A 54,836-nucleotide genomic window follows, 5' to 3' on the forward strand; every position below is an offset into this window, starting at 1 on the left:
CCGCCAACGACTCCACTCCACCCTCGGCTACCGCACCCCACACGAAGCCCTCACCAACCACCAAACCCCCACCGCCGCCTAACCAACAACCCCAACCAACCGTCCACAATCCTTGACACAGCCCACCCCGGGCTTATCGCCCGGAGCATCCCTTCCGGCTATCGCCGGACCTTCCGGCTTATCGCCGGACCTTCCGGCTTATCGCCGGCGTTGCGGGCTATCGCCTGTGGCGACTGCCCCGTGATCACGCGCGTTCGTGGACACAGGTGCTGGTCGTGGCTGGGCGAGCAGCGGCGACCTCCTCAGCACCAACGCCAGCGTCGGCGTCGGCGCGAAGCCGAAGCGTGGGGGCGGGATCGTCCGAGCCAGCTGTTGACGGGTGGCCCGGGCGGTGGATGGTACCTACGTCTCCGGCTGCACCAGCTACCGTCGGGGCGTTCCAGGTGCCGCCAGGTGCTGCGGGCTGCCGCCCCGGCCGCCGCCGGTGACGCACCTGTATTCGGGCAAGCATCCCGCACCATGCAGCCGGGTGCGGCACCCCGCGACTACCAGCTCGGTTCCCCAGCAGTTCCGTCGCTACAACGCCCCGTCCACCGGCCGACCGCCAGCTGTCGGCCGGAGCCGACTTAGCACCCAGCCCTCTATATTTCTTCTTTCTGGCGTGTGACCTACTGAGCCACGCCGTACAAGCGGTCGCCGGCGTCGCCCAGGCCGGGGACGATGTAGCCCTTGTCGTTTAGGTGGGAGTCCATGCCGGCGATTACCAGGTTGCAAGGGACGTCTAGGTGGGTGAGCTCGCGTTCTACGCGTTCTACGCCTTCGGGGGCGGCGAGGAGGCAGATGGCGGTGATGTGGTCGGCGCCGCGGTCGACTAGGAACTGGATAGCGGCGGCTAGTGTGCCGCCGGTTGCGAGCATTGGGTCCAGGACGTAGCACTGGCGGCCGGAGAGGTCTTCGGGGAGGCGTTCGGCGTACGTCGACGCGGTGAGGGTCTGCTCGTTGCGGATCATGCCGAGGAAGCCGACCTCCGCGGTGGGGAGCAGCCGGGACATGCCTTCGAGCATGCCGAGGCCTGCCCGCAGGATCGGCACGACGAGCGGCTTCGGTGCGGTCAGTTTCACGCCCTGTGCCTCGGCGACGGGGGTCTGGACGGTGACCGGGCCGGTGCGGACGTCGCGGGTCGCCTCGTAGGCGAGCAGCGTGACGAGCTCCTCGGTCAGCCGACGGAACGTGGGTGAGTCCGTGTGCTCGTCGCGCAGCGCGGTGAGCTTGTGGGCGACGAGCGGGTGGTCCACGACGAGGATCTGCATAAGCCGGAACGGTACCGTCGGCGATTCGCCTCGGGAAACCTCGCTCGCTGTCAGACTGGAAAGTGCACCGGAATCTGCCCTGCCTCGCCCATCAGGGAGTACGCCGATGACCCTCGAGCCCAGACCGCGCCTGGTGGTTCCCCGCCGCGACCTCGACCGGCTGCGCCGGCGTGCCGAGTTCCTCCGCGAACTCGAGGAGGCGAAGGCTCTCCGCGACCGGATCGCGCCCCGGCGGGCCCGCGTCCGGCAGCTGCGTGAGGCGATGCGGAGAGCGACGTACCATCACTGACTATTGACCGGTGTTGGCGGATCTGATATCGCACCGAGATCGCCTGGAAAGCTGGAGTCTGGGACGATGAGCCGGTGTCTGACGCCACTGTTGGCCCCGTGACCACCGACCTCGATTTCGCGGTCGCCGCTTACACCGAGGACGGGAACTGGACCGTCACCCCGCTGGTACTTCGTGGTGAACCGGACCTCTCCGCGCTGGTGTCGGCCCTGCGCCGGTTCCCGGGCGAGGGCGGTGTGCTGGGCATGGTCTCGGTCGACGAGGACTTCTTCGTACTGGTCCGCGTGGCCGGTGGTCGGGCCCGGTTGCTGATCTCCGACGTGACTGCCGCGACCGAGTGGCCGATCGCCCGGCAGGTCGTGGACGAGCTCGACATCCCGCTGGCCGATGACGACGACGAGCAGGTCCCGGCCGGTGACCTGGCCATCCTCGCCGACCTGGGGATGAGCGCGATGGACCTCGGCGCGCTCTGCGACGACGTCGACCTCTACCCGGAGGAGATGCTCGAGGAGATCGCCGAGGCGCTTGGGTTCGGCAACCAGTTCCACGACGCGATCGAAGCCGTTGGCTAGCCCGCTTCTGCGCCGCGAGTGGTCGCGGTTGATGACGCTCGCGCTGGAGGAGGGCGAGAAGGCGCTGCCCGACGTACCGATCGGGGCGATCGTGGTGGACGCCGACGGCCAGGTGATCGGGCGCGGGCACAACGAGCGTGAGACGACGGGCGATCCGACCGCGCATGCCGAAGTACTCGCGATCCGGGAGGCGGCGCGGCACGTCGGCGAGTGGCGGCTGAGCGGGTGCACGCTGGTCGTCACGCTGGAGCCGTGCACGATGTGCGCCGGGGCGATCGTGCTGTCCCGGCTCGAGCGGCTGGTGTTCGCGGCGTACGACGAGAAGGCGGGCGCGGTCGGCTCGCTGTGGGACGTCGTCCGGGATCGCCGGCTGAACCACCGGCCCGAGGTGATCGGCGGCGTGATGGCCGACGAGGCGGGCGCGCGGCTGCGCGATTTCTTCATTCGTCACCGGCCTTGATATTGTCCTCGGCGGTGGCGTGTCCGAGCGGCCGAAGGAGCGCGCCTCGAAAGCGCGTGACGGGCAACCCCCGTCCGAGGGTTCAAATCCCTCCGCCACCGCCAACCGCCCTTCGGGGCGGAAGATAGGCCGGAGACCCTGATGCTGTGTGATGCGTCAGGGTTTTCGTCTCTCGGGACCTGACGTTCGACGGGAGGGCCCCATGGATGTTTCGGAGCTCGACCGGATTCTGCTGGCGGGGGCTGTGGTCCTGCTGGTCGCGGTCGTCGCCGTTCGGCTGACCGCTCGACTCGGGCTCCCGTCGCTGCTGATCTACCTCGGGATGGGCCTGCTGCTCGGTGAGTCGGGGCCGGGGCACATCCACTTCGAGGATGCGCAGCTGGCGCATGCGCTGGGGTTCGCCGCGCTGGTCGTGATCCTGATCGAGGGCGGCCTGACCACCCGGTGGAACGAAGTACGTCCGGTGATGCCGCTCGGGCTCGTCCTCGCGACGGTCGGGGTCGCGGTCAGCGTCGGTGTGGTCGCCTGCGTGGCGCATTTCGTACTGGGGCTCAGCTGGCAGCTCTCCGTACTGCTGGGAGCGGTGACATCGCCGACAGACGCGGCGGCCGTGTTCTCGGTGCTGAGACGGGTGCCGATCCGGCCGCGGCTGCGTGGGGCGCTGGAGGCCGAGTCCGGTCTGAACGACGCCCCGACCGTGCTGCTGGTCACCCTGGTGAGCACGGGCGAGGTCGGCGAGAAGGGCGTGCTGTCGTTCACCGGCCTGGTGCTGTACGAGCTGGTCGTCGGCGCTCTGTTCGGTCTGCTGATCGGCTGGGTGAGCGTCGGCCTGATCCGGCGGATGGCGCTCAGCTCGGCAGGGCTCTACCCGCTCGCGGTGATGTCGGTGGCCTTCATCTCGTACGCCGGTGGGTCCGTGCTGCTGCATGTGTCGGGGTTCGCAGCTGTTTACGTCACCGCGCTGACGCTCGGGCGGGCGGAGTTGCCGCACCGGATGGCGACCCGGTCGTTCGTGGACGGGATCGCCTGGCTGGCTCAGATCGGGCTGTTCGTGATGCTCGGGCTGCTGGCGTCACCGGGGCGGTTCCGGCTGAACGACGTACTCCTCGCGCTGGTGATCGGGATCGCGGTGACGGTCGTCGGGCGGTTCGCCTCGGTGGCGATCTCGGCGGCTCCGTTCCGGCTGCCGTGGCGGGAGCAGGCGTTCATCTCATGGGCGGGGTTGCGGGGCGCGGTACCGATCGTCCTGGCGACGATCCCGCTCGCTGAGGGGGTTCCGCAGGCGGACCGGATCTTCGACGTGGTCTTCGTACTGGTCCTGCTGTTCACGTTGCTGCAAGGGCCGTCGCTGCCGTGGCTGGCCGGTCGCTTGAAGGTCCTGGACGAGAACGCTGCGCACGAGGTCGACATCGATGTGGCGCCGCTGGAGTCGCTCGGCGCGGACATGCTCCAGGTCCACGTCCCGAGCGAGTCCAGGCTCGCCGGGGTCGAGATCGGCGAGCTGCGGTTGCCGCCGGGCGTCTCGGTCTCGCTCGTCATCCGCGGCGAACACGCCTTCGTGCCGGACCGCCGTACCGTCCTCCGCGCCGCCGACTCACTGCTGGTCGTTGCCCCCAGCCCCGTCCGGGAGCAGACCGTACGCCGCCTACGCGCCGTCTCGCGGGCCGGGCGCCTGGCCGGCTGGTTCGGCGAACGCGGCCGCGAACAGCACTGAGGTCAGTTCGGGTTCTGGCCGGAGGGGATGGGCTGGGGGGTGTGGATAACCGGCAGGCAGACGTTGGTGCCGGGGGCGACCTGGACCGACGGGATGCCCTTGAGGCGGACCGAGCCGAAGCCGGCGCCGATGACCAGGTCGACGGTGTGGTCGGTGCGGCCGTCGGCGACCGGAACGGCCTTCTGGTTCAGCTGGCCGGCGACCAGCGTCAGCTCCGGCGAGTTCGCGGCGACACCGCGGAGCTCGGCGACGTCGACCTTGTTGCCCTTGGGCTCGTTGGAGACCTTGCCGATGTTGAAGCCGCGCTTCTTCAGCGCGTCGGCGACCCGCTGCGCGGAGCCCGCCCTCGCGCCGCCGTTGTACACGTTCAGCACGACCTGCTTCGGGACCAGCCGGTTGTTCGCCAGCTTCTGCTCGACGCAGGTCGGCTCGGCGCTGCTGTTGATCAGGGACTTCCAGCCCCACCAGCCGCCGCCGGCGAGAATGCCGAGCAGGATCACCATCGTGATCGGCGTACGCCAGCGAATGCGTGAATGCGGCCGCGGTTGCGGATGGATCGCTGTCATCGGCTCAACCCCCCGTGAGCAGACATGGGTCAGTCCACTACCAAGACCCGAGCGTGGAGAACAGAACGCTGCTGCAACGCGGCCCGGAGGGCGCGGTGCAGGCCGTCCTCGAGGTACATGTCGCCCTTCCACTCCACCACGTGCGCGAACAGGTCGCCGTAGAAGGTCGAGTCCTCGTCGAGCAGCGCGTTCAGGTCAAGGGTGCCCTTCGTCGTGACGAGTTCGTCCAGCCGCACCTGCCGTGGCGGCAGCGAGGACCAGTCCTTCGGCCGCAGCCCATGGTCCGGGTACGGCCGGTCTTCCCCGACGCGCTTGAAGATCACCTCCCGAAGTCTAGCGGGGTAACAGGTCTCAGGTGCAGGTCATGAATGTCACCGGAATAGTCCGGAGCTGGAAGCAACCTTTTGGTGCCGTTCAAGCGTCCAGATGGATGGTGAGTACTAGCATGCCGACCGGGTAGTTCCGTCAACCGGGGAAGGCACGCTGAGATGGCCGAGTCAGATGTCGTGGAGACCGTCAAGCAGGGGTACGCGTTCGAGGGCGCGGCCCTCGAGCTGGGTGCGCTGCTGGTCGACGGTGAGCCGAAACCGGAGGCAGCGGTCCGGATCCCGCTCGGGATGATGAACCGGCACGGCCTGGTCGCGGGCGCCACCGGTACCGGAAAGACGAAGACTCTTCAGTTAATGGCGGAGCAACTGTCCGCGGCGGGCGTCGCGGTGTTCGCGGCCGACATCAAGGGCGACCTGTCGGGCGTCTCGCAACCCGGCGAGGGGAACGACAAGCTGCTGGCACGGACGAAGTCCATCGGCCAGGACTGGACCGCGACCGGCTTCCCGACCGAGTTCTACGCGCTCGGCGGCCAGGGCACCGGCATCCCGATCCGCGCCACGATCACGTCGTTCGGGCCGGTGCTGCTGTCCAAGGTGCTCGGGCTCAACGACGTACAGGAGTCGTCGCTCGGGCTGATCTTCCACTACGCCGACAAGGCCGGGCTGACGCTGCTGGACATCAAGGACCTGCGCGCGGTCATCCAGCACCTGACCTCGGACGAGGGCAAGGACGACCTGAAGGAGCTCGGCGGGCTGTCGGCGGCCACCGCGGGCGTCATCCTGCGGTCGCTGATCGGGTTCGCGGACCAGGGCGCGGAGGCGTTCTTCGGCGAGCCGGAGTTCGACACCGCGGACCTGCTGCAGCAGCGCGACGGCAAGGGGCTCATCTCGCTGCTCGAGCTGCCGAACCTGCAGGACCGGCCGGCGCTGTTCTCCACGTTCCTGATGTGGCTGCTCGCCGACCTGTTCCACGACCTGCCCGAGGTCGGCGATGTGGACAAGCCGAAGCTGGTGTTCTTCTTCGACGAGGCGCACCTGCTGTTCAACGACGCATCGAAGGCGTTCCTGGCCGCGATCGCGCAGACCGTCCGGCTGATCCGGTCGAAGGGTGTCGGCGTGTTCTTCGTGACGCAGACGCCGAAGGACGTGCCGGACGACGTACTGGCGCAGCTCGGTTCGCGGGTCCAGCACCAGCTGCGGGCGCACACGCCGAACGATGCGAAGGCACTGAAGGCGACCGTGTCGACGTTCCCGAGCTCGTCGTACGACCTGGGCGAGGTGCTGACCCAGCTCGGGATCGGCGAGGCGATCGTGACCGTGATGAACGAGAAGGGCGCGCCGACCCCGGTCGCGTGGACCCGGTTGCGTGCGCCGCAGTCGCTGATGGCGCCGGCCTCTGCGGAGCAGCAGACCGCAGCGGTGCAGGCCTCGCCGAACAACGCGAAGTACTCGCAGGCGGTCGACCGCGAGTCGGCGTACGAGATCCTGGCGGCGAAGGTGCAGGCCGGCGCGGCGCAGGCCGAGGCCGAGAAGCAGGCCCAGGAGCAGGCGAAACAACCGCAGCAGGAGTCTCGGCCGCGGTCGCAGAAGCAGGAGAAGTCGGTGGTCGAGCAGGTGATCGGTTCGTCGGTGTTCAAGCAGTTCGCCCGGTCGGCCGGGCGGGAGATCGTCCGCGGGCTTTTCGGCGCTGCCCGAAAGCGCTGATCTTCCTTCCGTGCAAGGGAAAACCCGCGGATGATAGTTGATCAAACGACTGAATACTGAAGGACTGTCGATCGTTTCCACATCGTCATCCACAGCCGCGCCGCCACGGATTGGGACCTGACGCTCACTCGTCGTACCGTGTGAGGTGATGGTTGCACAGAGTAGGCGAGCGATACGTTCCTGGGCGCTCTGGACCCTGACGGTCCCGGCGTTCTTCGTCGTGGTGCTCGTCGACCTGGCCGCGATCGGGTACGGCGTGCAGGCGTTCACGGACCGCCCCGACTGGCGCGGCCTGGATGTGGTGTTCGCGCTGACCGTCTCGGCGCTGATCTCGGTCGAGGGCGCCCGCCGGGTGGAGAACCGGCGGCGGCGCGGCGGCGCGCTGCACAAGGACCTCGCTCCGGCCTGGATGATCGCCGCGGCCGTGATCCTGCATCCCGCGCTGGCGATCCTGGTCGCCGTACTGCTCCGGATCTGGTGGCGGATCCGCGCCGGCAAGTGCATCCCGTACCGGTGGGCCTTCTCGACCGCGGTGCATGTGCTCGCGGTCGGCGCCGCGCACGCGGTCTTCGTCTCGCTCCGCGACGTCACCAGCGGCGGCCTCGGTCTGGTCGTCTCGATGGTCGGCGCCTCGGCGGCGTACGTCGCGACCGACACCCTGCTCTGTGGGCTGGCGATCTCGCTGATCATCCCGGGCAGCAGCCGCCGCGAAGCCGTCGGCGGGCTGGACGACCTGGGCACCGACGCGACCGCCGCCACACTCGGCTGTCTGCTCGCGGCCGCCTGCCTGATCAGCCCGTGGTTCGCGTTCGTGGCGATTCCGATCACGCTGACCGCGCAGCGGGCGTTGCTGCTCGGCCAGTTGGAGTCGGAGGCGCAGACGGATCCGAAGACCAGCCTGACGCGGGTCGACTGGTGGCGTCGGCGTACCGAGGAGATGCTGCGGACCTCGCGGACCCAGCGTGAGCCGATGGCGGTGCTGCTGATCGACATCGACCACTTCAAGCAGGTCAATGACCGGCACGGCCACCTGGTCGGTGACGAGGCGCTGCGTGCAGTCGCGACGATCCTGCGCAGCGCGATCCGCGTGAAGGACGTGATCGGGCGGTTCGGCGGCGAGGAGTTCGTGATCGCGCTGCCGGACACCGGGATCGATGAAGCAACGGTCACCGCGGATCGGCTTCGCAACGCGGTGTCGGCGAGTCCGCTGGCCGCGATGTGTGCCGGCGTACTCGACGATCCGGACCTCGATCCGGACACCTTCCATCTGACTGTGAGCATCGGGGTCGCGGTTTATCCGAACGACGGGGCGACCGTGGACGACCTGTTGCTGCGTGCGGATCGTGCGATGTACGCCGCCAAGGCCGCCGGACGCGACCGGGTCCGCCTGGCCGCCGACACCATCGCGCTGCCCCGGCTGACCGCGTCCACACAATTCTCCGAACAAGCAGAACCTTTGGCCCAGGCGCAGCGTCCTGTGAGGTGAGGGCGGCAGGACGGAGCGCAGATGGCGGCAACGGGGAGTCGTGACGACGACTTCACGGCTTTCGTGCTGGCCAGATCCGCGCGGTTGGTGCACTTCGCGCGGATGCTGTGCGGCGACGCCGGCCTCGCCGAGGACCTGGTGCAGAACGCGCTCGAGAAGGCGTACCTGCGCTGGGACCGGATCGAGATGGCCGACCCGTTCGCGTACGTCCGACAGGCCGTGGTCAACCAGCATCTGTCCTGGGTACGACGGCGGCCGTGGCGGGAGCGTCCGAGCGGCGGGGCGACCGAACTGGATCTGTTCCTCGGGCCTGTTGTCGATGATCCGTCCGGTGCGGTCAATCGGCGGGTGGGGCTGGGGGCCGCACTCGCGACGCTGAGCCGGCGGGAGCGTGCGGTTGTCGTCCTGCGGTATGTCGAGGATCTGACCGAGCGGCAGACCGCGGAGGTCCTCGGGGTCGCGGTCGGCACGGTGAAGAGCGCCAACGCGCGGGCCCTGGAGAAGCTGCGCGCTGCTCCGGAGCTGAGCGGCGTACCGGTGGGGGAGCGAACATGAACGACATCGAGGACGAACTGCGGGGTCTGCTGGCGCCGGGGGACGCCGGTACGCCGCTGGATCCAACGCGGGTGATCGCTGGGGCGCAGCGCCGGCGTGGTCGACGGAATCTGGCGACAGTTGCTGCTTCGGTTGCTGTCGTGTCGGTGGTGGCAGGAGGGGTGGTCGGGAGCCACTCGCGCGGTGGTCCACCGGAGCCCGCTCGGCCGGGGCCTGCGCCTACCGCGGTGGTCCCCACGCCAACTCCGATGCCCCCGACTACTACTCCGACCATGCCGCCGACGGCGACTCCGACGTACCCCACGCGAATGAGCCCGTCGCCGACGCACGCGACGCCTCCCACCGCGATACCACCGACTGCGCCGCCGTCCAGGATGCCGACGAACGTGCCGCTCCGCCCACCGACCTCCCCCACCGCGTCCTTGCCGACGCCGGCCCGTGGCCTTGTCCCAACCGCCACCCCCAGCCGCTCGGCCCACACGGAGACGCCAACCCTCGCCCCGACGCGCTGAGCAGAACCTTTCCGCGGCGGTTCGCGTCCTTCAGCCCGACCGAATACCAGAAGGTTGCGGAGGGCAACGATGAGAGAAGTAGGACCGAACCGGCGCGTCACCCGGCTGCTGCTGGGCGGGATCGCGGCCGCGGCCGTGGTGGTTGTCGCAGTCGCGGGGACGGCGATGGCGCGCAGCGGCTCGGCAGACGACGGTACGCCGGTCCACGCCACCCCGAGCCCGTCACCCAACCGACCAACCGTTTCCCCAAGCCGCACCCCCGACCAACCGACTGCCTCCCCAAGCCCCGTCCCACCCAGAACCCCAACCCTCCCGCCAACGGTCTCCCCAACCCGCGGCCCCCGCCCCGTACCAACCCTCCCGCCAACAGCGACGCCAGGCCGCGTTCCGACGGTTGCACCAACCAGAGCCCCGCGACCGGTCCCGCCAACCGCGACACCAACCCGCTGGTCGACGCCGTTGCCGAGCGCAACCCCAACCCAGCCCCCACGCGCCGCCCGCCCCACGCCAACTCAGGCCGGCAAGTAGCTCAGTCGGTTACAGAACAAGCGCCGGACCGCACGCACGTTGAGCGTGTGGCCGGCGCTTGTCGGGAGTTGGGGTCAGCAGGTGCTGAAGGTGCCTGCTGAGATCCAGGCTTTGGCTACGTACATGCCGGTGTTTACTCGGAGCCAGATGTTGGTGGTGCCTTGGGAGCCGGTGACGGATTCGCCGGTTGTTTGGCATTCGACGGTTACCTGGGCGGATTTGCCGGCCATGCCTACGACTGCGCCGGTCGAGTTCGGTGCGTTGCGGACGTTGAGGTAGCCGGACGAGATCGAGACCGTCCCGCGGCCGCCGTCGCCTGTCCACAGGTAGGTGACGTCTACGAATGAGTTATCCGCGAGCTTCAGCGCATCCCAGAACACCCCGTCCGCAAGGTCGATCCCCGCCGGGTTCGCAACGATCCGGCCGAACTGGTCCTTTCTGCCGTTGTACCCGTCCTGGTACGCCGCCTGTGCCTCGGGCTTGCCCTGCGGCAGGTCCTTCCACATCTCGCGGGTGGCGCTCGGGTTCCAGTAGTCGTCCTTCGTGTTCCACGGGCCGACATCCCAGACCGGTTCGAAGGCACACCGCGACGCAGTACAGACCTTCACCGAGTACGTGCCCGATCCGTTGCCGGACAGTCCGCGCCGTGAGGGCAGCGCGACGAAGTGGTCGCGGCTGACGATCACGTGACCGTTGGCCGTCGTACCGCCGACCAGACCTTCGCGGGTGGCGAACACGTGCGACTTGAGCGGCGCGGCCTGGACGCTCATCCGGGGGGCCGCGACCTTGTCAGTCGGCTGCACGGTCAGATCGGCGACGGACGGGCTGCCGCCGGTCGGTGGCGCGGTGAGGATCACCCGCAGCTGGACCTGGTCGCTGGCACCGGGCAGAGCGGTAGGTGTGCCCGCAGGTGCAGTTGTCCACTCCGACCATCGGTTGTTGATCCACGAGCGGACCGCGACGTCGGCGGATGAGCCATCCGGCGTACCGGACGTATAGCCGACGATCACGGCCGAGGTAGGAGCGGCGAAGCGGACCGGCGTGAGCTCGGCCAGGCCGGTGCGTTGGTTGAGCTTGGTCGAGCCGATGGCGGCAGGTGCGTCGCCGAGGATGATGCGCCTGCCCTCGACGCGAACGTTGCTCGATCCGGCAACAGGCTGGGACACAACGGTGGGATCGGGGGTGGCGGCGGTGCTGGGCAAGGTTGCGGTAAAGATCGCCGCGGTCACGGCCAGACAGGCGGCGAGTGCGGCTGGGCGGCTGGTACGCATGGGCGGAACCTCCGGGGCGGTGAAGGCTTGTGCACCCAATGTGACAAACAAACACCACCCCTGTATAGACCGTGAATAAATTTCTCCTGACCGAACAGAACCCGATCGGTGACTCAGCGGGTTTGGACCGGTGTGACAGAGGCTGAGGAGAATCGATGACCCGGACCGCGGACGCCGACTTCGAGCGATTCGTCGTGGCGCAGTCGACCCCCTTGCTCCGCTTCGCGGAGATGTTGTGCGGCGATCGGCACACCGCCGAGGACCTCGTGCAGCAGGCGTTGATGCGGTCGTATCCGAAATGGCACCGGCTGGAGGGCGACCCGTTGCGGTTCGTCCGGCGGGTGCTGGTCAACCGATTCCTCTCCCAGGCCCGCCGGCGCTGGAACAACGAAGTACCCAGTGATCCGGTAGCAAACGATTGGGACCAGCGAGCGGTGGCGGACTTCGCCGGGGCGGTCCAGACCAGGGAGGCCGTGCTCTCGGCCCTCAACGGTCTGACCGTCCGGGAGAGAGCCGTGGTCGCGCTGCGCTACTCGCAGGATCTCTCCGAGGCCGAGACCGCCGAGCTCCTCGGTATGGCGACCGGGACCGTGAAGAGCACGGCCTCCCGGGCGCTGGCCAAGTTGCGTCTGGCACCCGACCTGATCGACAGCGGAGTTGGAGGAAACTGATGAGTGACGAGCAGCAAGTGCGCAACGCGCTGACCTATGAGATGGAGCCGTGGCAGCCGGACGCCGGTGACCTGATGCGGCGCGGCAAGCGGCTGACCTGGCTGCGCCGGGGACTGGCCGCGGCCGGCGTCACCGCCCTGGCCGGGACCGTCGCGACGGTGTCCGCCGCGGTCGGCGGACCGACCCTTGCGGTCAAGAACATCCTGGCCGGCGGAAAGCCGCCGGTGCCGGCGGTGATTCCGGCCGGTACGCCGTCGGCGCCGTCGATCGACCCGACCTGCCTGCCGGCCAAGCCGAAGCTGCCGAAGGTGGTCGTGAACAAGACCATCGACCCGAACAACCCGCCGAAGCCCACGCTGCCGGCCAAGCCCACCCTGCCCGCCAAGCCAACCCTGCCCTCGCTGCCGACCGGCAAGGTGACGCTGCCCAGCAAGCCGAGCCTGCCGGCCACCCGGCCCTCGTTGCCTGGTAAGCCGACCCTGCCGGCGGGCAAGCCGACGCTGCCGGCGCGCCCGGGCATCCCCACCACCAAGCCCACCTGGCCGACGACGAAGCCGACGCTCCCGGGCAAGCCTTCGATCCCGACCACCAAGCCGACCCTGCCAACACTGCCGACGCTTCCGACCGGCAAGCCGAGCCTGCCGGCGAAGCCGACCCTCCCGTCGCTTCCGACCGCCAAGCCCACGCTGCCGGCCAAGCCCACGCTGCCGGCCAAGCCCACGCTGCCGGCCAAGCCCACGCTGCCGGCCAAGCCGAGCCTGCCGACGGCCAAGCCGTCCCTGCCCGGCAAGCCCGCGGTCCCGGCCGTGCCGGACTGCGTGCAGGGTGTGCCGACCGGAAAGCCGACCCTGCCGAGCAAGCCCAACCTGCCCGGCAAGCCGAACATCCCGACCGCGAAGCCGACCGCGCCGAAGCTGCCGACGGCGACAGTCTCCGCTGGTGTGACGGTGACGGTCCCGGTCAAGCCGCACAGCAAGCCGACGCTGCCGAAGCCGTCGATCCCGACGACGAAGCCGACGCTGCCGGTCCCGACCTCGAAGCCGAGCTTCCCGACGCCGAGCTTCCCGACGGCGTTCCCCACCGGCCACCCCTCCTCCGGCCGGTAGGGCTCCCGGCCACCGGCGAGTAGGCCCTCCCTGCAAGACCTACTCGCCGGTGGCCCCATCCACGAGCTCGCGGGCCACGTCCAAGTGGCCCGCGTGCCGTGCGTACTCCTGCAGGACGTGGAACAAGATCCAGTTCAGCGTGGGCCGATCGTCCGGTCCGAACCGTCCGCCTGCCTCGGCAATCTCAGCCGGGTCCGCACCGCCGACCAGCTGCCGCGTGAACTCACCGCCCGCGTGCAGCTGGGCCAGCAGGCTCTCCAGCGAGTCGTCCGCCGTCACCGCCCAGCGACCGTCGGGATCGTCGCCCGAGTCGCCCCACGGATGCTCGACCTGCTCACCGGTGAAACCCCAGCGCAGCCACCGTCGCTCCATGAAGACCAGATGCTTCAGCAACTCGAGTGGCGACCACCCCGACGGCAACCGGCTGCCGCGCAGCTCGGCGTCGCTCAGGCCGGTCAGCTTCTTCTCGATGATCTCGCGGTAGCGGTCGAGGTACTGCAGATGCAGCTCGATCGTGTCGGTGACATCCCTGGCAGGCTTCACGAAAGACCTCGCAGGTACTCGGCGGTCGCGTCGTCGGCAGGATAGAACGACTCGATCATCAGCTCCGACACCGTCACATCGAGCGGCGTCCCGAACGTCGCGATCATCGTCAGCAGCGACAGTTCCCGCCCGTCGTGCGTGAGCCTGAACGGTACGACGACCTCGGCAGGGCCGGGCGGCGCCGGCCTGTCGTCGGCGGCGTACGCGCGGAGTTCGTCGTACAGGTCCTGGAGCTCGGGGTCGGCCGTGCTCGCGGCCTGGCGTTGCAGGCTGGCGAGTGCGCTGGCGCGGACCTCGGCGATGTTGCCGATCCGCTTGGCCAGGCCGTCCGGGTGCAGAGTCAGCCGGAGCGCGTTGATCGGTGCCTGAAGCAACTTCTCGTCGACGCCGGCGGTGAAGAGCTGGATGCCGGCGTTCGCCTCGACGATGTTCCACCAGCGGTCGACGACGAGCGCCGGGAACGGCTCGTGGGCCTTGAGCAGGCGGCGCAGCGTCGTACGGACGGCAAGCATCGCCGGCGAGTGCAGCGACGCCTCGCTGTAGATCGGCGCGAACCCGCCGGCGAGCAGCAGCTGGTTCCGGTCCCGCAGCGGTACGTCGAGGTGCTCGGCGAGCCGCAGCACCATGTCCCGGCTCGGCTTGGACCGCCCGGTCTCGACGAAACTCACATGCCGGGTGGACACCTCGACCCGGTTCGCCAGCTCGAGCTGGCTGAGCCGGCGGCGCTCCCGCCACCCGCGCAGAAGCTCGCCCACCGGGCGCTGGAACGTCTCCTCGATCGTTGCTGCCATACCCAGACCGTAGCGGTCGGCGTAGACATCGCCATTACCTCTGACGTCATCGACCGCGTGCCGGGTACGGCGGCAAGGTTCTGGTCATCGAAACCTTCCGAGGAGGAAACACCATGAACGCAACGACTCTCGCCGACCAGTACTTCGCGATGTGGAACGCCGCCGACGCCGATCGCCGGGCCGAGCTCATCGCCGGTACCTGGACCGACGACGCGACCTTCCAGGACCCGAGCTTCGAGACCACCGGCCACGACGAGCTGAACAAACTGGTCGGTGCCGCGCAGCAGATGTTCCCGGGCCTGTCCTTCGTCCGTACCGGCGACATCGACGAGCACCACACGTACCTGCGCTGGACCTGGCACCTCAAGGCCGACGGGCAGGAGCCGGTGGCCGGCGGCACCGACATCGTCGTACTCGACGGCGACGGCAAGATCCAGAAGCTGATCGGCTTCCACGACTTCGCGCCCGAGCACTGAGGCGTTAATTGGGTGGAAGCCCGGCGGTGGGCGGAGCAGCATGGGCGGATGCTCACCGCCGAAGAGCTGGATGTGTTCGAGCGCGACGGGATCGTGAAGCTCCCGTCCGCGTTCTCCGCCGACGATGCCGCGCGGATGCGGGACGGGTTGTGGGACGAACTGTCCGCGCGGCACGGGATGGATCGCGACGACCGTTCGACCTGGACGCCGACGCGTCCGACGAGTTTGAAGAGCACGAAGTCGTCTCGCGCGGCCCACGCGATCCTCGGCCCGCGGGTGCGATCGGCGCTCGACGGCCTGCTCGGCGACTGGATCGAGCCGAGGCACCAGGGGCAGGTCCTCGTCACGATGCCGGAGGGCGTGCCGTGGGCCGTGCCGCATCGCCAGTGGCACACCGACGTGGGCTACGAGGAAGCCCCCGAGGCCGTGAAGATCTGGGCGTTGCTGGGCGATCTCGAGCCTGGTGGCGGCGGGACACCACAGGTCGCGGGTTCGCACAAGGTGATCGAACGGTTCTTGACCACGACCGACGAGCGCGAGTTCAAAGCGGTGCGAGACGCCGTACTGCGGTCAGACCCGTGGTTCCGCAACCTGACGTCGGAGGAGCGCACCGTGGACCCGATGGCGCCGGCCGACCTCGATGGCCTGCCGGTCCGCGTCATTGAGCTCATCGGTGAGGCCGGTGACGTGTACCTGACCCATCCGTGGATCCTGCACTCGATCGCGCCCAACGCGGCCGACACACCCCGGATGATGCGCAGCCGCTTCATCTACAGAGGGCGTTGACCAGCCGGGCGCAACGCACCGGGTCCTCGGTCAGACCCGAGTTCAGTCCCCACAGCCAGTAGTCGACCGTCCGCCAGATCACCCAGTCGCGGGCGCGGTCGCGGTCCAGACCGGCCTCACGGACCGCGAGATCGAAGTACGGGACGATCTCGGTCATCTTGTCGAGGTCCCACCACAGAACACGGCCGAGGTCGAACTCGATGTCGCCGCGATACAGCACCGGGTCGACCGTCAGCCACGGCTCCCGATGCCCGGCGAGCACCTGGCCGGAGTGGAAATCGCCGTTGACCGCCGCGGTCGACGTGGTCTCGGTCGGGGCGACGTCGAGCGCCTCGCGCAGGATCGCGACGTCGAACGGGCGGCCGAGCCGCTCCCACTGCGGCTCCAGTTCAGCCGACCGCGTCGTCACGATGTCCGCGGTCGACGGCGCGTCGTCCGGCCCGGGTACGGCGAGTCTGCGCATCATCTGCCCGAGTACGGCGATTGCCTCGTCGATGGGCCGCGTCGTCAACGGGGTCGACAACCGTTCGAGCAGCATCGCCCCGGCCTCGGCATCGTCGTCGAGCAACAGGACCATGCCGCGGCCGTCCCACCACTTCAGCGCGCGAACCTGCTTCGTCACCTCGTCCCCGGGCAGCGACATCCGCAGCGCGAGCTCCATGCCGTCCCGTGTCACCGGTACGACGATCGCGTTCGACCCGTGCGCGACCGGACCGTCGATGGCAAGGTTCCAGCGGCGGCATTGCGCGTCGACTGCCTGGGGCAACGACTCCAACCACGCCTGCCCTTGCGTCCACCAACCTGGCATCTGGAGGAACGTCTCGGGCAGCTCGATCACCCTGGAACCGTAGGGGGCAACCCGGGGCAGCGCTTCCGATTTCCAGAAGGCCTCCCCGGAAACGGGATCGCAGACCATGATGTGGGACATGGGCGGAGAGGTTGATGTTGACGGGTTGCAGTTCGACCCCGGGCTTTCCCGGCAGATCGAGTCGGTGTACACGACGCCGGATGTAGTCGAGCAGCGACGGGTGGTGCGGGCGGCCTTGGCGTTGCGGCCGGGGGACCGCGTGCTGGACGTCGGTGTGGGGCCGGGTCTGCTGGCGGCGGAGATGGCCGGTGAGGTCGGGCCGGACGGGCGGATCTGCGGGATCGACATCAGCGAGAGCATGCTGGCGATCGCGGGTACCCGTACGGATGTCCCCGGCGGTCCCGGGATCGAACTGGAGCTGGCCTCGGCCGCACGGATCCCGCATCCGGCGGAGAGCTTCGACGTGGTCGTGTCGACTCAGGTCTTCGAGTACGTCGACGACGTGGCCCGCGCGCTCGAGGAGGTACGGCGGGTGCTCCGGCCGGCCGGTCGCGTCGTACTGCTCGACACGGACTGGGGTTCGCTGGTGTGGCGGTCGAGTGACGACGAGCGAATGGCCCGGGTGCTGACTGCCTTCGAGGACCATCTGGCCGATCCGCATCTGCCCCGGACGCTGGCCGACGTACTGGCCAGGTCCGGTTTCACCCTGACCCACGAGCAGGTGGTGCCGATCCTCAACACGGCGTACGACGCGCGCACGTACAGTGCCGGATTGATCGACATCGTGTCGGACTTCGTGCCCGGTCATGCCGGCGTGACGGAGGACGACGCGCGTGCCTGGGCGGACGATCTGCGGAGTCTGGGGCCGAGCTACTTCTTCAGCCTGAACAGGTATCTGTTCGTCGCGTCCGCACTGTGAGACCCCGTACCCCGGCGGGTGCATCCTGGGAGAGACACACCCGCCGGGCCGGTCGTTCTCCCGCCCCTCAGTGGGAGAACTCGCGGCTCGGTGAACACCACCCATGCCCGAATGGCACTGACCGAACCGCGGGACCACCTACAGGTACCCCAGGTCGCGGGTTCGCACACACCCCGGCACGCTGAGCGGACGGAAAACTTCACGTTCCTCAAACCTTTGCCGCTGGTTGCCTGACCTGGCAGCCTCCTACCCTGGATGACGATTTCGCCCGCCGGGGGTCGGCGCGCGATCGATCAGGGGGAAGGAACGGGGTTATGCCGGAAGTGTTCGACGACGAGTTGACCGACGACGAGCTGGACCAGCTGGAGGCGCTCGGCGCCGCCGAGGACGCGGAGCTGATCCTCGGCCCGGCGACCGGGGATAAAGATGCCTGAGGCAAGGATTTCCTGGCGCGGCGTCACGATGAACAGACGGACGGTGGCGATGGTCGAGGCCGCCGAGCAGTTGTACAAGTCCAAGTTCGCGATCCTGCAGGGCTCGTACAACAAGGGTGGTGTGGAGGCGTCGGCGGGTACGCACGACGGCGGCGGCGCGGTCGACATCGACGTACGGACGAAGAGCGCCGCGCAGCGGGTCGCGGTGGTGAAGGCGATGCGCGCGGTCGGGTTCGCCGCGTGGCTGCGGACGCCGGCGCAGGGCAACTGGCCGTACCACGTGCACGGGATCGCGGTCGGCGACAAGGACCTGTCCCGCGGCGCGGCGGTCCAGGTGACGGAGTACCACCGCAAGCTCAACGGGCTGGCCAACCGGGGCAAGGACGACGGGCCGCCCGGGTACTACGGGATGACCTGGGAGCTGTACCTGAAGGCACACCCGCCGAAGCAGCCGGTGCCGGACTCGACGATCTCGCTGGCCGCGATGGCGTACGCGCGGACGCACGACGCGATGACCGGGGTGTGGGGCGCGGATCGGGCCCGGGTGATCGCGTGGGCGGCGCATCCGCGGGTCGGCGCGATCACCAAGGCTGAGACCGTCCCGGCGGCGGGCGTGCCGTGGCACCTGCACTTCCAGCGGGTGATCCGGAAGGTGCAGCTGCACTTCAAGCTCGAGGTGACCGGGATCTTCAACAACTCGGTCGCCGCGGTGATGAAGCGGTACGGATACACCATCGTTGCCTGACGTCAGACATGGGCAAGGCCCCACCGGTAGCAGCCGGTGGGGCCTTGTTGGTCCACTACCGCCCGGGCATCCCCGGTGCAGCTGTGGAGGTGGAGAGCGGAACCGACGCCGATGCAGGGGTCAAGACGTCAGCTCCGCTTGTCTATGGAGTTGTCACTACCGAGTCGACCGTCCAGACCTGCGCCTGGTGGAACTCGAGGTGCTGCCGCATCTCCGCCGGCGCACCGACCGATCCGAGATGGTTCATGGTCGGCACGACGACCGCTCGGACGTCGGACCGCTTCACTTCGTCGAGCAATGCGTGGAAAGCAGCGGACTCGGCCGCATCGCGCTCGGTGTAGACGGTGCCGAGGGTGAATCCCTCCGCGCTGGCGAAGGCGGCGAGTGAATCGGTCGCCGCGGCCAGCTCCTCCGCGCAGCTCAGCGCGTCGGCCCGTACATACCCGAGCAGCGTCGGCCGGGTGGTCATCGTTCTGCCGTGTCCACCAGCACCGGCTCGCTCGTCACCCGGAGGGACGCGAACCGCCGACGCATGGCTTCCTCGTACTGCCCGGCCTGCTCCACGCTGGTGGTGTGGTCCGCAATGGGATGTCCGCCGAACCAGACCCGCACCCGACGGTGCGTTGCGGGGGTCTCGAGCGTCTCGGTCATCGCGGTTCCTTCAGCAGTGTGTGGTTGGCCCCGAACGGCTTTGTCCGGCGCTGAGTAAAGAACACAACATCGGCGGGCCCTTCGGAACAGTTTGGAAGGGACCTTTACAGAGGCCTAACGCAGAGTAGGGAAACCCTACGAACGCGCAGGTCAACGGCCACTCCGACCAGTACCCGGGGATCCGGGAAACCATGTCAAGAATGTTTGCAGCAATGTGCCGATAACGATTCGGAGACGCCGTGGGGTATTCAACCAGAGCTAAAACCTATGACGTCCTGCTAACCGTTTGCACCGACCTGCTTACGCACCGAAACGGCCGCGACAACAATTCCCAGCACGGCGGCCGCCAACGGTACCGCCAGCCCGGTGTGACGCGGTCAGGTCTTCCGCGTGAAGCTTGCTGGGTGACGCGGTACGACGACAAGCGTGAGGGCTGCTGCGCAGACGGCTAGCGCTGCGATGAGGTTGAGGGTCAGGGGTAGGTGGAGGACGAGCGTCATCGCGGGAGCGCCGAGGGCGCCGATCAGCAGGGCCAGTGAGTCGGCGGCGAAGAAGAGTGCGCCGACGCTCGCCAGGACGGCGGTTGGTGCGGTCCGCTGGATCGTGGTCTGGACGGTGATCAGCAGGATGCTGCCGGGCAGGCCGATCAGGACTGCGGCAGCGACGGCTATCGGGACGCTGGGCGCGTTGAACAGGGCGAAGTACGCCAGGGCTGTGACGAACTGGGTGAGGGTGAGCAGCTCGCGGGTGCCGAGGAGTCGGGCGGCCTTCGTGCTCAGGGCGGCGCCGATGAGGTAGCCGGCGCCGAGGCCGGAGATCAGGTAGCCGACGACGTACCCGGGGGCGTGCAGGCGATCGACGGTGAACGGTACGAGGAGCGCGGTGAGGCCGGCGTTCGCGGTGAGGAAGACGGTCTGGCCGATGAGGATGCCGCGGAGCGCTGGGTGCCTGACGGCAGCGCTGAGTCCTTCGAGGGGCCGCGGTGGTACGCCGGTGGTGGGGTGCCGGCGGGTCCGGACTGTCGCGATGGTTGCCGCTGACAACAAATAGCTGATGATGTCGACGATCAGCACGAACTTGATCCCGGGACCGGCCAGCAGGAGCGCGCCGAGCGGCGGTGCGGCCAGCCGGATCGCGCTGCTAGTGACGGCGTTGATGGAGTTGGCTGTTGCGAGTTCCTTGCCCGTGCCGACGACGGCCGGGAGCAGGGCGCGTACGGCGGGGCGGAAGACCGTGGTCGCGGTGTTCTCGAGCAGGATCGCGAGGTAGATCAGCCAGACATGATCCCGGTCGGCGAACAGGATCTGTCCGACCGCGGCGGCGCTGGCCAGATCTGCGATCCACATCGCCCGGGCCAGGTCCCAGCGATCCAGCAGTACGCCGGCCCAGGGCCCGATCAGCAACGCCGGAAGGGCTTCCAGGGCCAAGGTCAGTCCGGTCGCGACCGTCGAGCCGGTCAGCGCGAACACGTAGAACGGGATCGCCACGATCAGCAGCCAGGACCCGATGCCCGACACCGCGCCGCTGAACCAGAGTCTCCGGAAATCTCTCACGACGCCGGAATCTATCCTCTAGAAATAGACAACGGCAAGAGTGTTCTGTGAAGATAGTGCTCGTGGAGTTGGGCGAAGTACTGCGCGACCGTCGGAAGGCGGCCGGGCGGACCATCGCGTCCGTGGCCGTCGACGCCGGTCTGTCCGTCCCGTACATCGCGAACCTGGAGAACGGCCGGGGCAATCCCACGGTCGCCGCGCTGGATCGGCTCGCGACGGCGCTGGGCGCGCAGCTCGAGGTGCGGATCGGGGAGGACGTGCCGCCTCCTGCCGTGTCGGTCGGGGCCGAGTTGGTGTCGGACTCTGATCGGGCCGACTCGGTTGTGGCTGCGCTCGCTGATGGCAGGTCGCGCGCGGCTGTCCGGCGCGAGTTGATCGCGACGCTCGACTCGCTCGGTGTGTTGCTGGGTCGTCCGCCGGACGCGGCCGACCTGGGCCGGCTGCTCGACCTGCTCGTGCTATCCGGTCGCGGGCTGTGATCGGCGCATCGTAGGGTCCGGGTCATGGAGATCGGTGCGCGGATCGCCGCGGCTCAGTTGACCGGTTCGGCGCGGTCGAAGCGGCAGGTGATCGCGGGACCGTTGGCGGGCATGTTGCACGACGACGACACCTGGTACCTGTCCGGCGTACTCGCGGCTGACCCTGGGCGACCGTTCGATCCGGACGAGATCCCGTGGGCGATCGAGACGATCCGCCAGGCGTTCGCGGCCGAAGGGCGCTGGGTGCACGCCGAGTTCGTCGACGAGGCGAACCCCGGCCTGGCCGAGGCCCTCGCGGCGGAGGGCATGACGATCGTGTCCCACCTCCCGCTGCTCGTGGTCGAGCCGGGCAGTTTGATCGTTCCCGACCTCCCGGAGGGTGTTTCCGTTCGCGTCGTGTCGTCGCCCGAGGAACAGGCCGTGGCGAATGCGCTTGCCGCGGAGGCGTACGAGATGGACAACGCCGACTTCGCGTACAAGCCGGATCCTGCGGACGGCGGCGCGGTGATCGTTTACGTGGACGACGTACCGGCTGCCACCGCGGCGTGGACCGCGGTCGCCGACGAGGTCTCGGAGGTCGCCGGCGTGGGCACGATCCACAGCCATCGGCGGCGCGGACGGGGCGGAATCGCAACGGCACACGCGACTCTTAACGCCTTCGGGCTGGGCGGCGCAACCCTTGCCTGGCTCACGCCGGGCGACGACGGTGCGGACCGCGTGTACCGCCGCCTCGGCTATGCGCCGCGGGCTACCGCCGTACACCTGGGCGATCCTGGCGGCCACCTGGCTGACTTGCGGTGACTACGGGCGGTACGTGAGCAGGACGACACCGCTGGGGAAGGTCGTGCTGCTTGTCAACGTCAGGGTCTGAGGTGAGCCGTCGGGGAAGAGGCGTTGGCCGGTGGCGACGACCGTCGGGTAGATGAAGAGGCGGTACTCGTCGACCAGGTTCGCGGCGATGAGTTGGTGGGTGAGGTCGATGCTGCCGGTGCAGACGATGTCTCTGCCGGGGTTCTCCTTCAGTCGACGGACCTCGTCGAGGTTGCGGAGGATCGTGGTCGGCTTCCAGCCCGGCTCCTGCAGGGTCGAGCTCACGACGTACTTCTGCACCTGGTTGAGGTACGCCGAGACGCCGGTCGGGTCGTCCGTCTGCGCGGGCCAGAAGCCGCGCATCTGCTCGAACGTCACGCGACCGGTGAGGAACGCGTCCGCCCGCGCCATCTGCTCGCGCAGCGCCTCGAGCACCTCGGGACCACCGTCGGCAGGTCCGAACCAGTCACCCGCCTCGATAACACCGTCGACGGTGATGTTCTGGGTGACGATCAGGTCGCGCATCAGACTCCTCCTGGTTGGATTCACCTGGTACGTCGGACCCGGCCGTCACCCTTCGACATCAGCGAACTGTGAATCCTGCGTTCCGGAATGCTTCGGCGAGCGACGTCTCGTCCATCGGAGTCTCGGCCTGCTTGCCACCACGACCCTGACCGCCCTGACCACCGGGCTTCCCGCCGCGACCGTTGCCTTGCCCACCACGACCGCCGCCCTGACCGCCTGGGCCGCGGCCCTGGTCGCCCGAGCCGCCTCGTCCTTGGCCACCCTGACCACGGCCGCCGCCTTGACCGCGACCGCCTTGGCCGCCTTGGCCGCCGCCCTGGTTTCCGCCAGACCGAGCCCCGCGATCACCGGGCCGCCCGCCGCCGGTACCCGGCTCGTCGTCCAGACGCAGCGTGAGGGAGATCCGCTGGCGCGGGATATCCACCTCGAGCACCTTCACCTTGACGATGTCGCCCGGCTTGACCACCTCGCGCGGGTCCTTGACGAAGTTCTTCGACAGCGCGGACACATGGGCCAACCCGTCCTGATGCACGCCGATATCGATGAACGCCCCGAACGCGGCCACGTTGGTGACCTGACCCTCCAGCCGCATCCCCGGCTTCAGGTCAGCGATCTTGTCCACACCCTCGGCGAACACCGCGGTCTTGAACGCCGGCCGCGGGTCACGCCCTGGCTTCTCCAGCTCGGCCAGGATGTCCGTCACGGTCGGCAGACCGAACATGTCGTCAACGAAGTCCGCCGCCTTCAGCCGCTTCAGCTCCGACGACCCGATCAGCGACTTCACGTCCGACCCGGTCGCGTCGAGGATCCGGCGTACGACGGGGTAGGCCTCGGGGTGCACGCTGGACGTGTCGAGCGGGTCGTCGCCGCCGGGGATCCGGAGGAACCCGGCCGCCTGCTCGAACGCCTTCGGGCCGAGGCGTGCGACCTCGCGCAGCGCCGTACGCGACTTGAACGGGCCGTTGACGTCGCGGTGCTGGACGATGTTGTCGGCCAGGCCCGGCGTGATGCCCGAGACCCGGGTGAGGAGCGGCGCGGACGCGGTGTTGAGGTCGACGCCGACCGCGTTCACACAGTCCTCGACGACCGCGTCGAGCGAGCGGGACAGCGAGTTCTCCGGGAGGTCGTGCTGGTACTGGCCGACGCCGATCGACTTCGGATCGATCTTCACCAGCTCGGCCAGCGGGTCCTGCAACCGGCGCGCGATCGAGACCGCGCCGCGGAGCGACACGTCCATCCCGGGCAGCTCCTGGGACGCGAACGCGGACGCCGAGTAGACCGACGCGCCGGCCTCGGACACGACGGCCTTGGTGAGCTTGAGCTCGGGGTGCTTGGCGATCAGCTCGCCGGCCAGCTTGTCCGTCTCGCGTGACGCCGTACCGTTGCCGATGGCAATCAGTTCGACGTTGTGTGCGGCGGCGAGCTGGGCCAGGGTTGCGATCGACTTGTCCCACTGGTTCTGCGGGACGTGCGGGTAGATCACGCCGGTGTTGACGACCTTGCCGGTGGCGTCGACGATCGCGACCTTCACGCCGGTACGGAAGCCCGGGTCGAGGCCCATCGTCGCGCGGGTGCCGGCCGGGGCGGCCAGCAGCAGGTCGCGCAAGTTGGCCGCGAACACCCGGATCGCCTCGTCCTCGGCGACCTGCCGGAGCCGCATCCGCAGGTCGATGCCGAGATGCACCAGGATCTTGGTCCGCCAGGCCCAGCGAACCGTCTCGACCAGCCACTTGTCCGCCGGGCGGCCCTGGTTCTCGACGCCGACCTTGCGGGCGATGGTCGTCTCGTACTCCGTCGGTCCGTCGACCTCCACACCCGCGGGCAGCGGCTCGACGGAGACCGTCAGCACGTCCTCCTTCTCGCCGCGGAACAGCGCGAGGATCCGGTGCGACGGCATCTTCGTGAACGGCTCGTCGAAGTCGAAGTAGTCGGAGAACTTCGCGCCGTCGGTCTCCTTGCCTTCCCGTACGGCGGAGGCCAGCCGGCCCTGCTCCCACAGGCGCTCGCGCAAATCACCGATCAGGTCGGCATCCTCGGCGAACCGCTCGACGAGGATCGCGCGGGCACCGTCGAGCGCGGCCTGCGGGTCGGGCACCTCGGCGTTGACGAACACCGCCGCCGCGGCGAACGGCTCGACGTCCGGGTCGGACATGAGCCCATCGGCGAGCGGCTCCAGACCGTTCTCCCGGGCGATCATCGCCTTGGTCCGGCGCTTCGGCTTGAACGGCAGGTAGATGTCCTCGAGCCGGGACTTGGTGTCCGCGGCGAGGATCGAGGCCTTCAGCGCGTCGTCGAGCTTGCCCTGGCTCTCGATCGACTCCAGCACGGTCTGCCGGCGCTCCTCGAGCTCACGCAGATACCGCAGGCGCTCCTCGAGTGTGCGCAGCTGCGCGTCGTCGAGCTCTCCGGTGACCTCTTTCCGGTACCGCGCGATGAACGGGACGGTAGATCCTTCGTCGAGCAAGCCCACTGCCGCCCGCACCTGGTTCTCACCCACCTCGAGCTCATCCGCGATCCGCCGCTCGATCGACTGCACCACCACTGTCCGATTCCCCTCTACCGACAAACCCGCCGAACATTCTGCCCCGGCCGGGCTCCATATCCTTCCCCATCCCACCCCCCACCCCGAAACCCGTCCCACCCCACCTGTGGACAACCCCATGCGATCATCACATCGGGGAGGAATCACATGGGGCAGTTCGACAGCTACATCGACCGTAAGGCGGCCGCTCCGCCCGGGGTGGTCCGGGCGTTCTGTCTGGTGGCGCCCGTGTTCATGATCATCCAGGCCGTCGGCAGCCACCGCCTCGAGGACATTCTGATGGCCGGCTTCGGCGTAGTCCTGTTTCTGCCGTCCGGGATCGCACCCAGGTGGTATCGCGCACGCCTGGCCGCCTTGCAGAACCACCTGGTTCTCGGCGCCGTCTTTACGTTCAGCCTGATGCTCTGCGTGCTCTTCATACTCCTCGCAACATTCTTCAACCGGTCGACCAGCATCTACATCGCCACCCCTGTCGCGCTCGTCCTCACAACCGCAGCCGCCGTCCGCCAACACACCCGCCTCCGAGCCACCAAGTGAAGGCGATCAGGGCTTTCCAGACGCTCGATCGGAAGATCATCCGACGACCGCTGCGCAGACCTGGCCGGACCATGCGGCTTTTCGCGCTGGCAGGTTTGCTCTTCAGCGTCTATGGCGTGACCGAGGCGCACGGTTGGCATGACTTCTCTCGGCCGTCTCGGTCTGCCTGCTTCTGAGCTTGATCGTCATCGCGCCCCGAGGGCTCTACGACGGGAGCTGAGTACGACGAACTCCCCGGGACCAGTGGTCACCGGGGAGGTTCGTCGTACCGGGGGTCAGGCGGCTTCGCAGAGGGCGGGCTCGGGGGTTTGCTCAGTCTGCTGCTGCGGCTTGGGCTGGCGCATGACAGTGACCGCGATGGCTACTGAAGCGGCGACGATGGCGGCGGCTACGGCGAACGAGAAGTGGTAGCCGTCGGTCAGGGCCTGGAGGGCCGGCTTGGTGCTGGTGGCGGAGCGGGTGGCGGAGAGGGTGGCCAGGATGGCCAGGCCCAGGGCGGCGCCGACCTCGCCCATGGTGCCGATCAGGCCGGAGGCCAGGCCGGCGTCCTCGGGCTTGACGTCCGACATCGACAGGCCCATCAGCGCCGGGAAGCAGACGCCGCCGCCCAGGCCCAGCAGTACCAGCACCGGCAGTACGTGGACGAAGTAGTTGCCACCGACCGGCGCCTGGGTGAAGAGCGCCAGCCCGACGACGATCAGGGACAGTCCGGCGATCAGCGGGCGGCGCGGGCCGAAGCGCATGACCAGCTTCTCGGAGTACTTCACCGACAGCAGTCCCATCACCACAGTGGTCGGCAGGAAGGCCAGCCCGATCTCCAGAGCGTCGTACCCGAGCACCCGCTGCAGGTACAGCGAACCCAGGAAGAAGATGCCGAACATCCCGGAGCTGGACAGCGCCTGGATTAGGTTCGCACCGGTCAGCGTCCTGGAGCGGAAGATCCGCAGCGGCACCAGCGGGTTGGCGGCGGTCGCCTCACGGACGATGAAGCCGGCCAGCAGTACCAGCGTCGCCGCACCCAGCGCCAGCGTCCGCGGAGCGGTCCAGCCGAGCTCAGCAGCCGGCTTGACGATCGTGAACACACCGACCATCAGCGCCGCGGTGATCAACACAGCACCCGGTACGTCGGTGCCCTTGCCGATCCCCAGGCCCTTGTCCTTCTCGATCAGCTTCACCGCGAGTACTGCGGTCAGCACGCCGAGCGGGAGGTTCACGAAGAAGATCCAGTGCCAGCTGATCGCCTGCGTCAGGACGCCACCGGCCAGCAGACCGATCGACCCACCGGCGGACGCGACGAACGCGTACACGCCGATCGCCTTGGCCTGCTCCCGCGGCTCGGGGAAGAGCGTCACGATCATGCCGAGGATGACTGCGGAGGTCAGCGCACCGCCGACGCCCTGGATGAACCGGGCGATCACGAGCATCTCCTGCGTCTGCGCCAGCCCGCACAGCACGGAGGCGGCGGTGAAGACGACCAGTCCGGCGGTGAAGATGTTCCGGCGGCCGAGGAGGTCGCCCAACCGGCCGGCCAGCAGGAGCAGGCCGCCGAAGGCGATCAGATAAGCGTTCACTACCCACGCCAGCGAGGAGCTGGTGAAGCCGAGGTCGTCCTGGATGGCCGGCAGGGCCACGTTCACCACGGTCACGTCGAGCACGATCATCAACATGCCCGCACAGAGGGTGTACAGAGCCAGCCAGCGCGAGCGGCCGCCCTGCGTGGCTGGCGTAGTCGCCAGGGTGTCGGTCGTCGCGTACATCTCGAGGTCTCCTTGCAGTTCGTCGTTGTTGGGCCTTACACCCATACGTCGAACTGGCGGAGCTCAGATTGACACGTCTTCAGAAGTTTTTTCTCGACGCGGCCGAGACATCGCGTACGCCGTGAGCGCCGGCACCAGTCCGGACCCGACAACGAGCAGTGTGGGCACCTGCGACGCCAGAGCGAACCAGGTGAGCAGTACGACGACCCCACCGGCCACCGGCAGCGGCCGCCGCAGCAGGAACAGGTTGGCCGACCGGAACACCGTCTTCATGGTCGCGTCGTCGCCCGCCCGAGGCAGCACAGCCAGTCCGCTCAGGTAGAGCCCGAGGATCATTCCGGTCAGCGGAATCAGTACCACCAGTGCGAACACCCGCGCCGCCCCGCCGGCGAACGCCCAGAACGACAGGCCGAACGCCAGTAGCACCGCACCGGCGTACAGACCGAATCCGGACAGCCAGAACCGCTTCATCGCCCAGCGGAACTCCCCGAAATACCGCCGCAGCAGCTTCGGTTTGTCCTGGCTGATCGCGTCCGCCAGCACCCGCTGCAGCGCGAATGCGGCCGGGAAGAGCGTGATGATGCCCAGGCTGAGCACTACGAACACCAGTTGCAGCATCAGTAGGTCGCCGACGACCGACAGCTTCGTCAGTACCGCGCTGGTGCGGCCGGCGCCTCCAGCACCAGGGGGAGCAGCCACCGATCGCCTCCTCGTTCCGTCCGGGCGTCCCTTGATCGTATGATCACGAACAATCACGCGAAGATCAGGGGACCGCATGCTTGCACAGGAGCGCCACGAGCTGATCCTGCGGAGCCTGCGGCGGCACGGCCGGCTCCGGGTGGCCGATCTGGTGGCCGAGCTGGGCGTCTCCGCGATCACAGTACGCCGGGACCTGGCCGAACTGGACTCCGCCGGTCTGCTCCGCCGCGTGCACGGCGGCGCGATCGGCACCGGCACAGCCGACCAGGGCGCGCGCGGGAGCCAACTGACGATCGGCATCATCGTCCCGAGCGCGGCGTCGTACTACTCCGACGTGATCCGCGGCGCCGAGGCGATGGCCGACAAGTACGGCGCCCGCCTGGTCCTCGGCGTCTCCGGGTACGACGCGACGATGGAGCGCGACCGGATCGACAAGGTCCTCGGCATCGGGGTGGCCGGCCTGCTGATCAGCACCGCGCTCGGCGACGGCGACGCGGACCGGCTCGACTCGAGGCTCGACGACATCGACGTACCCGTGGTGCTGATGGAGCGGGCGTTCGGTTTCCCGCACGTGAACCGCGAGTACGACCACGTCCGCACCGATCACGCGTACGGCGCGATGCTCGCCCTGCGCCATTTCGTCGCGCTCGGTCACCGCCGGATCGCGATCAACCTGCAGGCCACGGTCACGGCGTACTGGCTCCGCAGCGGCATCGAGACCGCCGCGAAGGCACTCGGCGTCGAGGTCTTCCTCTCACCCGTCGACCTCCCGATGCGCGGCGACGACCCCGGCGCCATCACCCAACTCGACGCCTTCCTCGCCGAATGCGAGGCCTTCGGCACCCGCGCCGTCCTCGTCCACTCCGACGAACACGGCGCCCGCCTGGTGGAACGCGCCATGGAACTAGGCCTCCGCGTCCCCGAGGACCTGGCCGTCATCGCCTACAACGACGTGACCGCCTCGCTGGCCGTCGTACCCCTCACCGCAATCTCCCCGGCCCGCCGAGCCCTGGGCGAAACCGCCTGCGACCTCCTCCTCCGCAAACTCCAGTCCCCCACCACCCCCACCCAACACCTCAGCCTCCTCCCCACCCTCAACATCCGCACCTCGTGCGGCGCCCCCGGCATCCTGGTCCCCGGATAAAATCCAGAGGACTACACCGGAACCCGGGGAGAGCGCGCGATGGAGTACGCCGAGTTCGAGGTCGAGTACAAACAGGTCGCCGACATCATCCTCAACGGCCGCAACGGCGCCGACCTCACCGCCGACATCGCCCGACTGCGGGCCCTGGCCAACCAGATCGACGACGAGGACGACCGCGACGACGCGCTGCTGGAGGTGTCGGGCATCGAGGTCGCCATCGCTCACGGCCCCGGCGAACCTCCGTCCGAGGTCATCCTGGAGGCCCGCCGGATCTACGCCGAGGCCGACCGCGACGACGGCACCACGGCCGAGCGCCTGGCCCGCGCGGAGCAGGGCGTCCAGGCCCTGGAGCGACTCGAGGCCGCCACCCCCGAGGAAGAACAGGCGATCGGCTCCCTGGAGCACACGCTCGTGATGCTGATAGGTGCGTTGCGGCTCATGCAATGAAGGTCACCAGCTTCCGGGAGCTGATGCGCGAGCAGGCAAACGCCGCCGTGCGGATCTCGGGTGCTCATCACTCGTCCTGGAACCAGAAGTTCAAAGTGGCTGCCGAGGCGATGTACGACGCCAGCCGGCTGCCTGAGCTGATGCCGCCGGACCAGCGGGACCAAGCGGTCGCGCGGATAGCGGCGGCGATGAACGCCGGATTCGCCAAGGTGGCGAAACTTCCGGAGAGCGCGGATGCCGAGGCCCGCCGCGCGGTCGGCATGCAGGCCGCCGCCGACGGATCCAAGATGGTCAGCCGGCTGAAGAAGCAATGGCAGATGCCGGCGCCGAACCAGCAGGTCCAGCGCGGCGCTGAGCAGCGACGAACCGCCCAGCCCGAACGCGGCGACGGACCCCAGTCGCCCCCACCCTCAGCACCGACTCCGGCATCCCCGGCAGCTCCAACGATCCAGCCGGCTCAGGCGGCTCCGGCCTTGCCGCCTGATATTGCGGCCGCGGCCCGGGCCGGGCTGTCCGGGGCGCCGTTGGCGTCGGCCGGCCGATTGAGCGCGGAGCGGCAAGTAGCGCGGGGTGCGGGAGCAACCGCCCCGGCGACCCAACGGCAAGCGCCCGAGACCCAACGCTGAGCGCCGACCGCTGAGCGCCGGAACAACTGATCGCTCAGGTTCCGATCTTGATCGAATGTGATCATTCGAGCGGTGAGGTATTGACGAGGAAAGCCCTTTCCCATACTTTCGCTGCACTTGAGGGGTCGCGGGCCCCCGGCTGGAACAGGCAGCGAAGGAGTTCCCCTGTGAGACGAGGTGTGGGACTGACCGTGTTGGCGGCTGCGCTCAGCGTGGTGGTCAGCGGTTGTGGCAGCGGGGTGATCGACAAGAGTACGGACGGCGTACCGCCGGCCGAGGCGACCGGGACGTTGCGGGTGCTGATCCCGTCGTTCCCGCCCAGTACGAAGGGGCGGGAGGCGTTCCAGAACGTCGTCGACGAGTTCCACAAGACCTATCCGAAGATGAAGCTCGAGCCGGACTTCGCGACGTACAATAACCTGAACGAGAAGCTGGCCACCTCGATCGCGGCCGGGATCCCGTACGACGTGATGGTCACCGGCGTCGGCTGGGTCCAGCCGTTCGCGTCGAAGAACATCTTCGAGGACCTGGGCAAGTACGGCGTGACGCCGGACTTCATCAAGGAGAAGAGCACCCCGGCGCTGATCCCGGCGGTCACGTACGACAAGAAGTTGTACGCCTACCCGCTGCTCGCCGACGCCCGGGCGGTCGCGCTCCGCAAGAGCGCGTTCATCGAGGCCGGCCTCGACCCGAACAAGCCGCCGACGTCGCTGGCCGACATCAAGGTCGCGGCCGAGAAGCTGACCAAGCGGGACAAGAACGGGAACATCACCCGCAGCGGTTTCGACCTCGCCTCCGCGACCGGTTTCCGGCAGTCGTTCACGACGTTCCTGGCCTCGACCGGTACGCCGCTGTACGTCGGCGGCGAACCGAACTTCGACAACAAGGCCGGCCTGGACACGCTGCTGTGGATCAAGTCGATGATCAACAACGTCCAGCCGTACGGACAGACCAACGCTGCCCAGCAACCTCTGGTGCTGACTGGTGAGGCCGCGATGGGGATCGTCAACGGCGCAGTCGACTGCTCGGACAAGGGCATCGGCAAGAAGAACTGCGACGACCTGGAGTTCTTCCGCTTCAACAGCGGCAAGGAGATCGAGTACGTCGGTGGCGACCTGGCCTCGATCGGGTCCCGCAGCCGGCACAAGGACGCGGCCTGGGCCTTCATCCAGACCATGGTCAACAAGCCGACGCTCGACGCGATCGCCAAGCTGAACAAGAAGATCCCCGCCTACAAGGACCCCGGCAGCTCGCCGCAGGCGCAGTCGAACCCGTTGAGCAACTTCACCGCGAACGGTCTGCAGTACGCCGCGAACGAGAACGAGGTGCCGTCCAACTGGCTCGAGATGCGCGGCAACTTCGACATCCAGCTCACCCAGGCGGTCCTCGGTCAGAAGGATCCCGCCAAGGTGCTGCACAACCTGGCAGGACAGTCCCGATGAGCACAACTCTTGAACGTCCAGCACTGGACACCTCGCGCAAGGTCCCCGCGGCCAAGGACACCGGCACACTGCTCAAGGGCCAGAAGCGCACCGGTTGGGCCCTGCTCACGCCGGCCCTGCTGCACTCCGGCATCTTCATCGTGATCCCGGTGATCGCGGTCCTGGTCCTCAGCCTGACCAACTACAGCTTCGGTGACACCTGGTCCTGGGTCGGGTTCGGCAACTATGCGGACCTCGCCCGCGACGTCGACTTCCAGGCCTCGCTGTGGCACACGGTCCTGTACGCGATCGTGGTGATCCCGCTCTCGATGGCGATCAGCCTCGCGGTCGCGGTCGGGCTGAACCAGAAGATCCGCGGCCTCGGCTTCTTCCGGACCGCGTTCTACATCCCGACGGTGACGGCGACCGTTGCCATCGCAACCATCTGGTTGTGGATCTACAACCCAGGCTCCGGCCTGGCGAACGGCTTCCTCAGCCTGTTCGGGTTCGCCCCGAACCGCTGGCTGGCCGACCCGGCGACCGCGCTGCCGTCGCTGATGGTGGTCGGCATCTGGCAGGGTCTCGGTACCAAGATCATCATCTACCTGGCTGCGCTGCAGGGTGTCTCCCGTGACCTGCTGGAGTCGGCCGACCTGGACGGCGCCAGCCGCTGGCAGCGTTTCGTCAACGTCACCTGGCCGTCGCTCGGCCCGGTGCAGTTCTTCGTGCTGATCACGTCGATCGTCGGCACCTTCCAGGTGTTCGACCTGGTGTACGTGATGACGCGCGGCGGACCCGGCAGTGACACCCGCGTGCTGGTGCTCGACATCTACCAGAACGCGTTCCAGGACCTGAAACTCGGCTACGCGTCCGCGGAGACCGTGATCATGATGATCGTGATCGCAGCCTTCATCGGAATCGGGCGCCTGCTCCAGAAGGCGGACACCAATGACTAGCGCTGCGTTGCCCTCGGCCGGCACCACCGTGAGCCGCCGGCCGTCGTCGTTCCGGCCGGGGCGGATCGCGTTGTACGTCGTCCTGATCGTCGGCGCGCTGCTGATGATCACGCCGTTCCTGTGGATGCTGTTGACCTCGTTCAAGAGCGACCTCGAGGTGCAGCAGTTCAACTGGCTGCCCGGGGAACTGCGCTGGCACAACTTCGTCGAGGCGATGAACACAGCGCCGTTCCTGCGGTACTTCCGCAACAGCCTGTTCATCGCGGTCGGCGAGACCGCGTTCACGCTTGTGGTCTGCACGATGGCCGGGTACGCGCTGGCCAAGGCGCCGATCCGGGGTGGCAAGTCGCTGCTGAACTACTTCATCATCCTGTTGCTGGTGCCGTTCCAGATCATCCTGGTGCCGCTGTTCATGATCGTGAAGTCGATCCCGCTGTTCGGCGGCAACAACATCCTCGGCCACGGGGGCATCGGCTGGCTGAACTCGTGGTGGGGTCTGATCATCCCGCTCGGCGCGGCGCCGCTGTTCACGTTCCTGGCCCGGCAGTTCTACGTGTCGCTGCCGGACGAGCTGGCCCAGGCGGCCCGGGTGGACGGGCTCAGCGAGTTCGGGATCTTCCTCCGGATCATGACTCCGCTGATCAAGCCGGCCCTGATCACGATCGCCGTTTTCCAGATCGAGGCCGCCTGGAACGGGTTCCTCTGGCCGCTGATGATCACGACCTCGGACGAGATGCGACCGCTGCAGCTCGGGCTGGCGATCTTCTCCCAGAACCCGGCCGAGATTCAGTGGCCGTACCTGATGGCTGGTACGGCGCTGGCGACGCTGCCGATGATCGTACTGTTCGTGTTCGCCCAGAAACGCTTCGTCGAAGGTATGGCGAACGTCGGGATCAAGGGCTGATACCAGCCCTGATCCTCGAACAGGTGCTCACCCCGCCCCGGGTGAGCACCTGCGAGGCCCCCTCCACATGCGGTGGTCCCGAAGAAACACCGGAGCTTCCCACGTAGTCCCCCCACTGGGTCACTCGTCCGGTTTATCGGCGCAGTGTGCCCGCCGTTACAGCATTCATGAGGTTTTTTCGCTAGTTCCCGAAATGATTTGCCGAACTCCGCCCGAAGTACGACGTTTCGCATGCGCGTGACGACGTTCGGTAAGGATCCGGCGGTGTCCGCGCCGACGACCTGCCGACGTGGGTACGATCGTGGCGTGACTGCCGGGTCGGCTGCTTCCAGCCATGCACGAGTTGGGGTCCCGGCTGCGTTCTGAGCGCGGCGCGGGCACCACCGGGCGTTTCTCTCCCCGTCTGTATTTCCTTTCACGACACCAGAGAGAAGCGAACCCTGAACGATTTCACCGCACAGCTCATTGACGAGTTCCGGGCGAACGCCGGCCAGGTCGGCGGTCCCTTCGAGAACTCCAGGTTGTTGCTCCTAACAACAACTGGCGCGCGCTCCGGGCAGCCGCGCACCGCGATCCTGGGGTACTACCCGGACCGCGACCGGGTGCTCGTCGTCGGCTCGGCCGGCGGCAGCCCCAGACACCCGGCCTGGTACCACAACCTGCTCGCCGAGCCCGAGGTCACCGTCGACCTCGGCCTCTTCACCTATCCGGCCACTGCAGTCGTACTGCGGGGCGCCGAGCGCGACGAGGTCTTCGCGCGACTCGTCGAGGCCGATCCGGGATGGGGCGAGTACCAAGCCAACACCACCCGGACCATCCCGGTCGTCGCCCTGGTCCAGCGCCCTGGTCCGCCACCTTTCGGCAGTTCGTTTGCCGAGGCTTTGAAGACCATCCACGCAGCGTTCCGGCGCGAGCTCTCGCTGATCCGGGCGGAGGTCGCGAAGTCCGGGACGCTGGGTGCACAGCTCCGGATCAATTGCCTGACGGCGTGTCAGGGTCTGCGCTATCACCACACCGGCGAGTCGACTGGTCTGTTCCCGGCGCTCGTGGAGCAGCATCCGGAGCTGGCCGGCGTGATCGCAGTACTGCAGGACGAGCACGAGAAGATCGCCGTACTGCTGGAGGAGCTGGAGCGACTGGCCGCGACTCCGGGCGCGGAGATCCTGCCCCAGGTCGACGAGCTGATCGCTCAGCTCAATGCGCATCTGGATCGCGAGGAGGCCGAGCTTCTGCCCTACCTCTGAGGCCGGGTCTACGGTCGGAACATGACCGAGGACTTCCTGGCGGCCGGCCGGGCTGCGTTGACACGCGGAGCCTGGTCGGCCGCTCGCGGCCAATTCGAGCGGGCACTCGAGACTGAGACCTCGCCCGAGGCGCTCGAAGGACTGAGCTGGGCGACGTGGTGGCTGGAGGACGTTCCGGCCTGTCTGGAAGCGCGGGAGCGGGCATATCGGTTGTATCGGAAGGCTGATGACGCGCGCGCCGCGGCCAGGATGGCGTTGTGGCTCGGGGACGATCACAACGAGTTCCGTGGTGCTGGGGCGGTCGCCGAGGGCTGGTTCAACCGGGCGGCTCGGCTGCTCGAGGAGCTGGAGCCTTGCCCGGAGTTCGGGTGGCTCCGGGTGTTCGAGGCACATGCTGCCCTCGGTCAGCACGACACGGGCCGGGCGCGCGAGCTCGCCGTACAGGCTCAGGAACTCGGGCGTCGGCATCGGGCGGTCGATCTGGAGATGTTCAGTCTGGCGACCGAAGGCCTTGCGCTGGTGGAGGAGGGCGCGGTCGAGCAGGGGATGCGGTGTCTGGACGAGGCGACGGCGGCCGCGCTGGCAGGGGAGTACGAGAACCTGGCGCCGGCGGCGTGGACGTGTTGCCGGTTGATCTCGGCGTGCGAGGAGATCCGGGACTACGAGCGAGGGGCGCAGTGGTGCCGGCAGGTGCAAGAGTTCAGCCGCCGGATGGAGGCACGGTTCGTCACCGGGGTGTGCCGGGCGCACTACGCGGCGATTCTCGGGTGGCACGGCGACTGGATCGAGGCCGAGCGGGAGCTGACCAAGGCGCATGACGATCTCACTTTGAAGCGCCCGTACTGGCGGGCTGAGGCCGTCGTGCGACTTGGGGAGCTGCGCCGGCGGCAAGGGCAGGTCGGGCAGGCGGAGGCCTTGTTCAACGAGGTTCCGTCGCATCCGCTGGCTAAGCGGGGGCTGGCGGAGCTGAGTCTTGATCGGGGCGATGCGGCCGCTGCGCGCGACGTACTGGAGCGGATGTTGCGGCGGATCCCGGCTGGTTCGGTCAGTCGGGCTTGGCCGCTCGAGTTGCTGGTTCGGGCCGACGTGGCGTTGGGCGAGACGGCTGAGCTTCATCTGGCTGAGTTTTGCGCGATCGCGGACTTGCTACGGACGCGGCCGCTTCGGGCGGCGGCGCGGTTCGCGGAGGGAATCTGCGCTGCGGCTCGCGGCGAGCATGAGGAGGCGTGCGCGTGTCTTGAGGAGGCGGTTGATCTCTATGAGGGACTGGCTCCGTTCGAAGCCGCGCACGCCCGGTTGGAGTTTGCCCGCAGCCTGTTGGCGCTCGGCCGGACCGATGCCGCCCGCCGCGAGGCTCGTACTGCGCTCCCGTCAATCCCCGTGCCGCGCCAGGATCAGGTCGAGTTGCTGGTGGCGCTCGGGCTGGTCGGCCCGCCTGTGCTGAGTGCGCGTCAGGTCGACGTACTGCGGTTGATCGCCGACGGACTCGGGGATCGGGAGATCGCCGGGCAACTGGTGATCAGCGAGCACACGGTGCATCGGCATGTGGCGAACATCTTCACCCGGCTGGACTGCTCGACCCGGGCGGCGGCGGTCTCGCGCGCCGCGGGGCTGGGTTTGCTCTAGCGGGATGGCCTGTTCGGGTGACGCGCTCGGGTTTCGTTTGGTCGATTGTGGATGGCATGGAGAGGTTGGCGGAGTACAAGGAGTCTGTCCGGACGACGTGGGCCACCGGAGACTATGACGCGATGATGCGCGAGGAGGGGCTGTACGAGGTCGGTCAACGGCTGGTGGACGCGTTGGCGGTGCAGTCTGGTGAAGACGTGCTGGACGTGGGGTGTGGGACGGGGAATGCGGCTCTTCCGGCGGCGAGGGCCGGTGCTCGGGTCACGGGGCTCGATCTCACGCCGGCCATGTTGGCGAAGGCTCGCGAGCGCGGGGCGGGGCTTGGGATCGATTGGGTCGAAGGCGATGCCGAGGAGTTACCGTTCCCGGACGAGAGCTTCGATGTGGTGCTGTCGAGCTTCGGCTGCATGTTTGCGCCGCGGCATCAGGTCGTCGCGGGGGAGATGGCTCGCGTACTGCGACCGGGCGGCCAGCTGGGCGTGTGCGCGTGGACGCCGGAAGGAACGATCGGGGAGTTCTTCCGCGTGGTCGGTGGGTATCTGCCGCCGGCCCCGGAGTACGTCGATACGCCGCTGGCCTGGGGATCCGAGGATGCAGTGCGGGCGCTGTTCGAGGGGATCGAGCTGTCGTTCAGTCGTGAGCTTGGGATGATCCGCCACCCGTCGGTCGTCGAGGCGGTGGATTGCTACGGGACGCAGTTCGGGCCGGTGGTGCTTGCTCGCGAGGCGCTCGGCCCTGAGTGGCCTGCGCTTCGCGATGACTTGGTCGAGCTCTTCGAGCGGAACAACACTTCTGGATCTGGTCGTTTGGTGCTGCCGGCTGAGTACTTGGTGATCCGGGGTCAGCGGCGGGCTAGCAACGCGTAGGAGTTCGGGAGGCGGCCGGACCAGGCGGCGGCGTTCGTGTTGTCCTGTGGTCGCCAGAAGGGTTCGGCGTACTCCTCGAGGGTTTCGAGATGCAGGCCGGCCGCGGTGATCGCGGTGACGATCTGGCCGAGGTTCCATTGCCATTCACGGGCGCCGTTGCCGGGGAACGTGTCGTTGACGTGCGACTCGGCGAAGTAACTACGGTCCGGCCGGATCCGAGGCTCGTCCTCGTCCCAGGTCCACAAGGGGACTGCCGGGTGCGCTTCGTACACGAACAGGTGGCCGCCGGGCCGCAGTACTCGCGCGATGTCCCGCGCCCACGCGTCGAGGTCCCGCATCCAGATCAACGCACCCTTGCCGGTGTAGACGAGATCCGCACAGGCATCCGCCACCGGTACGCCGGGCACCTCGGCCACCAAGTAGTGACACGCCATGCCCAACTCCCGAGCCCGCCGCTGCGCCGCACCCGCAGCCACCGAGCTGTAGTCGATCCCGACAACCCGTTGCGCGCCCGCTTTGATGAGCCCGATGTCATCCAACCCATGCCCACTCTGCAAATGCACAACAACCGGTTCTGCCGCGAGCACCGGCGCCAGCAACTCAAGCTCACGCGTCAGCAGCAGCCCATCTCCCCGCGCCTCCTCGAGCAGCTCGTCATACTCCCGAACATGCTTGGTCGACGCCTGCTCCCACACCGCCTGATTACTAGCCACCACCTCGTCCATGCTCCAAGTCAATCCCATCCAGCAACCGCATATCGTGCACATCCTGCGGTCTCAACTCGTACCCCTCATGCGACCGCCGCTGCGCGCTGACCGGCATGCATCGCACCTGTTGCCCGCCGATCCAGCCGTCGACGGCGGGTGGGATGAGGTAGGTGTTTCCGTCGAAGTCGAGTTGTTCGGTGCCTCCGCCCGGCATCGGTGTGCTCGGATGTAGATCCACTCGATGCCCGTCCGCATGAGTCAGTTGCACGGTGACCTCCACGTACCGCGCGTCCGTGATGTCGTAGCCGAGGCCACCCAATACCTCCACCACCCGATCCAACTCCGGCCGGGCCACGCCTAGATCCAGATCGCCGTGCGTCCGGGTCTGCCGGCCGACCAACGCGTCCACGCCCCAGCCGCCGTCCACCCACACATCCAAGCCGGCCAAGGCATCCAGGACCTTGAGCACTCGCTCCGCCGTCATCATCGGGCCACCTCGTAGCGAAGGCTCACCACGCCGTCGGTCGTGGTGCTGCTGGACAACAGCCGCAGCTGCGTCGGGAGTGCACCAGGCTCCAACTCAGGGCCATCGAACACTGTTGGCACCCCCGCGCCTCCGATCGCGGCCGGGAACAGAATCAGGTGAAGCTCGTCGACCAGATCGGCCCGCAGCAACGCGCCGTTCAGCCCGCCACCAGCCTCGGACACGACACACGTCACACCGAGCCGATCGCTCATCCGCCGTAGCGCGAGCTCCAGATCCACCCGCTCCTCGCCGGCGACCAGGTACGGGATGTTCTTCCGCCGCAGATACGCGAGGTACGCCATCGGCGTGGAGCGGGACGTGATGACCAACAGATCGATCCCCTCCCCGCCCTTCTCCGTCCACAGGACCCGCCCGCGACCATCCACAACTGTGAACCACTTGCGATGCCCCGGGTTGTTCACCACGTCGTCCGGCAGGAAGTCGTCGTACGAGCTGGTTGCCTCGGGCAACTCCAGCGGGCCGCTGTCCACGGTGACGAACGTCCCGCTGCCCTCGAGGATCGCCGTCGGCGCGTAGAGGGACTCCAGTAACGCAGTACGCGCACCATCCACCGTCGTGAACCCCTCCGGCCACAACGATCGCCACAGCTGCCCGGCCTCCTCGGTCAGCAGGAGACGGTCCCGGCCGACGGTTACGCGTCCGTCGACCGAGGCCGTCACTGATACCACCACTCGCGGTCTGTCGCCCATGAACGCCTTCCTATCAAGGCGTCCCGACAGTTTTCATTCGTTGTGCAGGACCTTCGCGATCGTCGTATGGGCCGCTGACCGCGCAGGGAAATAGGCGCCGGCGGAGGAGATCAGCACCCCGGCGAGGACCAGCAGTACCAGGAGCGACCAGGGGTAGACGTGCAGCATGAAGTCCGGGAGCTCGACCTGAGCCCCGTTGGCCATCGCCGGTACGACGAGGCGGTGCGCGAGGATGCCCAATGGGATACCCAGCACGCCGCCGACGGCTCCCAGCGCAGCCATCGAGGTCACGACCATGACGGTGACCTGCGAAGGCGTCATGCCGATCGACTTGAGCATGCCCAGGTCGCGGCGGCGTTCGCGGGTGTTGAGGATGACGGTGTTGAAGACGCCCAGCGCGGCCACCGTCCCCAGCATCAGAGTCAGGAGTGTGACGGTCGCCACCGCGATCGGTACGAACGCGCCCGACTCCTGCCCCGACGTCTCCTGCAGACCCGGATCGCCCTTCTGCACGGCCTGTACGAACGCATCCAGGTCCGTCCCGGGCTTGACGTTGACCTCGTACAGTGAGGCGCGCAGTGTCGGCGCGACCAGCGCGAGCGTCTGCCAGTTCGACAGCACCTCGTCACCGGAGTTGTACATCGCCTTCCCGACGATCTGAGCCCGGACCGTCTTCCCCTGCGCCTGCAGTGTGATGGTGTCGCCGACAGCCAGACCACGCTGCCGCAGGAACCGCTCAGAGACGACCACCTGCCCCGGACCGTCGAACCAGCGCCCGTCCAGCATCCGATAGCCGAGTTCGGTGAAGTCACCGCGATAGAACGACACCTGCAGGTCAGTACTGGTTCCAGCCAGCCGCATCGGCACATTCGCACTCGCCGTCACCGACGTCGTGCCCGCGGTCGACCGAATCAGCGCCTCGTCCGCCGCATCGCCCAGCTTGGGTGCTGGTGGCGCATCCGGATCGTTGACCGCCGGCCCGCCGTCCAGCGCAGGCGCGAAGAACGAGACGTCCACGGCATTCACCCGACTCGCCGCAGTCTGGTACTCCGTCAGTGACTTCCCCAGCCCCACCGCCAGCGTCACGCTGGTCACCCCGAGTACGACGGCTGCCAGCGTCAACGCCGTACGGGCAGGCCGTGCGAACGGAAGCCCCAGCCCAAGAGACACCGACCGCGGCAATCGAGTACCGCTCAGCCAGCGCTGCACCCGCAGCCCACGTCCGGCCCGCGGCGCACTGCCCGCGCTGATCGCCTCAGCCGCCGACAAACTCCGCGCACGCAGCGAAGGCAACAGCGCAGACAGCGCCACCAGCACCGGCACGCCGATCACGACCACCACGTCCACCCAGATCGGCATAGCGGTGCCATCTGCGCCGTAGTTCTCGAAAGCCCTTGTCAGCAAGGACTCTGCGAGCACAGTGCCCAGTACGGTGCCGCCTGCGCACCCGATGATCGCCGGGATGGAGATCATGGTCAGGTAGACCGCCATGACCTGCGTCGGTGTGAACCCCAGTGCCTTCAGTACGCCGATGTGCTTGAACCCGGCGACCACAGCACCGCTGACCACGTTGGCCACGATCAGTACCGCTACCGCCAGCCCCAGCCAGCCGAACACCATCAAGAACGGCACGAATGTGTTCGGCTCACCGGTGGCGAGTGCTCGCAGCCCGAGGTACGACTGTGTGCCCACCAACGCGCCCGACGGCAGTCCGGACGTCACTGCGGTCTGACCAGCAGACACCTGCTCGTTGGTCGCCGCCTGGGCGAAGCGGTACAGCATCTGCGTCGCTGTCGGCTTGAGCGAAGTCATCTGCGCCGGCGTGACCCAGGCGTCCGCCGACTGACTCACGCTGTACGCGAAACCGACGATCGTCAGCGTCTGACCTGCCACGCCCATGGTCGATCCCACAGTCGGTGCTCCGCGCCCCTCGGACGCAGTGGGGTTCAGGTTGAGGACGATCTCACCAGGCTTGTCCGCCCAGCGCCCCTTCCATACGTTGAGGCGGTCGACCGGTCCGCCCGGGTCGGCGCGTCCGACCGTCACCAGTGACTGCGGTGCGCCGAACTGCCCGTTGGAACCCAGGTCCAGCGTGGCCATCGCGAACGGACCGGCGTACGCCTTGGCAGCCGACGCCGCCTTGGTCAGCTGACTGTCGCTGACCTTGCTCGGATCGTACGACGCAGCCAGGTGTGCACCGCTCTGCCGCGAGTACGCCTGGTCGAACGGACCGCTCGAAGCGGCCAGCAACCCCAGTGCGACCACGATCATCGTGGTGGACAGCAGTACGACGACACCGATCACCACGGTCTGCACACGACGCCGGCGTACCGCGGCGCGAGACACCGGCCAGACGGCGCTCACGACGTACGCTCCAGACTGCGCTCGCCAGCGATCTGTCCGTCGACGAAGTCGATGACCCGGCTGGCGCACCGCGTCGCGAGCTGCTGGTCATGCGTCACCAGCAACAGCGTCTGGCCGATCTGGTTGAGGTCCAGCAGGAGGTCCATCACCTGCTCGCCGGCACGGGTGTCCAGCGCACCAGTGGGTTCGTCGGCGAGCAGGATCGCCGGACGGTTCATCAGTGCGCGAGCTACCGCGACGCGCTGGCGCTCACCGCCGCTCAGCTGTGCCGGGTATGTGTTGCGGCGGTCGCCGATGCCCAGCTCCTCGAAGAGTTCGAGTGCGCGCTTCCGTGCGTGCGGGGCCGACGTACCTGTGAGCTGTGCAGCCAGTGCGACGTTGTCGAGAGCAGACAGGTCGTCCAGCAGGTTGAAGAACTGAAAGATCATCCCGATCCGGCGGCGGCGGAACAGTGCCAGCCCCTTCTCGTTCAGCGAGCCCAGGTCGTCGCCGTGCACTACGACGGCTCCCGAGGTCGGCCGGTCCAGTCCGGCCACCATGCTGAGCAGTGTCGACTTGCCGCTGCCGGACGGTCCCATGACCGCGACTGCCTCGCCGGCGTTGATCTCCAGCGACACTCCGTCGAGTGCGACCGATTCGCCGTACTCCTTGCGTACGTCGGTGAGCCGCACGACCGTCTGTTCGTTGCCTAGGTCCTCCGTCATGCTGCTCACGCTAGGGCCGGTCCGCCGCCGCTGACGTCACCCTGCCGACGTAATCTCCGCGGGCCGTCATCCTGCAGATGTACGGCGTGCGCCGGGCGGATGATGCGCTTTGGTGAACAGCTTTGGGACAGTGGACGGTGTGATCACCCTGTGGCTGCTCGTCGCGGTACTGGCTGTGCTGGCCGGGCTGCTCGCGTTCGCGCTCGTTCGGGCGCGGCGTGCCCACACCCGGGCGCTGGAGGAACGCGGCTGGCTGCTGGAGCGCGAACGGGAGACAGCCGCCCGGAACGCAGTCGATGCGGAGCGGGCGCGGATAGCGCACGACCTGCACGACATCGTGAGCCACAACGTCAGCGTGATGGTCATCCAGACCGGTGCGGCGCGACAGGTCCTGGCAGCCGAGCCGGAGCAGGCGGAGGCAGCTTTGCTCGCAGTAGAGGCCGCAGGTCGCGACACTATGGCGGAACTGCGCCATCTGCTCGGACTGCTCGCCCCGAAGGCGTCAGGTGAGGACGACGAGGCCCTGTCGCCGCAACCGACTCTGAGCCGCCTGAGTGAGCTGATCGACCGGATCGCTTTTGCTGGGCTGCCCGTGGAGGTGCGGGTCTCGGGTGATCCTCGTCCGCTCCCGACCGGGCTCGACGTGACGGCGTACCGAATCATCCAGGAGGCGCTGACTAACGCGCTCAAGCACGGCGACGGCGTCAAGGCTGAGGTGACAGTCCGGTACGCGCCTCATGCTCTGCGGGTGGAGATTCTCAACAGCGGCCCGAGCATCCTGACCGGCGGTCGTCCGCCTGCGCTCGGCGGCGACGGACGCGGTCTGCTCGGGCTCAAGCAGCGGGTGGCTGTGTACGGCGGCGACCTGGATGCGCGCCGTCGTCTGGGCGGCGGATTCCGGGTCCGCGCGAAGCTGCCGCTGGAGCGTCCATGACTCGAGTGGTGATCGCAGACGACCAGGCGCTGGTGCGGACCGGCTTCCAGATGATCCTCAAGGCCCGCGGGATCGAGGTCGTCGGCGAGGCAGCGGACGGGGCCGAGGCGGTTGACGCCGTACGACGCCTGCAGCCGGACGTCGTGCTGATGGACATCCGCATGCCCGTCATGGACGGCTTGGAGGCCACCCGCCGGATCCTGGCAGGCCAGACCGACTGCCGCGTCCTGATCCTCACGACCTTCGACCTCGACCGCTACGTGTACGCCGCCCTGGCCGCCGGCGCCAGCGGCTTCCTGCTCAAGGACGTGACGCCCGAGCACCTGGCGGCCGCCGTACGCCTGGTCACTACCGGCGACGCCCTCCTGTCCCCGTCCATCACCCGCCGCCTGGTAGAACGCTTCGCCGTCCCAGCCGTCTCCCAACCCGCCATCCACCGCGACCTGACCAGCCTGACCCCACGCGAACTGGAGGTCCTCACCCTGATGGGCCAAGGCCTCTCCAACGCCGAACTGGCCACAGAACTCGCCCTCAGCGAGGCAACCGTCAAAACCCACGTAGCCCGCATCTTCGCCAAACTAACCCTCCGCGACCGAGCCCAAGCCGTAGTCCTCGCCTACGAAACCGGCCTCGTCTCCCCAGGCAGCCGTGACGAACAGTAGTTTCAAATTTCCTTGGGCGAGCATGTCGAGAACGCGGGGGTGGCTCCGTCCCGGGGGTGTAAGAGGCCGCGAGAGCTAGGAGAGACACCGTCATGATTCAGATGGACAACGTCGGCATTGTCGTGGAGGACATGGATGCTGCCGTCGCCTTCTTCACCGAGCTCGGGTTGGAGGTGGAGGGGAGGACGCAGGTCGAGGGGCCGTGGGCGGACAAGACCGTCGGGATCGAGGGGATCCGCTGTGAGATCGCGATGATGCGGGTCCCGGACGGGCATGGGCGGCTCGAGTTGTCGCAGTACCTGACGCCGGTGGCGAGTCCCGCCGTACCGGAGAACGCGCCGTACCACATCTTGGGCATGCATCGCGTGATGTACCGCGTCGAGAACATCGACGAACTGCTGCCCCGCCTGCGCAAGCACGGCGGCGAACTCGTCGCCGAGGTCGTGCAGTACGGCGACAGCTACAAGCTCTGCTACGTCCGCGCCCTCGGGGGCGTCATCATCGGCCTCGCCGAACAGCTCGACTGAGACAGGGAGAATCTGATGGCTAAGTACCTGCTGCTGAAGCACTACCAGGGCGGTCCGACCCCCGTCGTGGACGCCGGGCCGATGGACAAGTGGACGCCGGAGGAGGTCAGCGCACACATCCAGTTCATGAGCGAATTCGGCGCACGGCTGGAGGAGACGGGCGAGTTCGTCGACATGCAGGCGTTGACGCCCGAGGGCGCGTTCGTGCGGTACGGCGGTGAGGGGCAGCCGCCCGTGACCGACGGACCGTTCGCCGAGACCAAGGACCTGATCGCGGGGTGGTACGTCATCGACGTGGAGTCGTGGGACCGCGCCGTACAACTTGCGAGCGAGCTCTCGGCGGCCCCCGGGCCTGGTGGCAAGCCGCTGCACGAGTGGCTGGAGGTCCGGCCGTTCTGGGGCGAGCCGCCCACGGTCACCGAGTGAACGAGCAACTGCTGCGGGACCTCGTACCCGCGGTGATCGGCGTCCTCGTACGGCGCGGTGCCGCCTTCGCGCCGGCCGAGGACGCCGTACAGGACGCCCTGGTCGAGGCCGTACGCGCGTGGCCGGACGACCCGCCGCGGGACCCCAAGGGCTGGCTGGTGACCGTTGCCTGGCGCAAGTTCCTCGACGCCACCCGCGCCGAGAACTCCCGGCGGAACCGCGAGGAGCGTGTCGAGGCCGAGCCGACACCCGGCCCGGGCGACGCGTTCGACGACACGCTGCAGCTGTACTTCCTGTGTGCGCACCCGTCCTTGACCCCGGCGTCGTCGGTCGCGCTGACCCTGCGCGCGGTCGGCGGCCTGACCACGCGGCAGATCGCGCAGGCGTACTTGGTGCCTGAGGCAACGATGGCTCAGCGGATCAGCCGCGCCAAGCGGACCGTCTCGAGCATCCGGTTCAACCAGCCCGGCGACGTCGCCACCGTCGTACGCGTGCTCTATCTGGTCTTCAACGAGGGGTACTCCGGCGACGTCGACCTCGCCGCCGAGGCAATCCGACTCACCCGGCAGCTGGCGGCCCGGACGAACCACGAGGAGGTCGCCGGCCTCCTCGCACTCATGCTGCTCCACCACGCCAGGCGCCCGGCACGGACCCGCGCCGACGGCACACTCGTACCGCTCGCTGAGCAGGACCGCAGCCTCTGGGACACCAAGCTGATCGCCGAGGGCGTCGACGTACTCCAGACAGCTCTCGCCCGCGACCGCCTGGGCGAGTTCCAGGCCCAGGCCGCCATCGCCGCCCTCCACGCCGACGCCCAGACCGCGGAGGAGACCGACTGGATCCAGATCGTCGAGTGGTACGACGAACTGGTCCGCCTCACCGACAGCCCGGTCGCCCGCCTCAACCGAGCCGTGGCCGTAGGCGAGGCCGACGGCCCCCAAGCCGGCCTGACCGCTCTGTCAGCCCTAGACCCCGCCCTACCCCGCTACACCGCCGCCTCGGCCTACCTCCACGAGCGAGCCGGCGACCCAGCCACCGCAGCCCGCCTGTACGCCGAAGCCGCCCGAGCAGCCCCCAACCTCCCCGAACGCACCCACCTGACCCGCCAGGCCGCCCGCCTCAACACCGAACTACGCAACTGAGGGCCGATCGCTTCCGCGACCGACCCTCAGCTCATGTCAGTGACGGCCGTCGCTGCGGCGGCGTTGGAGCGTGAACTTCTCGAAGACCGACAGCTCGCCGGTGGGTGTGATGATGTTGTAGTAGGTGACGTAGATGCGGGTCATGTCACCGGGGTGACGGCCCGGGTCGACGCTGAACTCGGCGAAGCCGTACGGATGCTCCGCGTCGCGGACGCCGATCCAGACCGCGGCCTCCGTCTCTTTGCGCGAGTTGAACTTCCCGAGGTGCTCCATCTGGACCAGTGCCGAGTGATGACCGTGACCGTCGGCGTCGTCGGTGGTGAAGCTGTTGTTGGTGATGCCGGAGACGCCGCCACCGCCGAGGACCATGTGCGTGGTGCCGTGCGCGCTGTCGATCACGTCGAGTGCGGTCTGACTCGGGTTCGGCGTGAGAGTGACGCTGCCGGCGACGACGCCGCGCACCGCCAACGAGCGCTCGTAGTCGTGCTCGTGGCCGCAGACCACCAGGTCGACGCCGTACTTGTCGAACAGCGGTCCGTACGCCGCGCGCAGTGCGACGTCGGGGCCGTTCGCGGCGGTCGCAGAGCTGATCATCACCTGGTGCATGCAGACGACGATCCAGTCGATGTCCCTCGACGCCCGGCCTGACTTGAGCTCCCGCTCCAGCCAGGCGAGCTGCCGGCCGCCGGAGTAGCCGTTGATGTAGATGTCGCCGCCCTCCTGCAGGGCGATGTCGTCGTTCTGCAGGACTATCACCTTCACCGAGCCGACCGTGAAGGTGTACCAGAGGTTGTCGAGCTCGGGCTGGTTCTCGGTCGAGGGCAGCTCGAAGTACGTCTGGTACGCGTCGAGACCGAGCTTGCCGTTGCCCGACTCGATCTCATGGTTACCCGCGGCCGGCATCCACGGACGGAATCGCGCCGAGCGGCTGTTGTTAGCGAGGAAGTCGTGCCAGACGCGGACGCGGTCGGGGCCGGTGTTGGCGTAGCAGAGGTCACCGTTGAGGAGGTGGAACAGCGGGCCGACCTTCTCGATGCCGGTGACGATGTCGGCAGCGGCGGGTGTGGCGTTGGGCTCGAAGTCCCGGCCCGAGGCGTCGGCCGGGTTCGCTCCGGTCTTCCACGTCACACTGGGCGAACCCTGGTCGCCGAAACTGGTGAAGGTGAACGGAGCCCTGCCGGACGGCGCCGTGTGAAAGGTGCCGGCGTCGGGGGTGGCGCCGTCGTGCTGCGCCGCGTACAGGTAGTCGGTGTCGGCCCGGAGCTTGTCCAGCTGCGCGTGATGGACCCAGACGGTCCGCCCGGACGTACCGTCCACGTAGGTCTTCGTCGTCGCGTGCACTGTGGAGCCGAAGCCGCCACTCAGCGTGCCGTAGACGACGCGCGGCTTCTTGACGGCTGCGTCGGTGACCCACGAGACGACCATCTGGTGGCGCGGGTCGGCGCCGAACGTCAGGTGCAGGCCCTGGACGGGCGTGGTGGTCGAGCCGGTGGTGAGCCCGGTGACCTCCGACTTCGCCGGGACCGCCTCGGCATTTCCGGCGCCGAGGATCAGTGACCCGGCGGCGGCGCCGGACACAGACGCGCCGAAGACGCCGAGCGCGTTGCGGCGAGAGATTCGAGTTTGCTTGGGTGCTTCGGACATTCCGGGGCCTTTCGCGTCGTCGGGTGCAGTCGAACACCAACCGGAGAGCAGCAGTTCGAACCTGACAGCGGTCGGCGGCAGGCCAGTGGTGCGCACACAGACGGACGCTAAGAACCACGGACGACCGGCGCAGCGCGACGCGCATGAACGTCAGATGGCAGTCAGCACAACGGAAGGCAACTCCCGACGGCCGCGGGAGGTGGGCGAACGCAAAAGGCCGGACCACGGCAGTGATCCGGCCCTTTGAGATGGCGGAGGATACGAGATTCGAACTCGTGAGCGGTTGCCCCCAACACGCTTTCCAAGACCGCAACTCCTCGTTCGGGGAAGGTCGGGAGGCCGTTCTAAGCCCTATCGCCAACGGCTGTGGACGTTAGTGAACCGCTCCGAACGGTGGCGATTGAGACCCACATTGAGACCTCTCCGGACGCGGGTCTGTGGCGTGGTAAGGGCGTGAGCGTAACGCGCCCGGAAGAATGACGATAGGCCTGGTAGGACAGGTCGCCGAGACGTGTTTGTAGCCGACGCTCGACCTGTGACCACGAGCAAAATGGGGCCTGCCGAGTGCTGACTCCGCAAGTAATCAGAAAGGCGTCGCTCATGAGCTTCGAAGAGTTTGCGTACAGCTGGAAAACCTCGGACTATAGCCATCTGTCCGACGAGGAGTTGCAGGGAATTATCAGAGATGACACGGCAGTTGGTCAGTACGCAGATGTCCATGAGCAGCGGGCAGCCCTGCGCCTAAATCACGCGATAAATGAGGAGCTACGGCGTCGCGCGGAAGCACGGATTAAGCAGGCTGAGCACAAACAATGGAGCCGGGAGGTGCGGTCGATCGCATCCCCGGACGGAGGTCGAACCATATATCACACGCGATGCGCGAAGGAGCTTGGCATAGAGTATGACCTATCTCCTATAACGGAGGAAAAAAAATCCTTGCGATGCAAGGCGTGTGGCCGAGTGATGATGACAGAAGGCACCAAGTAGCATCAAGGTCTTGCCAGTCGACCGGCAGCCAAGTGTAAATCCGTTAGGCCCTGCAATGTAGCCAGCTATTTGATCGAGGGGTGGTGGACGAGGCGCATGCGGTTCTCAGGGCTTCACACGCGTAGACCAACGCGCTGAGCTGGCAGCCGCGCGACCACGTAGCGGACAGCCGCGCTTGGCGTGGTGGCTTACGCAGGCCCCGACGCCAAGGGTGCGGCCGTGATCTTTCCTGCAAGCGCATGCTTGTGGCCGGCCACGGTGACTTGGCGGCGTTGGTCACGAGGTCAATTGGAGTCGGTGCAGGTCGCTTCCGTTTGTTGAGCGCTGGCAAGCCATCACTCCTGCTGGGGCCCGTTTGGGAGAGAGGCAGCGTGCGGCGCGACGGAGGAGCACCGTGGAGTTGGCGGGGCGGTGGCGCATGAGCCGCATGGGCGGGGTCTCTGTCCCCAATGCTGCGGTAGGCGGTTGTGAAACGATTGCTTGAACACAATGGCTCATGACGACTGGTCAGGAGCAAAGGGAAGGCGCTGCCGCAGCCAGCTGGCTCGATTCGCTCTAGCATCTAAGCTTCGCTCATGACAGATGGCGAACAGATGGACGTGTCGAAAAGTGGCGACCAAACCGCGGATGATGCCTCGCCCGGACAGGACTTGCTGTTTGCACCCTTGACTACGTTCCTGGACGCTATGCAAGCGTCGTTCGATCTTGAGGAATTCATATCGAAGAGCCGCCGGGAGCTTACTGATGTCGAGAATGCTTTCACGGCCGAGGCGTCTCGCAGACTGCCCGGTGATCCGGAAAGTGTTCATCGACAAGCTGCGTCGGTAATCCATCGCGACATTCACGAGCACATGAGTGCACGTAAGGACTCTCGCGAATCCGAAGCATCCGAGGCTACGATTGCTGAGATGCGAGACGATTTCCTAGCTAAACTGCGATGTGATCTCCTTGAAGTCACTGGGAAGCCTGAATATTACCATTGGTACGGGCCTATCTGGCAACGCGCCCAAACTCGCCCAGACAAGACCCGCATATTGCTGGCCTCTCTTCTGATGAGCGTGGTGAGTGACTTCGAAGTCCTGGTCTCCGCCTTAGTGCGAGCGCTGCTCCTCTTGCGTCCGGAGATACTTCGCTCCGATGAGGCGAAGTATTCGATGCGCGATCTAGAGGCATTCTCTGACCTTGACGAATTTCGCAGGCATTGCGCCGAGAGAATGGCGGATGCACTCCTCAGAGGATCCTATGAAGACTGGATGCAATGGTTCAGTAAACGCCACAATCTCGTCGTTCCCGGTGTTACCGACTGCCCGGTTGGTGTTGTCGAGGTGTTCCAGCGAAGGCACCTATTTGTGCATAATGGCGGCGTGGTAAATTCGCTATACCTGCTTAAGATCGAAGGCCTATCGGAGCCGCCCGTGATCGGTAAACGGTTGACGATCTCCGAAGCCTACCTGCAGGGCGCAATCCACAAGTTGACGGTAGCCGGAATTAAGCTGGTGATTGCGTTAGCAGCGAAGTTGTTTCCTGATCCGGAGACGATCAAGTCGATAGATTCGCTTGTCAGTTCGATCACATACGAACTACTGATGGCCGGCCGGTATATCTCGGTAGAGGAGGTGAATGTCTGGCACCTAACATTTGTCCAACATCCGTCGCCTCGTCTTGTCGCGATGGTCAACATTTGGATTTCACGCAAGGCTATGCGTGGCATGCGGGCGATAAGAGAGGAGGTCGAAGCATGGGACACCGAAACATTGGCGGATAAGTTCAAGCTTGCGAAGCTTGCGCTGCTTGAACGGCATGAAGAGGCTTATGCGCTTGTGAAGCGCTTGATAGCCAATGAAGAACTGGCGATGAGGAGTTGGCAGGAATGGCCTCTGTTCGAGGGGCTTCGGAGGTATGAGACTGAGTCCGAATTCGAGCCGATCGGGCAGAGCGTGCAGCCGTTCGAAGCCACGCACACTGATGAACCTGCGCCCGAATAGGCCCGCGTCGCTAGGAGTAGATCTGGGCTCGGCAGCACTGGAGTCCGGTTCGAACGTCGCCCAGCAAGCCAGAATTAGCGGAGCGCCGCGGCAACTTCGGTCATCGATTCGATGATGACGTCGGCGCCGGCGGTCGACAGAGCGTCGGCTTTGCCAGGCTTGTTGGCATAGCCAACGGTGCTCGCCCCAGCACTCCGGCCTGCTTCCATGTCGCTTATTTGATCGCCGATGAAGATGCAGGCCGGGGTAGGTAGACCTAGAGCTCTCGTCGCGTTCTCGATCAAGTGTGGACTGGGCTTCATCAGTGTCGGGTCTGGGGGGTCGCGTCCCTCGACGTGCGCTACTCGGTCGGCTAGGCCGGTGCGGGCCAGGTAGCGCACGACGGCTTCGCCGTAGTTGTTGCTCACGATCGCTGCCAACTTCCCGCTGCTCTGGCAGGCGGCTAGCGATTCAGCCGTACCCGGAGTAGGTAGCGCCGATTCCACCGCCTTTAGCTCGGCGTCCTGCAAAGCCTTCTCAAGCCGTGAGGCGAGCTGTGGATCTTCGGCGGCTGCTAGCAACAACTCGTGAGGACCGGCAGCCTTTCGCAGGACCTGGTCCAGGTCGTGCCGAACAGTACCCACCAACTCCCGAAGCTCGCCCGTGATGCGGCTGAGGTGGTCGGACATCGACCTGAAGTCCGGAGTTCTGCGGGTGCGACGGAGCCTGAATCGGCCGATGTACAAGCATGGCCGCGATGAGGACCCGTGCGGCCGGAAGCCCGGATTCTGTCCGAAGCGTCAGAAGGCCCGACCGGACGCAGCGCCGACGAAATCGCGGGCCGGTCGCCGGACGATCGGTCTGCCGAAGGAGCTGACGAAGATTCTTCAGGCGCACTGGAAAGAGCAGGCCGCCGAAAGGACGCTCGCCCGTCAGTTGTGGAAGGACGAGGGTTGGGCGTTCGCGAAGCGAACCGGCGAGGCGCTCAGCCCGAACATGGACTACCGGGAGTGGAAAGCAATGCTGGCCGCCTCTGGGATTCGTGACGGCCGATTGCACGATGCACGGCACACGGCCGCGACGGTCCTGCTGCTGCTCGGGGTACCCGAGCGAGCCGTCATGGATGTGATGGGCTGGTCCTCGTCATCGATGGTCAAGAGGTACCAGCACGTCACCGCGCCGGTCCGCATGGACATTGCCGAACGCGTCGGCGGACTGCTCTGGGCGGCCACGGAGGCGGGGGAGGACGACGACCCGGACGAGGCGACCGGCGGGGTTCTCGTGCCTGCCTGAGAGCGCTGTTGAGACCCTCGTTGAGACCCTGGGACATGAAGAGGGCCGGACGCTGAGCGTCCGGCCCCTCTGTCGTTCGTGCCTTCGGAGTCCGAAACCGTGCTTTGACCTGCGGTTTCTTCAGTCCGGGAGACTGGCGGAGGATACGAGATTCGAACTCGTGAGGGGTTGCCCCCAACACGCTTTCCAAGCGTGCGCCCTAGGCCTCTAGGCGAATCCTCCAAGCGGAGAGGATACCGAAGGGGACGGGGGAATCCGAAATCGGGGCGTGGACCTTGGAGCCGCTCGTCTAGGGTCGGCCGCATGGACGAGCTGGTACTGCGGCCGATCGCACCGGGTGACGTGGACGCGCTGCAAGAGCTGATCGAGTCCGATCCTGGGTACACCGAGCGCATAACCGGCTACCCGCCAGGGCCCGCGGATGCGCAGAGTCTGCTGATGATGCGTCCGGAGGACCTCCCGGAGGAGTCGAAGGTCGTACTGGGCGCCTTCGCCGCGGATCAGCTGGTTGCGGTCGTTGACCTGCTCAAGGGGTTCCCGAACGACCACACTGCCTTCATCGGTCTGTTGGAAGTCCACGCCAAGCACCAGGGGCTCGGCTACGGCAGGACGGCGTACAGCCTCGTCGAGCGGTACGTCGGGACCACGTGGCCCGAGATCCGGACGCTGCGTCTCGCCGTCGTGGACACCAACGCCCAGGTCGCCACTGGGTTCTGGCTGCGGCAGGGGTTCGAGCCGACCGGTGAGGAACGTCCGTACCGCTACGACAAGCTCGAGTCGGTCGCCCGGCTCTACGAGAAGCCGCTATCCGAGCAGGCTGGGAGCTAGCGCCCGCCACTGCTCGATCGGCTGGGGGCCGGTCTCGCCAGTGATCACGTTGACTGCGACGTGGTCGGCGCCGGCGTCCAGGTGTTCGGTCAGCTTGGCCTTGATGTCGGCTGGACTGCCCCACGCCGCCAACGCATCAATCATGTGGTCGGGCAGCTCGGCCTGGTCGCTCTCACCGAACCCCTGCCGCTTCAACGACGCGATGTACCCCGGGATGCGCGTGAAGAAGCCGATCGTGTCCCGCGCGATCGCCCGCGCCCGGTCCGCGTCCGTTTCGAGCACGGCGAGGTGGCTGACGGCCAGGAGCTTGTCCGGACCCAGGACCTTCCGCGCCACGGCGGAGTACGCCGCACTGGTCAGGAACGGGTACGCGCCGGCAGTCCGCTCGCCGGCCAGCTTCAGCATCTTCGGACCGAGCGCAGCGAGCACCTGACGCTCCACAGGTACGTCCAGCTCGTCCAGATACGCGTTGAGGGTGGCGATCGGCATGGGACCATGCGCTCCACCAAGACCAACAGTGAACCGCCCCGGCGCGGTCGCCTCCAGCTCGGCGTACGTCGCGGCCACGTCCGCCGCGCCGTACTTCGACACCGCCAGGATCCCGCTGATGAACTTGATCGCCGTCGTCGCTCCGACCAGGTCCACGATCGTCTGCAGCCCGGGCAGCGGACCACCGGACAGCCAGATCGCCGGGTACCCAAGGTCCTCCGCCGCCTGCGCCGCGGCGATCGACTCAGCACTGCTGTCAAGCCCGGTCGTGATCCCGAAGGGGCCGAATTGATGATCCGTCACTCATCCAGAGTGAGCCCGGATCGGGTCAGGCGGCCAGGCTGTTCGCTCAGAGCGTGTGCGGTGGAGTCCGATTCCCGGTTGGCGCGGGGGATCCCGTACACTCGTGGCTGGTTCCCCGCGTGGCGGTATCTCGCCCAAACCCCCCAGGGCCGGAAGGCAGCAAGGGTAAGTGAGCTCTTCCGGGTGCGCGGGGAATCCTTATGTCCGGGGCCTGGCGTCGTGAGGAGTCCGATGAATCCCGAGAGCCGATACCTGCAGGAACTGATCATCGCCGAGCTCAGCGTGCCCACGGCGTTCGACGTGGACAGCGAGATCGAGCAGCGGGTCGAGTTCCTGGCCGACCGGCTCCGGAAGACCGGCGCGGCAGGCTACGTGCTCGCGATCAGCGGCGGCGTCGACTCCGCGGTCGGAGGCCGGCTCGGGCAGCTCGCGGTGGAGCGGATCAGGTCCGAGGGCGGTCAGGCGACGTTCGTCGCGATGCGGCTGCCGTACGGCGTACAGGCCGACGAGGCGGACGCCCAGCGCGCCCTGCAGTTCATCAAGCCGGACGAGACGCTGGACGTGAACATTAAGCCGGCCACCGACGCCATGGTCGAGTCGGTCCGGCACGCCGGGCTGGGCGACCGAGAGGACTTCCACGTCGGCAACATCAAGGCCCGCCAGCGCATGGTCGCGCAGTACGTCGTGGCCGGTGCCCGCGGCGCACTGGTCATCGGCACGGACCACGCGGCCGAGGCGGTGATGGGCTTCTTCACCAAGTACGGCGACGGCGCCTGCGACCTCACGCCGTTGTCCGGTCTGAACAAGCGCCGCGTCCGCGCCGTCGGCGAGCGGCTCGGCGCCGACCCGGAGACCACCGGCAAGGTGCCGACGGCCGACCTGGAGACGAACAACCCCGGCGTACCCGACGAGGCCGTGCTGGGCGTCACGTACGACGAGATCGACGACTTCCTCGAGGGCCTCGACGTGGACGAGAAGGCCGCAAGCACGATCATCGCCACCCACCACCGCACCGCCCACAAGCGCGCAGTACCCCTCGCCTTCAGCTGACGCGGGCCAGAGCGTCAGGCGGCGTGGCTGAACTGGCGGACGCGGTTGGCGAGACGGGCCAGCCGGATGGTGGCGATGTTGCGGTACGCCGGGCGTAGGACGGTCGCCAGCGGACCGGACTGCTCGAACGTGTGGGTGACCTGGCTGTCCGGACCGATGGTCCACGTCCCGACCTCGCGGAACCCTGGCACCTGCCAGCTGATCTCGATCCGGT

At 67.5% G+C, this 54,836-nt stretch carries 58 protein-coding genes, 2 tRNA genes and 1 other RNA gene (1 of these 61 running past the window's edge); 37 read left to right on the forward strand and 24 right to left on the reverse strand.

Annotated elements, in window-relative coordinates; translation table 11 throughout:
• Positions 1 to 668: 668 nt before the first annotated feature.
• Positions 669 to 1,310, reverse strand: a complete 642-nt coding sequence (gene upp, locus FDA38_RS00005) for a uracil phosphoribosyltransferase (protein WP_137252017.1) — start codon at positions 1,308 to 1,310, stop codon at positions 669 to 671.
• Positions 1,311 to 1,416: 106 nt separating this feature from the next.
• Here upp and FDA38_RS00010 point away from each other — a divergent pair, with 106 nt between their 5' ends.
• The 5 genes from FDA38_RS00010 to FDA38_RS00030 all read left to right on the forward strand — a co-directional run bounded on the left by FDA38_RS00010 (position 1,417) and on the right by FDA38_RS00030 (position 4,345).
• A complete protein-coding gene (locus FDA38_RS00010) occupies positions 1,417 to 1,599 on the forward strand; it encodes a hypothetical protein (protein ID WP_130445811.1) in 183 nt (60 codons plus the stop codon).
• 98 nt (positions 1,600 to 1,697) lie between these two features.
• A complete protein-coding gene (locus tag FDA38_RS00015; RefSeq protein WP_137252018.1) occupies positions 1,698 to 2,171 on the forward strand; it encodes a tRNA adenosine deaminase-associated protein in 474 nt (157 codons plus the stop codon).
• A 31-nt stretch (positions 2,172 to 2,202) separates the two neighbouring features.
• Positions 2,203 to 2,631 (forward strand): nucleoside deaminase, encoded by a 429-nt coding sequence (locus tag FDA38_RS00020; RefSeq protein WP_137252019.1) that lies wholly within the window; start codon positions 2,203 to 2,205, stop codon positions 2,629 to 2,631.
• A gap of 13 nt (positions 2,632 to 2,644) precedes the next feature.
• Positions 2,645 to 2,735 (forward strand) — tRNA-Ser (locus tag FDA38_RS00025).
• A 98-nt stretch (positions 2,736 to 2,833) separates the two neighbouring features.
• Entirely contained in the window at positions 2,834 to 4,345 is a 1,512-nt protein-coding gene (locus tag FDA38_RS00030) for a potassium/proton antiporter (RefSeq protein WP_137252020.1), read from the forward strand.
• A 2-nt stretch (positions 4,346 to 4,347) separates the two neighbouring features.
• On the opposite strand, the gene FDA38_RS00035 is transcribed toward FDA38_RS00030, so the two are convergent.
• Together FDA38_RS00035 and FDA38_RS00040 are read right to left on the reverse strand one after the other, a co-directional pair.
• On the reverse strand, positions 4,348 to 4,911 hold the full coding sequence (locus FDA38_RS00035; RefSeq protein WP_137252021.1) for a LytR C-terminal domain-containing protein: 564 nt from the start codon (positions 4,909 to 4,911) through the stop codon (positions 4,348 to 4,350).
• 29 nt (positions 4,912 to 4,940) lie between these two features.
• Entirely contained in the window at positions 4,941 to 5,234 is a 294-nt protein-coding gene (locus FDA38_RS00040; RefSeq protein WP_137252022.1) for a type II toxin-antitoxin system VapB family antitoxin, read from the reverse strand.
• 165 nt (positions 5,235 to 5,399) lie between these two features.
• On the opposite strand from FDA38_RS00040, the gene FDA38_RS00045 reads away from it, so the two are divergent.
• The 4 genes from FDA38_RS00045 to FDA38_RS00060 all read left to right on the forward strand — a co-directional run bounded on the left by FDA38_RS00045 (position 5,400) and on the right by FDA38_RS00060 (position 9,497).
• Positions 5,400 to 6,944, forward strand: coding sequence for a helicase HerA-like domain-containing protein (locus FDA38_RS00045; protein WP_137252023.1), 1,545 nt, complete (start codon positions 5,400 to 5,402; stop codon positions 6,942 to 6,944).
• Between the two features lie 148 nt (positions 6,945 to 7,092).
• Positions 7,093 to 8,430, forward strand: coding sequence for a GGDEF domain-containing protein (locus FDA38_RS00050; RefSeq protein ID WP_137252024.1), 1,338 nt, complete (start codon positions 7,093 to 7,095; stop codon positions 8,428 to 8,430).
• A 21-nt stretch (positions 8,431 to 8,451) separates the two neighbouring features.
• Positions 8,452 to 8,985, forward strand: coding sequence for a SigE family RNA polymerase sigma factor (locus tag FDA38_RS00055; RefSeq protein ID WP_137252025.1), 534 nt, complete (start codon positions 8,452 to 8,454; stop codon positions 8,983 to 8,985).
• Positions 8,982 to 9,497, forward strand: a complete 516-nt coding sequence (locus FDA38_RS00060; RefSeq protein ID WP_137252026.1) for a hypothetical protein — start codon at positions 8,982 to 8,984, stop codon at positions 9,495 to 9,497. Before FDA38_RS00055 ends, FDA38_RS00060 begins: the two co-directional genes overlap by 4 nt.
• A gap of 602 nt (positions 9,498 to 10,099) precedes the next feature.
• Here FDA38_RS00060 and FDA38_RS00065 read toward each other — a convergent pair.
• Positions 10,100 to 11,296 (reverse strand): SH3 domain-containing protein, encoded by a 1,197-nt coding sequence (locus tag FDA38_RS00065; RefSeq protein ID WP_137252027.1) that lies wholly within the window; start codon positions 11,294 to 11,296, stop codon positions 10,100 to 10,102.
• Between the two features lie 155 nt (positions 11,297 to 11,451).
• Between FDA38_RS00065 and FDA38_RS00070 the strand changes: the two genes are divergently transcribed.
• Both FDA38_RS00070 and FDA38_RS00075 read left to right on the forward strand, forming a co-directional pair.
• Positions 11,452 to 11,967 carry a SigE family RNA polymerase sigma factor gene (locus FDA38_RS00070; protein ID WP_134106098.1) on the forward strand — a complete coding sequence of 172 codons (516 nt, stop codon included), beginning with the start codon at positions 11,452 to 11,454 and terminating at the stop codon, positions 11,965 to 11,967.
• The gene (locus FDA38_RS00075) at positions 11,967 to 13,073 is read left to right on the forward strand and encodes a hypothetical protein (protein ID WP_137252028.1); all 1,107 of its coding nucleotides are present in this window, start codon (positions 11,967 to 11,969) and stop codon (positions 13,071 to 13,073) included. Before FDA38_RS00070 ends, FDA38_RS00075 begins: the two co-directional genes overlap by 1 nt.
• A 39-nt stretch (positions 13,074 to 13,112) precedes the next feature.
• Here FDA38_RS00075 and FDA38_RS00080 read toward each other — a convergent pair whose 3' ends face one another.
• The gene (locus FDA38_RS00080) at positions 13,113 to 13,616 is read right to left on the reverse strand and encodes a DinB family protein (protein WP_137252029.1); all 504 of its coding nucleotides are present in this window, start codon (positions 13,614 to 13,616) and stop codon (positions 13,113 to 13,115) included.
• Complete coding sequence (locus FDA38_RS00085) at positions 13,613 to 14,407, reverse strand: helix-turn-helix domain-containing protein (protein ID WP_137252030.1); 795 nt, start codon at positions 14,405 to 14,407, stop codon at positions 13,613 to 13,615. The genes FDA38_RS00080 and FDA38_RS00085 overlap by 4 nt, the downstream gene beginning before the upstream one ends.
• A 113-nt stretch (positions 14,408 to 14,520) precedes the next feature.
• Between FDA38_RS00085 and FDA38_RS00090 the strand changes: the two genes are divergently transcribed.
• Complete coding sequence (locus tag FDA38_RS00090) at positions 14,521 to 14,883, forward strand: nuclear transport factor 2 family protein (RefSeq protein ID WP_137252031.1); 363 nt, start codon at positions 14,521 to 14,523, stop codon at positions 14,881 to 14,883.
• 48 nt (positions 14,884 to 14,931) lie between these two features.
• Positions 14,932 to 15,669 carry a phytanoyl-CoA dioxygenase family protein gene (locus FDA38_RS00095; protein WP_137252032.1) on the forward strand — a complete coding sequence of 246 codons (738 nt, stop codon included), beginning with the start codon at positions 14,932 to 14,934 and terminating at the stop codon, positions 15,667 to 15,669.
• On the opposite strand, the gene FDA38_RS00100 is transcribed toward FDA38_RS00095, so the two are convergent.
• Positions 15,650 to 16,507, reverse strand: a complete 858-nt coding sequence (locus FDA38_RS00100) for an aminoglycoside phosphotransferase family protein (protein WP_137252033.1) — start codon at positions 16,505 to 16,507, stop codon at positions 15,650 to 15,652. The genes FDA38_RS00095 and FDA38_RS00100 overlap by 20 nt on opposite strands.
• An 88-nt stretch (positions 16,508 to 16,595) precedes the next feature.
• Between FDA38_RS00100 and FDA38_RS00105 the strand changes: the two genes are divergently transcribed.
• Positions 16,596 to 17,396, forward strand: a complete 801-nt coding sequence (locus FDA38_RS00105; RefSeq protein WP_137252034.1) for a methyltransferase domain-containing protein — start codon at positions 16,596 to 16,598, stop codon at positions 17,394 to 17,396.
• Between the two features lie 462 nt (positions 17,397 to 17,858).
• Complete coding sequence (locus FDA38_RS00110) at positions 17,859 to 18,575, forward strand: hypothetical protein (protein ID WP_233714429.1); 717 nt, start codon at positions 17,859 to 17,861, stop codon at positions 18,573 to 18,575.
• Between the two features lie 142 nt (positions 18,576 to 18,717).
• Here FDA38_RS00110 and FDA38_RS00115 read toward each other — a convergent pair whose 3' ends face one another.
• From FDA38_RS00115 to FDA38_RS00125, 3 genes are all read right to left on the reverse strand, one after another.
• A complete protein-coding gene (locus FDA38_RS00115) occupies positions 18,718 to 19,044 on the reverse strand; it encodes a recombinase family protein (protein ID WP_137252036.1) in 327 nt (108 codons plus the stop codon).
• Positions 19,041 to 19,226, reverse strand: a complete 186-nt coding sequence (locus tag FDA38_RS00120; protein WP_137252037.1) for a hypothetical protein — start codon at positions 19,224 to 19,226, stop codon at positions 19,041 to 19,043. Before FDA38_RS00120 ends, FDA38_RS00115 begins: the two co-directional genes overlap by 4 nt.
• A 377-nt stretch (positions 19,227 to 19,603) precedes the next feature.
• Positions 19,604 to 20,779, reverse strand: a complete 1,176-nt coding sequence (locus FDA38_RS00125; RefSeq protein ID WP_170989530.1) for an MFS transporter — start codon at positions 20,777 to 20,779, stop codon at positions 19,604 to 19,606.
• Positions 20,780 to 20,826: 47 nt separating this feature from the next.
• Between FDA38_RS00125 and FDA38_RS00130 the strand changes: the two genes are divergently transcribed.
• Together FDA38_RS00130 and FDA38_RS00135 are read left to right on the forward strand one after the other, a co-directional pair.
• The gene (locus FDA38_RS00130; protein ID WP_137252039.1) at positions 20,827 to 21,258 is read left to right on the forward strand and encodes a helix-turn-helix domain-containing protein; all 432 of its coding nucleotides are present in this window, start codon (positions 20,827 to 20,829) and stop codon (positions 21,256 to 21,258) included.
• 24 nt (positions 21,259 to 21,282) lie between these two features.
• Positions 21,283 to 22,059 carry a GNAT family N-acetyltransferase gene (locus tag FDA38_RS00135; RefSeq protein ID WP_137252040.1) on the forward strand — a complete coding sequence of 259 codons (777 nt, stop codon included), beginning with the start codon at positions 21,283 to 21,285 and terminating at the stop codon, positions 22,057 to 22,059.
• On the opposite strand, the gene FDA38_RS00140 is transcribed toward FDA38_RS00135, so the two are convergent.
• Together FDA38_RS00140 and FDA38_RS00145 are read right to left on the reverse strand one after the other, a co-directional pair.
• Positions 22,060 to 22,593, reverse strand: a complete 534-nt coding sequence (locus FDA38_RS00140) for a dihydrofolate reductase family protein (RefSeq protein ID WP_137252041.1) — start codon at positions 22,591 to 22,593, stop codon at positions 22,060 to 22,062.
• Positions 22,594 to 22,651: 58 nt separating this feature from the next.
• The gene (locus FDA38_RS00145; protein ID WP_137252042.1) at positions 22,652 to 25,132 is read right to left on the reverse strand and encodes a Tex family protein; all 2,481 of its coding nucleotides are present in this window, start codon (positions 25,130 to 25,132) and stop codon (positions 22,652 to 22,654) included.
• 150 nt (positions 25,133 to 25,282) lie between these two features.
• On the opposite strand from FDA38_RS00145, the gene FDA38_RS00150 reads away from it, so the two are divergent.
• The gene (locus tag FDA38_RS00150) at positions 25,283 to 25,672 is read left to right on the forward strand and encodes a hypothetical protein (protein ID WP_137252043.1); all 390 of its coding nucleotides are present in this window, start codon (positions 25,283 to 25,285) and stop codon (positions 25,670 to 25,672) included.
• Positions 25,673 to 25,947: 275 nt separating this feature from the next.
• Here FDA38_RS00150 and FDA38_RS00155 read toward each other — a convergent pair whose 3' ends face one another.
• A complete protein-coding gene (locus tag FDA38_RS00155; protein WP_137252044.1) occupies positions 25,948 to 27,429 on the reverse strand; it encodes a DHA2 family efflux MFS transporter permease subunit in 1,482 nt (493 codons plus the stop codon).
• 63 nt (positions 27,430 to 27,492) lie between these two features.
• Positions 27,493 to 28,128: a DUF624 domain-containing protein gene (locus FDA38_RS00160; protein ID WP_233714430.1), complete on the reverse strand. Its 636-nt coding sequence runs from the start codon at positions 28,126 to 28,128 to the stop codon at positions 27,493 to 27,495.
• 76 nt (positions 28,129 to 28,204) lie between these two features.
• On the opposite strand from FDA38_RS00160, the gene FDA38_RS00165 reads away from it, so the two are divergent.
• From FDA38_RS00165 to FDA38_RS00205, 9 genes are all read left to right on the forward strand, one after another.
• Positions 28,205 to 29,272, forward strand: a complete 1,068-nt coding sequence (locus FDA38_RS00165) for a LacI family DNA-binding transcriptional regulator (protein ID WP_137252046.1) — start codon at positions 28,205 to 28,207, stop codon at positions 29,270 to 29,272.
• A 39-nt stretch (positions 29,273 to 29,311) separates the two neighbouring features.
• Complete coding sequence (locus FDA38_RS00170) at positions 29,312 to 29,719, forward strand: hypothetical protein (protein WP_137252047.1); 408 nt, start codon at positions 29,312 to 29,314, stop codon at positions 29,717 to 29,719.
• On the forward strand, positions 29,716 to 30,345 hold the full coding sequence (locus FDA38_RS00175) for a hypothetical protein (protein WP_137252048.1): 630 nt from the start codon (positions 29,716 to 29,718) through the stop codon (positions 30,343 to 30,345). The genes FDA38_RS00170 and FDA38_RS00175 overlap by 4 nt, the downstream gene beginning before the upstream one ends.
• Before the next feature lie 167 nt (positions 30,346 to 30,512).
• A complete protein-coding gene (locus FDA38_RS00180; RefSeq protein WP_137252049.1) occupies positions 30,513 to 31,787 on the forward strand; it encodes an extracellular solute-binding protein in 1,275 nt (424 codons plus the stop codon).
• Positions 31,784 to 32,722, forward strand: coding sequence for a carbohydrate ABC transporter permease (locus FDA38_RS00185; RefSeq protein ID WP_137252050.1), 939 nt, complete (start codon positions 31,784 to 31,786; stop codon positions 32,720 to 32,722). Before FDA38_RS00180 ends, FDA38_RS00185 begins: the two co-directional genes overlap by 4 nt.
• Positions 32,715 to 33,626 (forward strand): carbohydrate ABC transporter permease, encoded by a 912-nt coding sequence (locus FDA38_RS00190; protein ID WP_137252051.1) that lies wholly within the window; start codon positions 32,715 to 32,717, stop codon positions 33,624 to 33,626. Before FDA38_RS00185 ends, FDA38_RS00190 begins: the two co-directional genes overlap by 8 nt.
• A gap of 464 nt (positions 33,627 to 34,090) precedes the next feature.
• The gene (locus FDA38_RS00195) at positions 34,091 to 34,870 is read left to right on the forward strand and encodes a nitroreductase/quinone reductase family protein (protein WP_267901742.1); all 780 of its coding nucleotides are present in this window, start codon (positions 34,091 to 34,093) and stop codon (positions 34,868 to 34,870) included.
• Positions 34,871 to 34,891: 21 nt separating this feature from the next.
• Positions 34,892 to 36,496 (forward strand): helix-turn-helix transcriptional regulator, encoded by a 1,605-nt coding sequence (locus tag FDA38_RS00200; protein ID WP_137252053.1) that lies wholly within the window; start codon positions 34,892 to 34,894, stop codon positions 36,494 to 36,496.
• A gap of 56 nt (positions 36,497 to 36,552) precedes the next feature.
• The gene (locus FDA38_RS00205) at positions 36,553 to 37,362 is read left to right on the forward strand and encodes a class I SAM-dependent methyltransferase (RefSeq protein WP_137252054.1); all 810 of its coding nucleotides are present in this window, start codon (positions 36,553 to 36,555) and stop codon (positions 37,360 to 37,362) included.
• Here the strand turns inward: FDA38_RS00205 and FDA38_RS00210 are convergent.
• From FDA38_RS00210 to FDA38_RS00230, 5 genes are read right to left on the reverse strand one after another with little or no spacing between them, the layout of a single operon-like run.
• The gene (locus FDA38_RS00210) at positions 37,338 to 38,087 is read right to left on the reverse strand and encodes a class I SAM-dependent methyltransferase (RefSeq protein WP_137252055.1); all 750 of its coding nucleotides are present in this window, start codon (positions 38,085 to 38,087) and stop codon (positions 37,338 to 37,340) included. The genes FDA38_RS00205 and FDA38_RS00210 overlap by 25 nt on opposite strands.
• Positions 38,068 to 38,553, reverse strand: coding sequence for a nucleotidyltransferase domain-containing protein (locus tag FDA38_RS00215; protein WP_170989531.1), 486 nt, complete (start codon positions 38,551 to 38,553; stop codon positions 38,068 to 38,070). Before FDA38_RS00215 ends, FDA38_RS00210 begins: the two co-directional genes overlap by 20 nt.
• A complete protein-coding gene (locus FDA38_RS00220; protein WP_137252057.1) occupies positions 38,553 to 39,305 on the reverse strand; it encodes a RibD family protein in 753 nt (250 codons plus the stop codon). Before FDA38_RS00220 ends, FDA38_RS00215 begins: the two co-directional genes overlap by 1 nt.
• Positions 39,306 to 39,338: 33 nt before the next feature.
• Positions 39,339 to 41,669, reverse strand: a complete 2,331-nt coding sequence (locus FDA38_RS00225; RefSeq protein ID WP_137252058.1) for an ABC transporter permease — start codon at positions 41,667 to 41,669, stop codon at positions 39,339 to 39,341.
• Positions 41,666 to 42,373 (reverse strand): ABC transporter ATP-binding protein, encoded by a 708-nt coding sequence (locus FDA38_RS00230; RefSeq protein WP_137252059.1) that lies wholly within the window; start codon positions 42,371 to 42,373, stop codon positions 41,666 to 41,668. The genes FDA38_RS00225 and FDA38_RS00230 overlap by 4 nt, the downstream gene beginning before the upstream one ends.
• Positions 42,374 to 42,512: 139 nt before the next feature.
• On the opposite strand from FDA38_RS00230, the gene FDA38_RS00235 reads away from it, so the two are divergent.
• The 5 genes from FDA38_RS00235 (at position 42,513) to FDA38_RS00255 (ending at position 46,064) form a co-directional block, all read left to right on the forward strand.
• A complete protein-coding gene (locus tag FDA38_RS00235; RefSeq protein WP_233714433.1) occupies positions 42,513 to 43,307 on the forward strand; it encodes a sensor histidine kinase in 795 nt (264 codons plus the stop codon).
• Complete coding sequence (locus FDA38_RS00240; protein ID WP_137252060.1) at positions 43,304 to 43,969, forward strand: response regulator; 666 nt, start codon at positions 43,304 to 43,306, stop codon at positions 43,967 to 43,969. The genes FDA38_RS00235 and FDA38_RS00240 overlap by 4 nt, the downstream gene beginning before the upstream one ends.
• Before the next feature lie 92 nt (positions 43,970 to 44,061).
• Positions 44,062 to 44,496, forward strand: a complete 435-nt coding sequence (locus FDA38_RS00245; protein WP_202877508.1) for a VOC family protein — start codon at positions 44,062 to 44,064, stop codon at positions 44,494 to 44,496.
• Positions 44,497 to 44,511: 15 nt separating this feature from the next.
• Entirely contained in the window at positions 44,512 to 44,922 is a 411-nt protein-coding gene (locus tag FDA38_RS00250; protein WP_137252061.1) for a YciI family protein, read from the forward strand.
• Entirely contained in the window at positions 44,919 to 46,064 is a 1,146-nt protein-coding gene (locus FDA38_RS00255) for an RNA polymerase sigma factor (protein WP_137252062.1), read from the forward strand. The genes FDA38_RS00250 and FDA38_RS00255 overlap by 4 nt, the downstream gene beginning before the upstream one ends.
• A 36-nt stretch (positions 46,065 to 46,100) precedes the next feature.
• Here the strand turns inward: FDA38_RS00255 and FDA38_RS00260 are convergent, their stop codons facing one another.
• A complete protein-coding gene (locus FDA38_RS00260) occupies positions 46,101 to 47,804 on the reverse strand; it encodes a purple acid phosphatase family protein (protein WP_233714434.1) in 1,704 nt (567 codons plus the stop codon).
• 1,466 nt (positions 47,805 to 49,270) lie between these two features.
• On the opposite strand from FDA38_RS00260, the gene FDA38_RS00265 reads away from it, so the two are divergent.
• The gene (locus tag FDA38_RS00265; protein ID WP_137252063.1) at positions 49,271 to 50,680 is read left to right on the forward strand and encodes a hypothetical protein; all 1,410 of its coding nucleotides are present in this window, start codon (positions 49,271 to 49,273) and stop codon (positions 50,678 to 50,680) included.
• Between the two features lie 74 nt (positions 50,681 to 50,754).
• Here FDA38_RS00265 and FDA38_RS00270 read toward each other — a convergent pair whose 3' ends face one another.
• Entirely contained in the window at positions 50,755 to 51,348 is a 594-nt protein-coding gene (locus FDA38_RS00270) for an HAD family hydrolase (protein WP_137252064.1), read from the reverse strand.
• Positions 51,349 to 51,397: 49 nt separating this feature from the next.
• Between FDA38_RS00270 and FDA38_RS00275 the strand changes: the two genes are divergently transcribed.
• Complete coding sequence (locus FDA38_RS00275) at positions 51,398 to 51,952, forward strand: tyrosine-type recombinase/integrase (RefSeq protein WP_380091788.1); 555 nt, start codon at positions 51,398 to 51,400, stop codon at positions 51,950 to 51,952.
• Between the two features lie 134 nt (positions 51,953 to 52,086).
• Here the strand turns inward: FDA38_RS00275 and FDA38_RS00280 are convergent.
• A tRNA-Ser gene (locus FDA38_RS00280) sits at positions 52,087 to 52,174 on the reverse strand.
• An 81-nt stretch (positions 52,175 to 52,255) separates the two neighbouring features.
• Here FDA38_RS00280 and FDA38_RS00285 point away from each other — a divergent pair.
• Entirely contained in the window at positions 52,256 to 52,780 is a 525-nt protein-coding gene (locus tag FDA38_RS00285; protein ID WP_137252065.1) for a GNAT family N-acetyltransferase, read from the forward strand.
• Here FDA38_RS00285 and FDA38_RS00290 read toward each other — a convergent pair.
• Positions 52,757 to 53,572 (reverse strand): TIGR03620 family F420-dependent LLM class oxidoreductase, encoded by an 816-nt coding sequence (locus tag FDA38_RS00290; RefSeq protein ID WP_137252066.1) that lies wholly within the window; start codon positions 53,570 to 53,572, stop codon positions 52,757 to 52,759. The genes FDA38_RS00285 and FDA38_RS00290 overlap by 24 nt on opposite strands.
• Positions 53,573 to 53,678: 106 nt before the next feature.
• Here FDA38_RS00290 and ffs point away from each other — a divergent pair.
• Both ffs and nadE read left to right on the forward strand, forming a co-directional pair.
• Positions 53,679 to 53,775: signal recognition particle sRNA small type (gene ffs, locus FDA38_RS00295), an RNA gene on the forward strand.
• Between the two features lie 28 nt (positions 53,776 to 53,803).
• Positions 53,804 to 54,622 carry an ammonia-dependent NAD(+) synthetase gene (nadE, locus tag FDA38_RS00300; protein WP_137252067.1) on the forward strand — a complete coding sequence of 273 codons (819 nt, stop codon included), beginning with the start codon at positions 53,804 to 53,806 and terminating at the stop codon, positions 54,620 to 54,622.
• Between the two features lie 14 nt (positions 54,623 to 54,636).
• On the opposite strand, the gene FDA38_RS00305 is transcribed toward nadE, so the two are convergent.
• Positions 54,637 to 54,836, reverse strand: partial view of an SRPBCC family protein gene (locus FDA38_RS00305; RefSeq protein WP_137252068.1) — the 3' portion only. 199 nt of this gene lie beyond the right edge of the window; the window shows 200 of its 399 coding nt (coding positions 200-399); its start codon lies off the right edge, out of view; the stop codon is at positions 54,637 to 54,639.

It is taken from the genome of Kribbella jiaozuonensis (assembly GCF_005233875.1).
GTDB classification, from domain to species: domain Bacteria; phylum Actinomycetota; class Actinomycetes; order Propionibacteriales; family Kribbellaceae; genus Kribbella; species Kribbella jiaozuonensis.

Excerpts from the sequence above, each read along its gene's own strand:
- FDA38_RS00055 (WP_137252025.1), top strand. The coding sequence starts at position 8,452 with ATGGCGGCAACGGGGAGTCGTGACGACGACTTCACGGCTTTCGTGCTG.
- FDA38_RS00175 (WP_137252048.1), top strand. The coding sequence starts at position 29,716 with ATGAAGGTCACCAGCTTCCGGGAGCTGATGCGCGAGCAGGCAAACGCC.
- FDA38_RS00070 (WP_134106098.1), top strand. The coding sequence starts at position 11,452 with ATGACCCGGACCGCGGACGCCGACTTCGAGCGATTCGTCGTGGCGCAG.
- FDA38_RS00285 (WP_137252065.1), top strand. The coding sequence starts at position 52,256 with ATGGACGAGCTGGTACTGCGGCCGATCGCACCGGGTGACGTGGACGCG.
- FDA38_RS00075 (WP_137252028.1), top strand. The coding sequence starts at position 11,967 with ATGAGTGACGAGCAGCAAGTGCGCAACGCGCTGACCTATGAGATGGAG.
- FDA38_RS00275 (WP_380091788.1), top strand. The coding sequence starts at position 51,398 with ATGTACAAGCATGGCCGCGATGAGGACCCGTGCGGCCGGAAGCCCGGA.
- FDA38_RS00210 (WP_137252055.1), bottom strand. The coding sequence starts at position 38,087 with ATGGACGAGGTGGTGGCTAGTAATCAGGCGGTGTGGGAGCAGGCGTCG.
- FDA38_RS00170 (WP_137252047.1), top strand. The coding sequence starts at position 29,312 with ATGGAGTACGCCGAGTTCGAGGTCGAGTACAAACAGGTCGCCGACATC.
- FDA38_RS00035 (WP_137252021.1), bottom strand. The coding sequence starts at position 4,911 with ATGACAGCGATCCATCCGCAACCGCGGCCGCATTCACGCATTCGCTGG.
- FDA38_RS00095 (WP_137252032.1), top strand. The coding sequence starts at position 14,932 with ATGCTCACCGCCGAAGAGCTGGATGTGTTCGAGCGCGACGGGATCGTG.
- FDA38_RS00110 (WP_233714429.1), top strand. The coding sequence starts at position 17,859 with ATGAACAGACGGACGGTGGCGATGGTCGAGGCCGCCGAGCAGTTGTAC.
- FDA38_RS00185 (WP_137252050.1), top strand. The coding sequence starts at position 31,784 with ATGAGCACAACTCTTGAACGTCCAGCACTGGACACCTCGCGCAAGGTC.
- FDA38_RS00120 (WP_137252037.1), bottom strand. The coding sequence starts at position 19,226 with ATGACCGAGACGCTCGAGACCCCCGCAACGCACCGTCGGGTGCGGGTC.
- FDA38_RS00230 (WP_137252059.1), bottom strand. The coding sequence starts at position 42,373 with ATGACGGAGGACCTAGGCAACGAACAGACGGTCGTGCGGCTCACCGAC.
- FDA38_RS00150 (WP_137252043.1), top strand. The coding sequence starts at position 25,283 with ATGGGGCAGTTCGACAGCTACATCGACCGTAAGGCGGCCGCTCCGCCC.
- FDA38_RS00020 (WP_137252019.1), top strand. The coding sequence starts at position 2,203 with ATGACGCTCGCGCTGGAGGAGGGCGAGAAGGCGCTGCCCGACGTACCG.
- FDA38_RS00220 (WP_137252057.1), bottom strand. The coding sequence starts at position 39,305 with ATGGGCGACAGACCGCGAGTGGTGGTATCAGTGACGGCCTCGGTCGAC.
- FDA38_RS00105 (WP_137252034.1), top strand. The coding sequence starts at position 16,596 with ATGGGCGGAGAGGTTGATGTTGACGGGTTGCAGTTCGACCCCGGGCTT.
- FDA38_RS00045 (WP_137252023.1), top strand. The coding sequence starts at position 5,400 with ATGGCCGAGTCAGATGTCGTGGAGACCGTCAAGCAGGGGTACGCGTTC.
- FDA38_RS00010 (WP_130445811.1), top strand. The coding sequence starts at position 1,417 with ATGACCCTCGAGCCCAGACCGCGCCTGGTGGTTCCCCGCCGCGACCTC.
- FDA38_RS00115 (WP_137252036.1), bottom strand. The coding sequence starts at position 19,044 with ATGACCACCCGGCCGACGCTGCTCGGGTATGTACGGGCCGACGCGCTG.
- upp (WP_137252017.1), bottom strand. The coding sequence starts at position 1,310 with ATGCAGATCCTCGTCGTGGACCACCCGCTCGTCGCCCACAAGCTCACC.
- FDA38_RS00270 (WP_137252064.1), bottom strand. The coding sequence starts at position 51,348 with ATGTCCGACCACCTCAGCCGCATCACGGGCGAGCTTCGGGAGTTGGTG.
- FDA38_RS00090 (WP_137252031.1), top strand. The coding sequence starts at position 14,521 with ATGAACGCAACGACTCTCGCCGACCAGTACTTCGCGATGTGGAACGCC.
- FDA38_RS00200 (WP_137252053.1), top strand. The coding sequence starts at position 34,892 with ATGACCGAGGACTTCCTGGCGGCCGGCCGGGCTGCGTTGACACGCGGA.
- FDA38_RS00140 (WP_137252041.1), bottom strand. The coding sequence starts at position 22,593 with ATGCGCGACCTGATCGTCACCCAGAACATCACCGTCGACGGTGTTATC.
- FDA38_RS00085 (WP_137252030.1), bottom strand. The coding sequence starts at position 14,407 with ATGGCAGCAACGATCGAGGAGACGTTCCAGCGCCCGGTGGGCGAGCTT.
- FDA38_RS00065 (WP_137252027.1), bottom strand. The coding sequence starts at position 11,296 with ATGCGTACCAGCCGCCCAGCCGCACTCGCCGCCTGTCTGGCCGTGACC.
- FDA38_RS00050 (WP_137252024.1), top strand. The coding sequence starts at position 7,093 with ATGGTTGCACAGAGTAGGCGAGCGATACGTTCCTGGGCGCTCTGGACC.
- FDA38_RS00060 (WP_137252026.1), top strand. The coding sequence starts at position 8,982 with ATGAACGACATCGAGGACGAACTGCGGGGTCTGCTGGCGCCGGGGGAC.
- FDA38_RS00265 (WP_137252063.1), top strand. The coding sequence starts at position 49,271 with ATGACAGATGGCGAACAGATGGACGTGTCGAAAAGTGGCGACCAAACC.
- FDA38_RS00245 (WP_202877508.1), top strand. The coding sequence starts at position 44,062 with ATGATTCAGATGGACAACGTCGGCATTGTCGTGGAGGACATGGATGCT.
- FDA38_RS00135 (WP_137252040.1), top strand. The coding sequence starts at position 21,283 with ATGGAGATCGGTGCGCGGATCGCCGCGGCTCAGTTGACCGGTTCGGCG.
- FDA38_RS00190 (WP_137252051.1), top strand. The coding sequence starts at position 32,715 with ATGACTAGCGCTGCGTTGCCCTCGGCCGGCACCACCGTGAGCCGCCGG.
- FDA38_RS00165 (WP_137252046.1), top strand. The coding sequence starts at position 28,205 with ATGCTTGCACAGGAGCGCCACGAGCTGATCCTGCGGAGCCTGCGGCGG.
- FDA38_RS00240 (WP_137252060.1), top strand. The coding sequence starts at position 43,304 with ATGACTCGAGTGGTGATCGCAGACGACCAGGCGCTGGTGCGGACCGGC.
- FDA38_RS00250 (WP_137252061.1), top strand. The coding sequence starts at position 44,512 with ATGGCTAAGTACCTGCTGCTGAAGCACTACCAGGGCGGTCCGACCCCC.
- FDA38_RS00215 (WP_170989531.1), bottom strand. The coding sequence starts at position 38,553 with ATGACGGCGGAGCGAGTGCTCAAGGTCCTGGATGCCTTGGCCGGCTTG.
- FDA38_RS00155 (WP_137252044.1), bottom strand. The coding sequence starts at position 27,429 with ATGTACGCGACGACCGACACCCTGGCGACTACGCCAGCCACGCAGGGC.
- FDA38_RS00030 (WP_137252020.1), top strand. The coding sequence starts at position 2,834 with ATGGATGTTTCGGAGCTCGACCGGATTCTGCTGGCGGGGGCTGTGGTC.
- nadE (WP_137252067.1), top strand. The coding sequence starts at position 53,804 with ATGAATCCCGAGAGCCGATACCTGCAGGAACTGATCATCGCCGAGCTC.
- FDA38_RS00205 (WP_137252054.1), top strand. The coding sequence starts at position 36,553 with ATGGAGAGGTTGGCGGAGTACAAGGAGTCTGTCCGGACGACGTGGGCC.